Annotated in this window: 53 protein-coding genes (2 of these 53 cut by a window edge); 30 read left to right on the top strand and 23 right to left on the bottom strand. The window is 71.6% G+C overall.

The window, feature by feature from the left end; all coding sequences use genetic code 11:
- Positions 1-314 carry the beginning of a glycosyltransferase family 2 protein gene (locus ABCQ75_RS07025; RefSeq protein WP_345884220.1) on the bottom strand. The gene continues 523 nt to the left of window position 1, outside the view, so the window shows 314 of its 837 coding nt (coding positions 1-314); its start codon is at positions 312-314; its stop codon lies off the left edge, out of view.
- The gene (locus ABCQ75_RS07020; protein WP_345884219.1) at positions 311-928 is read right to left on the bottom strand and encodes an LbetaH domain-containing protein; all 618 of its coding nucleotides are present in this window, start codon (positions 926-928) and stop codon (positions 311-313) included. Before ABCQ75_RS07020 ends, ABCQ75_RS07025 begins: the two co-directional genes overlap by 4 nt.
- 12 nt (positions 929-940) lie before the next feature.
- Between ABCQ75_RS07020 and ABCQ75_RS07015 the strand changes: the two genes are divergently transcribed.
- From ABCQ75_RS07015 to ABCQ75_RS06995, 5 genes are all read left to right on the top strand, one after another.
- Positions 941-2,173, top strand: a complete 1,233-nt coding sequence (locus ABCQ75_RS07015; RefSeq protein ID WP_345884218.1) for a glycosyltransferase family 4 protein — start codon at positions 941-943, stop codon at positions 2,171-2,173.
- 78 nt (positions 2,174-2,251) lie between these two features.
- Positions 2,252-3,289: a GDP-mannose 4,6-dehydratase gene (gene gmd / locus ABCQ75_RS07010; RefSeq protein WP_345884217.1), complete on the top strand. Its 1,038-nt coding sequence runs from the start codon at positions 2,252-2,254 to the stop codon at positions 3,287-3,289.
- Complete coding sequence (locus ABCQ75_RS07005) at positions 3,286-4,257, top strand: GDP-L-fucose synthase family protein (protein WP_345884216.1); 972 nt, start codon at positions 3,286-3,288, stop codon at positions 4,255-4,257. Before gmd ends, ABCQ75_RS07005 begins: the two co-directional genes overlap by 4 nt.
- A 40-nt stretch (positions 4,258-4,297) precedes the next feature.
- Positions 4,298-5,647 (top strand): UDP-glucose dehydrogenase family protein, encoded by a 1,350-nt coding sequence (locus ABCQ75_RS07000; RefSeq protein WP_345884215.1) that lies wholly within the window; start codon positions 4,298-4,300, stop codon positions 5,645-5,647.
- Complete coding sequence (locus ABCQ75_RS06995) at positions 5,644-7,119, top strand: sugar transferase (protein ID WP_345884214.1); 1,476 nt, start codon at positions 5,644-5,646, stop codon at positions 7,117-7,119. Before ABCQ75_RS07000 ends, ABCQ75_RS06995 begins: the two co-directional genes overlap by 4 nt.
- A gap of 57 nt (positions 7,120-7,176) precedes the next feature.
- On the opposite strand, the gene ABCQ75_RS06990 is transcribed toward ABCQ75_RS06995, so the two are convergent.
- Positions 7,177-7,560, bottom strand: coding sequence for a DUF1622 domain-containing protein (locus tag ABCQ75_RS06990; RefSeq protein ID WP_345884213.1), 384 nt, complete (start codon positions 7,558-7,560; stop codon positions 7,177-7,179).
- 38 nt (positions 7,561-7,598) lie between these two features.
- Positions 7,599-7,748: a hypothetical protein gene (locus ABCQ75_RS06985; protein ID WP_345884211.1), complete on the bottom strand. Its 150-nt coding sequence runs from the start codon at positions 7,746-7,748 to the stop codon at positions 7,599-7,601.
- Between the two features lie 207 nt (positions 7,749-7,955).
- Between ABCQ75_RS06985 and ABCQ75_RS06980 the strand changes: the two genes are divergently transcribed.
- From ABCQ75_RS06980 to ABCQ75_RS06970, 3 genes are all read left to right on the top strand, one after another.
- Positions 7,956-8,609, top strand: a complete 654-nt coding sequence (locus tag ABCQ75_RS06980; protein WP_345884210.1) for a CatB-related O-acetyltransferase — start codon at positions 7,956-7,958, stop codon at positions 8,607-8,609.
- A gap of 570 nt (positions 8,610-9,179) precedes the next feature.
- Positions 9,180-9,749 (top strand): iron transporter, encoded by a 570-nt coding sequence (locus ABCQ75_RS06975; protein WP_345884208.1) that lies wholly within the window; start codon positions 9,180-9,182, stop codon positions 9,747-9,749.
- Between the two features lie 132 nt (positions 9,750-9,881).
- Positions 9,882-10,655, top strand: a complete 774-nt coding sequence (locus ABCQ75_RS06970; RefSeq protein WP_345884206.1) for a hypothetical protein — start codon at positions 9,882-9,884, stop codon at positions 10,653-10,655.
- Positions 10,656-10,774: 119 nt separating this feature from the next.
- Here the strand turns inward: ABCQ75_RS06970 and ABCQ75_RS06965 are convergent, their stop codons facing one another.
- A complete protein-coding gene (locus ABCQ75_RS06965; protein WP_345884204.1) occupies positions 10,775-11,980 on the bottom strand; it encodes a Fic family protein in 1,206 nt (401 codons plus the stop codon).
- 320 nt (positions 11,981-12,300) lie between these two features.
- Between ABCQ75_RS06965 and ABCQ75_RS06960 the strand changes: the two genes are divergently transcribed.
- The 7 genes from ABCQ75_RS06960 (at position 12,301) to ABCQ75_RS06930 (ending at position 18,143) form a co-directional block, all read left to right on the top strand.
- The gene (locus ABCQ75_RS06960) at positions 12,301-12,759 is read left to right on the top strand and encodes a hypothetical protein (protein ID WP_345884202.1); all 459 of its coding nucleotides are present in this window, start codon (positions 12,301-12,303) and stop codon (positions 12,757-12,759) included.
- Entirely contained in the window at positions 12,756-13,421 is a 666-nt protein-coding gene (locus ABCQ75_RS06955) for a TetR/AcrR family transcriptional regulator (protein ID WP_345884200.1), read from the top strand. The genes ABCQ75_RS06960 and ABCQ75_RS06955 overlap by 4 nt, the downstream gene beginning before the upstream one ends.
- On the top strand, positions 13,418-14,212 hold the full coding sequence (locus ABCQ75_RS06950; protein WP_345884198.1) for a maleylpyruvate isomerase family mycothiol-dependent enzyme: 795 nt from the start codon (positions 13,418-13,420) through the stop codon (positions 14,210-14,212). The genes ABCQ75_RS06955 and ABCQ75_RS06950 overlap by 4 nt, the downstream gene beginning before the upstream one ends.
- Before the next feature lie 110 nt (positions 14,213-14,322).
- Complete coding sequence (locus ABCQ75_RS06945; RefSeq protein WP_345884196.1) at positions 14,323-15,135, top strand: SGNH/GDSL hydrolase family protein; 813 nt, start codon at positions 14,323-14,325, stop codon at positions 15,133-15,135.
- A 51-nt stretch (positions 15,136-15,186) separates the two neighbouring features.
- Positions 15,187-16,323 carry an acyltransferase family protein gene (locus ABCQ75_RS06940; protein WP_345884195.1) on the top strand — a complete coding sequence of 379 codons (1,137 nt, stop codon included), beginning with the start codon at positions 15,187-15,189 and terminating at the stop codon, positions 16,321-16,323.
- 27 nt (positions 16,324-16,350) lie between these two features.
- Entirely contained in the window at positions 16,351-17,709 is a 1,359-nt protein-coding gene (locus ABCQ75_RS06935) for a serine/threonine-protein kinase (protein ID WP_345884193.1), read from the top strand.
- Positions 17,706-18,143 carry a hypothetical protein gene (locus ABCQ75_RS06930; protein WP_345884192.1) on the top strand — a complete coding sequence of 146 codons (438 nt, stop codon included), beginning with the start codon at positions 17,706-17,708 and terminating at the stop codon, positions 18,141-18,143. Before ABCQ75_RS06935 ends, ABCQ75_RS06930 begins: the two co-directional genes overlap by 4 nt.
- A gap of 181 nt (positions 18,144-18,324) precedes the next feature.
- Here the strand turns inward: ABCQ75_RS06930 and ABCQ75_RS06925 are convergent, their stop codons facing one another.
- A complete protein-coding gene (locus ABCQ75_RS06925) occupies positions 18,325-19,818 on the bottom strand; it encodes a GntP family permease (protein WP_345884190.1) in 1,494 nt (497 codons plus the stop codon).
- Positions 19,819-20,010: 192 nt separating this feature from the next.
- On the opposite strand from ABCQ75_RS06925, the gene ABCQ75_RS06920 reads away from it, so the two are divergent.
- On the top strand, positions 20,011-20,787 hold the full coding sequence (locus ABCQ75_RS06920) for an SDR family NAD(P)-dependent oxidoreductase (RefSeq protein WP_345884189.1): 777 nt from the start codon (positions 20,011-20,013) through the stop codon (positions 20,785-20,787).
- A 6-nt stretch (positions 20,788-20,793) separates the two neighbouring features.
- On the opposite strand, the gene ABCQ75_RS06915 is transcribed toward ABCQ75_RS06920, so the two are convergent.
- The 4 genes from ABCQ75_RS06915 to ABCQ75_RS06900 form a co-directional block, all read right to left on the bottom strand.
- Positions 20,794-21,171, bottom strand: coding sequence for an ArsR/SmtB family transcription factor (locus ABCQ75_RS06915; RefSeq protein ID WP_345884188.1), 378 nt, complete (start codon positions 21,169-21,171; stop codon positions 20,794-20,796).
- Positions 21,131-22,498, bottom strand: coding sequence for an MFS transporter (locus tag ABCQ75_RS06910; protein WP_345884186.1), 1,368 nt, complete (start codon positions 22,496-22,498; stop codon positions 21,131-21,133). The genes ABCQ75_RS06915 and ABCQ75_RS06910 overlap by 41 nt, the downstream gene beginning before the upstream one ends.
- Positions 22,499-22,580: 82 nt before the next feature.
- The gene (locus ABCQ75_RS06905; RefSeq protein ID WP_345884184.1) at positions 22,581-24,029 is read right to left on the bottom strand and encodes an NAD(P)H-hydrate dehydratase; all 1,449 of its coding nucleotides are present in this window, start codon (positions 24,027-24,029) and stop codon (positions 22,581-22,583) included.
- Between the two features lie 905 nt (positions 24,030-24,934).
- Complete coding sequence (locus ABCQ75_RS06900) at positions 24,935-25,285, bottom strand: holo-ACP synthase (protein ID WP_345884183.1); 351 nt, start codon at positions 25,283-25,285, stop codon at positions 24,935-24,937.
- Positions 25,286-25,569: 284 nt separating this feature from the next.
- Between ABCQ75_RS06900 and ABCQ75_RS06895 the strand changes: the two genes are divergently transcribed.
- The 3 genes from ABCQ75_RS06895 (at position 25,570) to ABCQ75_RS06885 (ending at position 27,523) form a co-directional block, all read left to right on the top strand.
- A complete protein-coding gene (locus ABCQ75_RS06895) occupies positions 25,570-26,400 on the top strand; it encodes a hypothetical protein (RefSeq protein WP_345884181.1) in 831 nt (276 codons plus the stop codon).
- A gap of 228 nt (positions 26,401-26,628) precedes the next feature.
- Entirely contained in the window at positions 26,629-27,189 is a 561-nt protein-coding gene (locus ABCQ75_RS06890; protein WP_345884179.1) for a mycothiol transferase, read from the top strand.
- Between the two features lie 64 nt (positions 27,190-27,253).
- Positions 27,254-27,523 (top strand): hypothetical protein, encoded by a 270-nt coding sequence (locus ABCQ75_RS06885; RefSeq protein WP_345884177.1) that lies wholly within the window; start codon positions 27,254-27,256, stop codon positions 27,521-27,523.
- Here the strand turns inward: ABCQ75_RS06885 and ABCQ75_RS06880 are convergent.
- The 5 genes from ABCQ75_RS06880 to ABCQ75_RS06860 all read right to left on the bottom strand — a co-directional run bounded on the left by ABCQ75_RS06880 (position 27,520) and on the right by ABCQ75_RS06860 (position 36,479).
- Positions 27,520-31,023: a D-Ala-D-Ala carboxypeptidase family metallohydrolase gene (locus tag ABCQ75_RS06880; RefSeq protein WP_345884175.1), complete on the bottom strand. Its 3,504-nt coding sequence runs from the start codon at positions 31,021-31,023 to the stop codon at positions 27,520-27,522. The two genes, ABCQ75_RS06885 and ABCQ75_RS06880, sit on opposite strands and share 4 nt — an antisense overlap.
- A gap of 10 nt (positions 31,024-31,033) precedes the next feature.
- On the bottom strand, positions 31,034-32,167 hold the full coding sequence (locus ABCQ75_RS06875; protein WP_345884173.1) for a hypothetical protein: 1,134 nt from the start codon (positions 32,165-32,167) through the stop codon (positions 31,034-31,036).
- Positions 32,168-32,186: 19 nt separating this feature from the next.
- The gene (locus ABCQ75_RS06870; RefSeq protein WP_345884172.1) at positions 32,187-32,654 is read right to left on the bottom strand and encodes a hypothetical protein; all 468 of its coding nucleotides are present in this window, start codon (positions 32,652-32,654) and stop codon (positions 32,187-32,189) included.
- 64 nt (positions 32,655-32,718) lie between these two features.
- Complete coding sequence (locus tag ABCQ75_RS06865) at positions 32,719-33,987, bottom strand: hypothetical protein (protein WP_345884170.1); 1,269 nt, start codon at positions 33,985-33,987, stop codon at positions 32,719-32,721.
- Complete coding sequence (locus ABCQ75_RS06860; protein ID WP_345884168.1) at positions 33,984-36,479, bottom strand: hypothetical protein; 2,496 nt, start codon at positions 36,477-36,479, stop codon at positions 33,984-33,986. Before ABCQ75_RS06860 ends, ABCQ75_RS06865 begins: the two co-directional genes overlap by 4 nt.
- 295 nt (positions 36,480-36,774) lie before the next feature.
- Here ABCQ75_RS06860 and ABCQ75_RS06855 point away from each other — a divergent pair, with 295 nt between their 5' ends.
- On the top strand, positions 36,775-37,443 hold the full coding sequence (locus ABCQ75_RS06855; protein WP_345884166.1) for an AfsR/SARP family transcriptional regulator: 669 nt from the start codon (positions 36,775-36,777) through the stop codon (positions 37,441-37,443).
- A 331-nt stretch (positions 37,444-37,774) separates the two neighbouring features.
- On the opposite strand, the gene glmS is transcribed toward ABCQ75_RS06855, so the two are convergent.
- Positions 37,775-39,652 (bottom strand): glutamine--fructose-6-phosphate transaminase (isomerizing), encoded by a 1,878-nt coding sequence (gene glmS / locus ABCQ75_RS06850; RefSeq protein WP_345884165.1) that lies wholly within the window; start codon positions 39,650-39,652, stop codon positions 37,775-37,777.
- A 73-nt stretch (positions 39,653-39,725) separates the two neighbouring features.
- On the opposite strand from glmS, the gene coaA reads away from it, so the two are divergent.
- From coaA to ABCQ75_RS06830, 4 genes are all read left to right on the top strand, one after another.
- On the top strand, positions 39,726-40,691 hold the full coding sequence (gene coaA, locus ABCQ75_RS06845) for a type I pantothenate kinase (protein ID WP_345884164.1): 966 nt from the start codon (positions 39,726-39,728) through the stop codon (positions 40,689-40,691).
- 4 nt (positions 40,692-40,695) lie between these two features.
- Positions 40,696-41,565, top strand: coding sequence for a M15 family metallopeptidase (locus ABCQ75_RS06840; RefSeq protein WP_345884163.1), 870 nt, complete (start codon positions 40,696-40,698; stop codon positions 41,563-41,565).
- A 179-nt stretch (positions 41,566-41,744) separates the two neighbouring features.
- Positions 41,745-42,029: a hypothetical protein gene (locus ABCQ75_RS06835; RefSeq protein ID WP_345884161.1), complete on the top strand. Its 285-nt coding sequence runs from the start codon at positions 41,745-41,747 to the stop codon at positions 42,027-42,029.
- 46 nt (positions 42,030-42,075) lie between these two features.
- Positions 42,076-43,770 (top strand): AfsR/SARP family transcriptional regulator, encoded by a 1,695-nt coding sequence (locus ABCQ75_RS06830; RefSeq protein WP_345884159.1) that lies wholly within the window; start codon positions 42,076-42,078, stop codon positions 43,768-43,770.
- A gap of 48 nt (positions 43,771-43,818) precedes the next feature.
- Here the strand turns inward: ABCQ75_RS06830 and ABCQ75_RS06825 are convergent, their stop codons facing one another.
- Complete coding sequence (locus ABCQ75_RS06825; RefSeq protein WP_345884157.1) at positions 43,819-46,137, bottom strand: coiled-coil domain-containing protein; 2,319 nt, start codon at positions 46,135-46,137, stop codon at positions 43,819-43,821.
- Between the two features lie 318 nt (positions 46,138-46,455).
- Here ABCQ75_RS06825 and ABCQ75_RS06820 point away from each other — a divergent pair, with 318 nt between their 5' ends.
- A complete protein-coding gene (locus ABCQ75_RS06820) occupies positions 46,456-47,547 on the top strand; it encodes a methyltransferase (protein WP_345884153.1) in 1,092 nt (363 codons plus the stop codon).
- Here ABCQ75_RS06820 and ABCQ75_RS06815 read toward each other — a convergent pair.
- From ABCQ75_RS06815 to rplM, 6 genes are all read right to left on the bottom strand, one after another.
- Positions 47,544-48,485, bottom strand: a complete 942-nt coding sequence (locus ABCQ75_RS06815; RefSeq protein WP_345884151.1) for a glycosyltransferase family 87 protein — start codon at positions 48,483-48,485, stop codon at positions 47,544-47,546. The two genes, ABCQ75_RS06820 and ABCQ75_RS06815, sit on opposite strands and share 4 nt — an antisense overlap.
- A gap of 10 nt (positions 48,486-48,495) precedes the next feature.
- A complete protein-coding gene (gene mscL, locus ABCQ75_RS06810; RefSeq protein ID WP_345884149.1) occupies positions 48,496-48,879 on the bottom strand; it encodes a large conductance mechanosensitive channel protein MscL in 384 nt (127 codons plus the stop codon).
- Positions 48,880-48,932: 53 nt separating this feature from the next.
- Positions 48,933-50,288, bottom strand: coding sequence for a phosphoglucosamine mutase (gene glmM / locus ABCQ75_RS06805; protein ID WP_345884147.1), 1,356 nt, complete (start codon positions 50,286-50,288; stop codon positions 48,933-48,935).
- Positions 50,289-50,298: 10 nt separating this feature from the next.
- Positions 50,299-51,378 (bottom strand): hypothetical protein, encoded by a 1,080-nt coding sequence (locus ABCQ75_RS06800; RefSeq protein WP_345884146.1) that lies wholly within the window; start codon positions 51,376-51,378, stop codon positions 50,299-50,301.
- 453 nt (positions 51,379-51,831) lie between these two features.
- Positions 51,832-52,329, bottom strand: coding sequence for a 30S ribosomal protein S9 (rpsI, locus tag ABCQ75_RS06795; protein ID WP_345884144.1), 498 nt, complete (start codon positions 52,327-52,329; stop codon positions 51,832-51,834).
- Positions 52,330-52,367: 38 nt separating this feature from the next.
- Positions 52,368-52,811 carry a 50S ribosomal protein L13 gene (gene rplM, locus ABCQ75_RS06790; RefSeq protein ID WP_345884142.1) on the bottom strand — a complete coding sequence of 148 codons (444 nt, stop codon included), beginning with the start codon at positions 52,809-52,811 and terminating at the stop codon, positions 52,368-52,370.
- A gap of 452 nt (positions 52,812-53,263) precedes the next feature.
- Between rplM and ABCQ75_RS06785 the strand changes: the two genes are divergently transcribed.
- The 5 genes from ABCQ75_RS06785 to ABCQ75_RS06765 all read left to right on the top strand — a co-directional run.
- Positions 53,264-53,452 carry a Flp family type IVb pilin gene (locus ABCQ75_RS06785; protein ID WP_345884140.1) on the top strand — a complete coding sequence of 63 codons (189 nt, stop codon included), beginning with the start codon at positions 53,264-53,266 and terminating at the stop codon, positions 53,450-53,452.
- A 75-nt stretch (positions 53,453-53,527) separates the two neighbouring features.
- Entirely contained in the window at positions 53,528-53,899 is a 372-nt protein-coding gene (locus ABCQ75_RS06780; protein ID WP_345884138.1) for a TadE/TadG family type IV pilus assembly protein, read from the top strand.
- Positions 53,887-54,918 (top strand): pilus assembly protein TadG-related protein, encoded by a 1,032-nt coding sequence (locus tag ABCQ75_RS06775; protein ID WP_345884136.1) that lies wholly within the window; start codon positions 53,887-53,889, stop codon positions 54,916-54,918. The genes ABCQ75_RS06780 and ABCQ75_RS06775 overlap by 13 nt, the downstream gene beginning before the upstream one ends.
- Before the next feature lie 10 nt (positions 54,919-54,928).
- The gene (gene cpaB, locus ABCQ75_RS06770; RefSeq protein ID WP_345884134.1) at positions 54,929-55,708 is read left to right on the top strand and encodes a Flp pilus assembly protein CpaB; all 780 of its coding nucleotides are present in this window, start codon (positions 54,929-54,931) and stop codon (positions 55,706-55,708) included.
- Positions 55,705-56,035 carry the 5' end (the start) of a CpaE/TadZ family protein gene (locus ABCQ75_RS06765; protein ID WP_345884133.1) on the top strand. It continues 863 nt past the right edge of the window, so the window shows 331 of its 1,194 coding nt (coding positions 1-331); it begins with the start codon at positions 55,705-55,707; its stop codon lies off the right edge, out of view. Before cpaB ends, ABCQ75_RS06765 begins: the two co-directional genes overlap by 4 nt.

The following is a 56,035-nucleotide window of genomic DNA, read 5'->3' as shown; positions in this document are numbered from 1 at the left end:
GACTCCTGCAGCGCTGCCAGTTCCTCGAGCATCCCAGGAGAGGGATATTCATCGGCGTCAAGAAGTAGGACCCAACGGTTCCGTATGGGAGCGTTCTCGAGGGACCACTGCTTTTTCTTCGGATATCGCTTATTCCAAGTAAACTCCGTGATTTCCGCTCCGTGCTGCGCCGCGATTGCACGCGTGCGGTCCTCACTGTTCGAATCGACCACGATAACGTCATCAAAGCGATTGACGCGGTTTAGTGTAGTCTGGATCCCTGCTTCTTCGTTTTTCGTGAGGATTATTACCGAAATCTTTGAGATTCTCTTCAACTCACGTCCCCCTTGGAGAATCGACGCTCTACGTACCGAGAGGGTACGCCCCCCCAGACCTCGCCATCAGGAACATTCTGTCCCCTTACAAGGCTTAAGGGGCTGATAACAGCTGACACACCGATGTGCGTACCGCCAAGAATGACGCATCTACTTGTGATCCAAGCGCCGTCGGCCACGTGTATAGGCCGTGTTATAAGTGCCATGTCGCGGCGGTAGGCATGGCTCCCCGTTGTGAGAAGTGTCTCCTGGGAAATTGAGACATCGTTTCCAATCACAATGTGATCTTGATTATGAAACCAAACGCCTTCCCCGATCCAGCAGCGGTCCCCGATTTCGAGCTTCCACGGAAACTTCACCCGCGTTCTGGGCCGGAAGATCACGTCGACGCCGATCCGCGCTCCAAAAAGGCGAAGAACCATTAGACGAAGCTTAGAAGAGATCTGGAAGGGGTTGGTTACTAATACAAGTTCGACGAGCGCCCACATGTAGATGACCCAGACCGGGCGATCCCAAGCCCGCCGCTCGCCCGGGGCCTGTGCGAGATTGATCACACGCTGGGTGGCCTCGTGCTCCATGTTCTCCCCCTGTGCGAGTACGTAGACGACTGGCATAGTCTCCCATACGTGACTACGACAACCACTCGGCTGCTCATTGTCGGACTGAACTATGCCCCAGAGCCAACCGGGAACGCGCCTTACACTACGGGGCTCGCCGAAGCACTAGCGGAGCGCCGCTTCACCGTCGAGGTGATCTCGGGCTACCCGCACTACCCGGCGTGGAAGGTATTTTCCGGGTTCAGCGGGCTGGCGACGTCTGAACGCCTCGGCGGTGTAGGACTGCGAAGGCTCCGGCACTATGTGCCTCGCTCCCCACGACTGGCCACGCGCCTGCTGATGGAGCTGACGTTCGGCCTACATTCGGTGCTACGTGGCTGGCGCCGACCAGATGTGGTGCTGGTGGTGAGCCCCGCGCTTTTTTCAGCGGCGGTCGCGATTGGTAAGGCGAGGCTGCTCGGACGGCCCGTCGGGATCTGGGTCCAGGATCTCTATAGCCGCGGGCTTGAGGAAACGAGTGGAGGATCGAGTCTTGCCACTCGCGCAATGAAGCGTCTCGAGTCCCTGATTTTCCGCTCCGCATCTGGAGTGAGCGTCATTCACGATCGTTTCAGGGAGTATGTGGTCGACGAGCTTAACGTTGCACCCGACAAAGTCAGCGTGATCCGTAACTGGACGCACATCGAGCATCACGCAAAATTCGATCGCGATGCCGTTCGAGCACGCCTGGGATGGCTCCCGGATGAGGTCATAGTGTTGCATGCAGGAAACATGGGGGTGAAACAGGGACTCGAAAATGTTGTACAGGCCGCAAAGCGAGCGGATGCCTCAGGGAGTAACGTCAGGTTCGTACTTGTTGGAGATGGCAATCAGCGTCCTAAGCTAGAGGCACTCGGTGGAGGAGTTTTGTCTCTCGAGTTCATTGGATCTCTAAGCGCGCGCGAATACTCCGAAGTCCTGCGTGCTGCCGACGTGCTTCTCATTAATGAACTAGCGGAACTGAGAGAAATGTCGGTTCCGAGCAAGCTCACGTCCTACTTCTCGGCCGAGCGGCCAGTTGTCGCCGCAACCCATTTTGACAGCGCGACAGCGGATGAAATCCGGGCATCGGGCGCCGGAGTTCAAGTGGAACCAGGCAACCCGACTGCCCTTCTCAAAGTCTGCGAACTGATCGGAACCGACGCCGAGCGAGCCCGACGGCTTGCTAATGCGGGTCGCCCATACGCCGAGGCCGTTCTCTCGGCGGACGCAGCAGTGGCCGCTTACGCGTCCTGGCTGACCAAGCTTGCCCAGCGGGTGTAGCCGATGCCCTTCACGGGCGACAGTCACGGCTAGACTGACGATCGGCTAAACGAAGTGATCTTATGTGCAGGGGGACCGTTGTCGAAGAAGGCGCTTATTACGGGCATCACGGGACAGGACGGCTCGTACCTTGCCGAACTGCTCCTTTCCAAGGGCTACGAGGTCCACGGTCTGATCCGTAGGGCGTCGACCTTCAACACCGCCCGTGTTGACCATCTGTACGTCGATCCCCACACTCCCGATGCGAAGCTCTTCCTGCATTACGGTGACCTCTCCGACGGTGCGCGGCTCGTGACGCTGCTCGCGGACATCCGCCCGGACGAGGTCTACAACCTCGCAGCGCAGTCCCACGTCCGGGTCTCGTTCGACGAGCCGGAGCACACCGGCGACACCACCGGCATGGGCTCCATCCGCCTCCTCGAGGCCGTCCGGCTCGCGGGGATCAACACCCGCTACTATCAGGCGTCGTCATCCGAGATGTTCGGAGCGACCCCGCCTCCGCAGAACGAGGAGACCCCGTTCTACCCGCGCTCCCCCTACGGTGCGGCGAAGGTCTACAGCTACTGGGTGACCAAGAACTACCGCGAGGCCTACGGCATGTTCGCCGTGAACGGGATCCTGTTCAATCACGAGTCCCCCCGCCGAGGCGAAACCTTCGTGACCCGCAAGATCACCCGCGCCGTGGCCGCCATCAAGGCCGGCGTCCAGTCAGAGCTCTACATGGGCAACTTGGACGCGGTGCGTGACTGGGGCTACGCCGCCGAGTACGTCGAGGGCATGTGGCGGATGCTGCAGGCCGACGAGCCCGAGGACTTCGTGCTCGCCACGGGCGCCGGCTACACCGTACGCGACTTCCTCCAGTACTCCTTTGAGCACGTCGGGCTCAACTGGGAGGACTACGTCCGCTTCGACGAGCGCTACCTGCGTCCCACCGAGGTCGATGCCCTCATCGGCGACTACTCCAAAGCCGAGGAGAAGCTCGGCTGGGTCCCCACCGTCAAGACCCCCGAGCTCGCACGCCTTATGGTCGACGCCGACGTCGAAGCCCTCAGGCACGCGGGCGGGAAGTGGATCGATACCGTCGAGCTCGAGAGCTGGAAGGCCTTGGTCCGATGAGCGAGAGCACGTTCGAGCCCGCTCCGCTCGACCGGTCTGCGTCGTTCTATGTCGCCGGCCACCGCGGGCTCGTCGGATCTGCGATCTGGCGCAAGCTCCAGGCCGAGGGCTTCGAGAACCTCGTGGGACGCACCTCATCGGAGCTGGACCTCAAGGACCGGGAAGCCGTCTTCCGGTTCTTCGAGACCGAGAAGCCCCGCTATGTGGTGCTCGCCGCCGCGAAGGTGGGCGGAATCCTCGCCAACAACACCTACCCCGTGGACTTCCTCAGCGAGAACCTCCGCATCCAGGTCAACGTCATGGACGCCGCCCTGCAGCATGGCGTGGAGCGACTGCTCTTCCTCGGTTCCTCCTGCATCTACCCCAAGCTCGCCCCGCAGCCCCTCAAGGAGGAATACCTCCTCACAGGGCACCTCGAGCCGACGAACGACGCCTACGCGATCGCTAAGATCTCCGGCATCCTCCAGGTCCAGGCCGTGCGACGCCAGTACGGGCTGCCCTGGATCTCCGCCATGCCCACCAACCTCTATGGGCCCGGGGACAACTTCTCCCCCAACGGCTCCCACGTGCTCCCGGCCCTCATCCGCCGCTACGAGGAAGCAAGGCTCGCCGGTGCCGAGAGCGTCACGAACTGGGGCACCGGCTCACCGCAGCGCGAGTTCCTGCACGTGGACGACATGGCCGAGGCCTGCCTCCACCTCCTCGAGCACTACGACGGCCCCGAGCAGGTGAACGTGGGCGTGGGCAAGGATGTGAGCATCAAGGACCTCGCCCACCTCGTCGCAGACGCCGCCGGATACACCGGATCGATCGAGTGGGACACCACCAAGCCGGACGGCACCCCACGTAAGCTCATGGACGTGAGCAAGCTCAATGCGCTCGGCTGGAAAGCAGGAATCGAACTCGAGGACGGCATCCGTTCCACCGTGGCGTGGTTCCGCGAGCACCAGGACGACTTCCGCCACTGACGGAGCAGGCGGAGCGCGGATCACGCTTCAGGGGGACAGTATGAGAATCAGCGTTATCGGCACCGGGTACCTCGGCGCTACACATGCGGCATGCATGGCCGAGCTGGGCTTCGAGGTCATGGGTCTGGACATCGACCCGGCGAAGATCGAGGCCCTGTCGCAGGGTGTGCTCCCGTTCCACGAGCCGGGGCTGCCCGAGCTGCTGCGCAAACACGTGGCCACCGGTCGGCTCCGGTTCACCACCTCCTACGAGGAGGTGGGCGCATGGGCGGACGTCCACTTCATCGGCGTCGGAACACCGCAGCGGGCCGGCGAGCACGCCGCGGACCTGCGCTTCGTCCACGCCGCTGCCCGGTCCCTTGCGGAGAACATCTCGAAGGACGCGCTGATCGTGGGCAAGTCCACGGTTCCCGTGGGCACGGCGCGCAGCCTCGTGGACGTCATCCGGCGGCACAGCGATCCCTCGGTGCGGATCGGCCTCGCCTGGAACCCGGAGTTCCTCCGCGAGGGCTTCGCCGTCCAGGACACGCTCGCACCGGACCGGATCGTCTTCGGCGTCGACGACCCAGCCGACGAGTCCGTGCTGCGCGCCGTGTACGCGAGGGCGCTCGAGAACGAGACGCCGCTGATCGTCACCGACTTCGAAACCGCGGAACTCGTGAAGGTTGCCGCGAACGCGTTCCTCGCCACCAAGATCTCCTTCATCAACGCGTTCTCCGAGATCACCGAGACCGTGGGCGGGGACATCCGCACACTCGCCGACGCGATCGGCCACGATGCCCGGATCGGCCGCAGGTTCCTCAACGCCGGGGTCGGGTTCGGAGGTGGCTGCCTGCCCAAGGACATCCGCGCCCTCCGGGCCCGCGCCAGCGAGCTCGGACTCGACCAGAGCATGCGGTTCCTCGCCGAGGTAGACCAGATCAACCTCCGCCGCCGGGACCGCGTGGTACACCTCGCCGAGAACATGCTCGGAGAACTCGCCGGGAAGCAGGTGGCGATCCTTGGAGTCGCCTTCAAACCGGACAGCGACGACGTGCGGGACTCCCCCGCCCTCGATGTGGCCGTCCGGCTCTACAACGCCGGTGCCGACGTGCGCGTCTACGACCCCAAGGCCAACCACAACGCCGCCGGGCGCTTCCCGAGGCTCGACTACGTCGACTCGCTCGAGGCGGCCTGCTCGGGTGCCGATCTGGTGGTCCTTCTCACCGAGTGGCGCGAGTTCCGCGAGCTCACGCCTGAAGACCTCGGCCCCCTCACCGAAGGCCGCCGGCTCATCGATGCGCGCAACGTGCTCGACGCCGAAGCCTGGGAGGCCGCCGGCTGGCAGTTCGTCTCGCTCGGCAGCAAGTACACCCCCGCGCGCGAACCGGTGAGGTCCGCGGCGCCATGAGCGTCAGACTCGAGGAGCGGGCTGCCCCGCGCGCGGCCATACGGAGCTGGTTCAGGACCCAGCCTGCGCGGCTCGCCCTCGTTGACCTCGGGTGTGTTGTGTGGGCCACGAATGGAGCGCAGGTCCTGCGCTTCGGCGTGGTCAACGAGCAGCTCCGCATCGGAGGCCAGCACACGCCGTATGCGCTGATCTCCCTCGCTGTCATTCTCGTGTGGTGGCTCATGCTCGGCCTCTGGGGCAGCCGCGAGCAGCGTGTCCTCGGCTACGGCCCCGAGGAGTACAAGCGGGTCATCTCCGCCACGCTCTGGCTCTTCGGCGGCATCGCGATCTTCTCCTACGTCTTCCAGCTCGAGACCGCGCGCGGGTACGTGGCCATCGCCCTTCCCATCGGGCTCATGTCACTGCTCGCTGGGCGGTGGGTGCTCCGCAACCTGCTCATCTCATCGCGCAACCTAGGCAGGAACCTCCATCGCGTCCTGCTCATTGGCGGTGAGGACTCGGTGGCCCACCTACATCGGCAGCTGGGCAAGAACCCCGCCGCGGGATACAGGCCGGTTGCCGCCTACCTGCCCGGGGGACGCGGCACCACTGGGCTGCAGTCGGCGGCAGGGACCCTGCCCGTCGTCGGGCACAGTCTGGTGCTCCAGGACATCTTGGACGCCATCGAGGAGAGCGGCGTGGACACCGTGGCGATCTCGGCCGGCTCCGCCTTCGCGCCGTCCACCCTGCGACAACTGGGCTGGAAGCTCGCCGCGCGGGACATCAACATGATCGTGGCCCCCGCCCTCACGGACGTCGCAGGGCCGCGCATCCACACCCAGCCCGTGGCAGGGCTCCCGCTCATCCACGTCACCACGCCGAAGCTGGACGGCTCCAAGCGGCTGTTCAAACGCCTTTTCGACATCAGCGCCTCCGGGCTCGCGCTCATCGTGCTCGCCCTGCCCATGCTCCTCGTGGCCGCGCTCATCAAGCTCGACGACCCCGGCCCGTCCATCTTCCGCCAACGCCGGATCGGCAAGGCCGGCGCCTCCTTCGAGATGCTCAAGTTCCGCTCCATGGTGGTCGACGCCGAGGCACGGCTCAGGGCGCTGCGCGAGCAGAGCGAGGGCAACGGGGTGATGTTCAAGATGAAGCAGGACCCCCGCATCACCCGGATCGGCCGGTTGATCCGCCGCTACTCGATCGACGAGCTTCCCCAGTTCATCAACGTCCTCAAGGGGGACATGAGCCTCGTGGGGCCCCGCCCGCCGCTGCCGTCCGAGGTGGAGGCCTATGACGACTCGGCCCACCGCCGCCTGCTCGTCAAGCCGGGCATCACGGGCCTCTGGCAGGTCTCCGGCCGCAGCGACCTCTCCTGGGAGGACACCGTCCGCCTGGACCTCTATTACGTGGAGAACTGGTCGCTCACCCAGGACCTCATGATCCTGGTCAAGACGTTCCGCGCCGTCGTCGCCAAGTCCGGCGCATACTGACCTCGCCGGCCGCGTCCGGGCTGAGCCCGTGGGAGGAAGCGGCGGCGCCGGGCCCGCTCAGGCGGGTTCGGCGCCGTCCGCCACCGCGTCCGCCACGGGCGCGGCACGCTTCTGCCAAGGCCAGCGGCCGGTGATCTCCAGCTCGAGCGAGAAGCTCAGGAAGGTCCGAATGATGACGATGAGGCCCAGGACGATGACGGTGTCGAAGGTCGGGGTCACGGCGACCGTGCGCACGATGTCCGCGCCCACGAGGAGCTCGAGGCCCAGCAGCACCGAGCGACCCAGCTGGCGCCGGAAGCGGCCGTAGAGCGAGCCCCGCTCGCCCTTGGCCCAGCGGAGGACGACTGCCGCCGTCGCGACGACAGCGCCGACCACGATGGCGGCGACCCCTGCGAGGTCGAGGAACTGCCCCGCGGCCTCGACAATCGGCTTGTACTCCACGGGGCTCCTCTCGCAGGCGGGCTGCTGTCAGGAGGGCATTACCTCCAGTTGAGGACGATGAAACCGATCACCATGACCACGAGGCCCAGGACCAGCACGGTCTTCGCGGCGTCGATCCGCTTGCGGTTGCGCAGCTTCCACTGCTGCCGCTCGTAACGGGTCCGCTCGCGGCTCTTCCTATCCGACATACCTGTCCCCCTCCGGACTGCTCCTACGCGCGCCTCCGCACGTCCGTGTCCAAGACTAGCGGGCGGGGCGGGTGCGTTACGGCCTACCGGGTCACTTCGTGTTGCCCCGTCGCGGTCTGAATACCTTTGAGTTCATGCCTAGGAGCGGCGTGCAATGTGGAATGCATGACGGCCGGTCCGAGCTTCGTGTCCCTTAGAATCGGCTTCATGGTCTCACTCGGGAACATCCTCCCTCAAACGTTGATCAACGAGATTCACCTCTTCAAAATTCGCCGTGCGTTTCCAAACGCGAGCTACATCAGGTCCCACATGATCTCATTGAGCGCGACACTTGGCCGCGGGGTCGGCCTTGCTGAGGGCGTAGTTGTCAACGCGGGAGTTTCGATGGGTGACTACACCTATGTAAACCGCGGAGGCCTGATCTTCTCGGGCACGATTGGCAAGTATTGCTCAATCGCCCACTATGCTCAGATTGGTGCAGAGCAGCACCCAGTCAACTATCTCTCGACCTCCCCGCTGATCTATGGCTCACGAAGCGTCTTTGGCGTCGGTCCGGGTTTCGCCGAACTGTCTGCGCCCCCCACTATCGGCTGTGATGTATGGATAGGAAGCGCTGCCTGCATCATGCAAGGAGTTACTGTCGGACATGGGGCAATCATCGGAGCAGGTGCTGTCGTGACACGGGACGTCGAGCCGTACACAATCGTGGCCGGGGTCCCGGCTCGACGCATTGGCCAGCGATTCGACGATGCCACCGTAAGCCAGCTCCTCGATCTCGAGTGGTGGAACGTTCCAGAGGAGGACCGGGACAGAATTCGGCCGATGATCGCCGCCGGTGACGCCTTCCTGAATCTGCTCTAGGTGTCTGGGCGCAACCGGCGCGACGTTCGCCATGGTGCTGCGGCCGGGCTGCATTCAGGGTCACCGTGTCCTGTGCCCCTGCCCCGGCGACCCGTACTGCCCGAGATATCAGATGCACGCCGACCACTGACCATTGGACGGCGTTCGGAGTACGATTGTTATGTCGGCGGATCCCCCTAAGGCGCCGGCCGGAGGCTCCCCCCGGACGCAAGTCCGGGGGCCCTTCTATGTCCGGCCCACTCCGTGAATGCGCACGAAGAAGCCGCCGCCGCGGCGGCCCACGAGCCCGCGCCGCTGGCCGCCGTCGTGCGCCATGACCTGGGCCGCCACGGGCGTTGGCAACCGCCCCCCAGCCCGCTTGTGCCAGCCCGCGCGTCCCAGCATCCGCGCCCATCGGCAGGCCCAGTGCCCGCGCTCGCGTAACGCCGCGAGAATTAGCGCAGGCGAAGTTTGCGTAAGTCGCCTGTCATGGGCAATACTCGCCACTTAGGTGAGGCTAAGCTTCCTCACGCAACTCGAGGGCCTGCCCCTGCAGGCCCTCTCCCATGACCGTCGACAAAGGACTGATTGATGCTTCGCGCTGCCCTTGCCGCCCTGACCGCCCCCCTCGCCCTCGCCGCCCTCACAGGCTGCGGCGCCCAAGCCGCCGCAGAGGAGAAGGCCCCCGCCCCCGCCGTTCCCGCCGGCGTCCAGAAGCAGTACGAGGTGCTCGCCGAGGAGCTCGCCGAGAAGGGCAAGACCGTCGAGTCCGGCGAATGGACCGTCAACCTCATCACCGAGGCGGCCGAGCCGTGGTTCGAGCACGGCACGCACTTCCGCGCGCCGAAGGCCGGGGAGACCCACCACATCGAGATCATCCCCACCGAGACCTCGACCGGCCGGATCGTCCCCGACGTGCCCATCACCCTCGAGGTTGTCAACGCCAAGGGCAAGGTGGTCCAGGAGCAGAAGCTGAACTTCTACTACTCGACCTTCTACCACTACGCCAACAACTTCACCGTGCCCGAGGACGGCACCTACACCCTCCGCGCCACCCTCGGCTCGCCGGGCTTCAACCGCCACGGCGAGGAGACCGAGACCCCGGCCCTGGCCGAGGGCGCGACGGTCGAGTTCAAGGACGTCGAGCTCACCAAGGAGTAGTCCCCGCGCGGCGCCGGGGTCCGTCCCGGCCGCCCGCGCCGCTCAGGCACCCCGGGCGCTCCCCCCTTCAATGCGTCCGGGGTGGCCCCCGCCCCCTCCCCCCCTCCCCCAGGACTTCCTTCAAGGACCACGGTGACTCCCTCCACCTCCTCCCCGCCGGCGCCGCTCGGGCCGGGGCCCGGCCTCTGGGACGCGGCCCTCGGGCAGGCCGGCCGGGCAGCCGCAGCTGCGCCGGCTGCAACGCCGACTGAACCGGACGCCGTACCCGCGGTGCCGGCCGCGCCGGACTCCGCTCCGGCCGCGGCGCCGGCCGCTCCGGACGCCCCGCCCGCCACGCCGGGGATCCCGCCCGCACAGCAGACGCGCCTCCAGCGGCGGATGGCCCTGCTCGGAGCGCTGTGCACCGCGGGCTGGCTGGCCTCCGCGCTGACAGGCCACTTTGCGGACTTCGGCCCGGACCTCCACCGGGTCGGGCTGGCCGTCCACATCCTGGCCCTCGTGCTGTCCTTCGGCACCATCCTCGCGGTCGACTGGCTCGGGCTGCTGTGGCTGCTGGGCAAGGTCGAGATGCACGCCCCCGGCAAGCTAGAGGCAGCCGCGAAGCCGCTCATCTGGGGCGGGCTGGCCCTCCTGCTCGCCTCCGGCGCGCTGATCCAGCCCGATCTGGGCAACCCGGTCACCGTGGTCAAGCTCGTGTGCGTGCTGGTCCTCATGCTCAATGGCCTGGGCATCGCCCCCGCCATGCACCAGCTGCTCGCCTTCCCCGCCTGCACGCGCTTCGGCGAGCTCACGCGCAGGCTCCGCCTGCGGCTCATGGTGGCACTCACCGTCTCCCAGGCCTGCTGGTGGACGGCCGTGCTCATCGGACTCGTCAACAGCACGCTGCGCCGCTGGACCGGCGCCTGACGCACCGGTCCACAGCGAGGGCACGGTCGTCGTCGTCCGCTGAGGCCAGTGTTCCTCCTCCCGCGCGCATGTCCGCAACGCACACGTGCCGGCGACGCGCTGTCCGCGCGCGGCGTCATTCAGTCCGCGCGGCCGCGGCGGCCCGCGCGCTGCGCGAACGCATCGAGCGCCCGGAGCACCTCTTCGGAGCGCCAGTTGCGGCCCATCCTGTGCTTGTTGGCCCCGACGACCACCCCGGCCTCCTCGAGCAGCCCCAGCGCGCGCCAGGCCGTCGTGGTGGAAAGGCCGAGCTCCTCCTCGAGGACCCGCGAGGTCACCACCGGCTGGCGCTCCAGCAGGTCCATGACCTTCCAGACGGCGTTGTCCGCCCGGGCGGTGACCTTCCCGTTCCAGCCCTCGCGCGCCCGCCTGATGTCCGCGGCGAGCTGGCGGCCGTTCCCGATGGCCCGGAACGCGGCCTCGCAGCCCATCCGCACGATCTCGTCCGGTTCGCCCTCCCGGTAGGCGTCGAGCGCACGGTGGTAGGCGCGCACGTCCACGAGCAGCCCGGCCGAGATCGGCACGGTCACGTTCCGGGCGAGCCCCTTCCCTCGAAGGATCGCCTGGAGGAGCGCGCGCCCGGTGCGGCCGTTGCCGTCCGTGAACGGATGGATGGTCTCGAACTGGGCGTGGGCGAGCATCGCGTGCGCGAGCACCTGGATGTCGTTGCGGCGGACGAACCTGGCCAGATCCTCGATCAGCCCGGGCACGCGCTCGAACCTGGGCGCGACGTAGTCGGCGCCGACGGGACTGCTCGCGCTGGTGCCGATCCACACCGGCTCCTGCCGCCAGCGGCCGGCCTGGTCCGGGTCGGCATGGACCATGAGGGCCCGGTGCATGGCGAGGATGCTCTCCGGGGTCGTGTCGTCGGCCGCGGCCAGGGCGGCGCGCATGGCCGCGACGTTGTCCACGACGAGGGTGGCGTTGCGCTTGGAGGTGTCGCCCAGCTCGGCCATCGCCACGCTGCGGGCATTGGCGGTGACGTTCTCGATCATCGACGAGGAGACCGACTCGGTGCGCAGCAGGACCGAGGCGAACGGCGCAAGCCCGGCCCCGAGCTCGGCGTCGAACTCGCGCACGGCCACGGCCGCGTCCTCGAGCTCGGCCGCGAGCCCGCCCGACGGCGTGTAGGACGCCTGCCCGATCAGGGCCGGCACAGCGGCGCGGTACTTCTCGGTGCGCTCGCCCAGGGCGGCGCGCGGCCCGTACTCGTGGCGGCTGGTCCGCTCGAGCAGTTCGTCCGCGACAGCGGGCCACGTTCCCGCAGGGACTTCCTGCACGTTCATGCGTCCTCCGACCTGAGAATCCGTTGGGACGTTCTTTTCAGCTGGCCTGCCAGTTGAAAAGATCCTGGCCCTATTCTTTCAACTTCTCACGGACATGAAAAGCCCGGGGCCCGTTGCGTTCCAAGTGCAGCGAGCGAGCGTGCCGGTCGACGTCGGTGGTGGCCCATCCACGGGCACCCCGAACGGGGCCCGACGAGGAGGCAGACGTCGATCAGGCCCCTGGCGGGCCGCCGAATCCTTGACTGGCTACTGCCTATAGCTCAAGCTATAGGCAGTAGCCAAACCTCCCGGGCGCGGCTCCTGACGAGTAAGGACCAGCCATGAGCACTCATGCCGTCCCAGCACCGTCCCGCCATGCGCGCGTGGGCAGGACCCCTCTCATCGTCGGAGCCGCCGCGGGAGCGGTGGCCTTCGCCCTCGGGCCCGCGCTCTTCACCCCGTCCGCCGAGGTCCCGCCCCTGGAGGGCATCGAGCTGCCGCTGTTCATCGGGCTCGCCGTCATCGAGGCCGTGGCCCTCGCGATCGGCGTGGCGTTCGCGATGGCCGGGCGCCCGCTCGTCGCCACGGTCTTCACGAGTGCCGCCCGGGTGACCGCGGTCCATCTCGCACTGACCTGGGCGCTCGTCTCGTGGTGGGTCCACGACGGCCTCCACCTCGTCGCCGGCTACAACATCCCGCTGCTCCTGGGGATCGAGTACGGCTTCCACGCCACCCTGATCGTCGGCGCCGCCGCCGTGGCGTTGGCCGTCCTGCAGGAGGCCAGGAGCCGGGCTTCGTGAGCGTGGCCGGGATCGTCGCAGGGCGGGCAGGCGAGACGCCGCGGGAAGGCCGGCGCGGACGACGGCGGCGGGACACCCTCGCGGAGATCCTCGCCATCTCGCTGGACGTCATGGGAGAGGAGGGAGTCGGCGGGCTGAGCCTCGCCGAGGTCGCCCGCCGCATGGGGATCAAGCCACCCTCGCTCTACAAGCACTTCGCCTCCAAGGACGCCGTCTACGATGCCCTCTTCGCGCTCGGCGCCCGGGCGCACCACGACGCGGTGGCCGCAGCGGTCGAGGGCATGGCTCCGGGGCTCGAGAGGCTCGAGACCGGGTTCGAGGCGAGCATCGACTGGTGCATCGGGAACCCCGTCCTGACGCAGCTCCTCTTCTGGCGCCCCGTGCCCGGGTTCGTGCCCTCCGCAGAGGCCTACGCGCCCACTGCGGAATCCATCGCCCTCCTCCACGAAGGCCTCGAGGAGTGCGTCGCCGCGGGCGCCCTCCGGGAGCAGGTCCTCGGCGAGGAGGGCATCGCGCTCTTCACCTCGTTCGTCAGCGGGATCGTCACCCAGCAGCTCGCGAACGAGCCAGGGGCCGGCCTCGCCTCAGGCAGGTTCACCAGACACCGGAAGGCGGCCTTCGCCTCCTTCGTGGCCCACTACGCGGCCGGGTCCGCGCCATGAGCCGGCCGTGGTCCGAGGCGGGCATCCCCGCCTCCGAGGTGATCTCCCTGGACGAGGCGGAGCTGGGCGCCCTCCTCGCGCTGCTCCGGAGCCTCGATGGGCCCGAGTGGGAGCTGCCCACCGACTGCACCCTCTGGACCGTGCGGGACATCTGCGCCCATGCCGTGGGCCTCACCGACCTGATCCTCCACCCGGCGCGGTGGGCCGGGGACCTCCTCGCGAGCCGCCGGGAGTACCCCACGATGAGCCGCCTGGACGCCCTGAACCAGCTCCACGTGGACCGGCGCGCCCGCCGGTCCGGGCCGGATCTGGTCGCGGACTTCGGGGCCCTCGTGCCCGCCCGCCTCGCCCTGCGCCGGCGTGTCCCGGCCTGGGCGCGGTGGCTCCCGCTCCCGGGCGGCTTCTCGCTCCCGCCGGGAACGCTACTGGGGTACCTCCTCGACGTGATCCTCATCCGGGACCTGTGGATGCACCGGGTCGACATCAGCACCGCCACCGGGCGGCCACTGGCCCTCGACGGCCACGACCGCGCCATCGTCCACCGCGTCATGGCGGACCTCGCGGTCGTCTGGGACGGGCCTCCCGGCGTCGTGCGCCTCGCAGGACCGGCCGGCGGCGCCTGGACCGTGGGAGGAACCGACGCCCGGAGTGCGGACCCCCGCGGCACCGTCGAATGCGACGCCGTCGAGTACATGAGGTGCCTCGCCGGGCGGAACGACCAGCCTGGGCTCCACCTCACGGGCGACCCCGCCGTCGGCGGCGCGGCGCTGAGGGCCCGGGTGCCGTTCTGAGCGGGGTGCCGTTCTGATTGAAGAGGCGTGCCGCGGGGCAAGGGCTAGCCTTTGGACCGGACTGACCAGCCTCTGAACCGGGCTGGTCCAGACGTGCGAGGGGGTGCAGGATGAGCCGTTCCAGGCCGCGCATGGGGAATGGGCGCAGGATGCTCCTGGCCGCAGGCCTTGCCCTGCTGGTGCTTGCGGCCGTCGCGGCCGGACTGTTCGCGGCGGCCAGGCCCGGCGGCGTCGGCGGATGGCTGGGTGGCGGCAGCCCGCCCGGCGGGACCTCCAGCGGGGCAGCCGGCGGGGCGTCCAACGAGAAGGCGGGCACGGACGCGGCCCCCGGGGGCGACGGACCGCTCGTGGCCTTCATCGGCGACTCCTACACCGCGGGCTCCGGGCCCGTTCCCCGGGAGGGGACGTGGGCGGCGCGGCTGGCCCGGGCGGAGGGCTGGCGCTCCCTCAACGTGGCTGTGGGCGGCACCGGCTACCTCAAGGAGTACCGGGCAGACCGCTCTCGCCCCTGCGCCGGGCAGCTCTGCTCGACCTACCTCACCCAGGCAGCGGAGGTGGTCCGGGCGCATCCGGACGTGGTGATCGTGGCCGGGGGCCGCAACGACGGCCCGGCCACGACGCCCCAGCTCGACGCCAGCGTGGACGCGCTCTACGCCCAGCTGCGGGACGGCCTGCCCGAGGCGCAGATCATCGCCCTCTCCCCCATCCTCGGCGCGGACGACTCACCCCGCGCCCTGGCGGGCCTCAGAACCGCGGTGCGCAACGCCGTCGTGCGCGAAGGCGGCACCTACGTGGACCTCGGCGCGCCCCTCGCGGGGCGGCCGGACCTCATCCTGGGGGACGGCGTGCACCCGAACGCCGCCGGCCACGAATTGCTCGCGGACGTGACGGCACGCCTCCTGCCGCCATTGCGCCGTCGGTAGAATCGCCACGAGCGCCCGCCCGGGCCGGGCGCCACACCACACGGGGGAACGATGTCCGCAACCGAGTACCCGCGGCTCGCGGCACTCACGGGCGTGCGCTTCCTCGCTGCCTTCGCCGTGCTCATCTCCCACTTCCACGCACGCGGCCTCACCCCGATCCCACTGGAGCTCTACGCCTTCCTCGACGCGGGCCGCACGGCCGTGGTGCTGTTCTTCGTGCTCTCCGGCTTCATCCTCACCGTCAACTACTGGAACCTCGAGAGCGGGCCGGGCACTCGGCGCTTCCTCGTCAACCGCCTGGCCCGGATCTACCCCGTGGCGCTGCTGGCCCTCGGGGTCGGGGCGGTGGGAACGCTCATCGCCGCGCAGCCGGGCAACGGGCACCTGCTCCGGGAGTGGTACGGGCTGGAGCGGATCAGCGTGCCCGGGCTCCTCGGCGGCCTCCTGGGCCAGCTCAGCCTCACCACCTCGGTGCTGCCGTGGGCCGAGCTGAACCAGCCCTGGAACGGGCCCGCGTGGAGCATCTCCGTGGAGGCGTTCTTCTACCTCTCCTTCCCGGCACTCATCATGTGGATGCGCAGGAAGCCCCTGCGCTGGATCGCGCGGGCGTGCGTGCTCGGGTTCGCCGGGCAGGCGCTGCTCGTCATCGGGATCCTGGCGCTCGCACGGGGCCCCGCGGGCTGGTACCTCGTGTACCAGTCGCCGATGGCGCACTTCTTCGCGTTCTTCCTCGGCGTGGCCGCCGCCCTGGCGTACCTCCGCGGCGGACGCGAATGGCTCGCGGAGGGACGACGCCGGGCCCTCGCCGTGTGGGGGTCCGCGGCGGGGATCGCGGGCCTCTCCGCCGCGCACCTCACCGACCCGAAGTACCTCCTCATGACGCCGCTCTTCGCCCTGCTCATCCTCGGCCTTGCCACGCCGATAGCCGTCCGGGGCGGCGGGGCCCGCCCGGGCGCCCTGGGCCACCCGGTGCTCGTGCTGCTCGGGGAGGCCTCCTACGCCCTGTACATGCTGCACACGCCGCTCATGAACCTGTACAGCCTGGCGGGCCCCGGGCCTGTACTGGGCTGGGTGCTCTTGGCGGCGACCGTCCTTGCCTCCATCGTGGTGTTCTCCCGGTTCGAGACGCCGGCGCGGAAGGCGGTCATCGCCGCCCTTGCCCCCAAGGCGGGCTTCCGCTCCCGGTGAGGCGACCGCCCGGCATAGCATGGGCGGATGGCGGGGAACGACGGCGGGGAGAACAGCGCGCGCACCAGGGGCACCGGCGGCGCGGGTGCAGGCCTGCTCGCCGGACGCTACCGGCTGCTCGAGCCCCTGGGCCACGGCGGGATGGCAACCGTCCACCGGGCGCGGGACGAGCTGCTCGGGCGCGATGTGGCCGTCAAGGCATTCCGCGCCGACCCGCAGGACCCCCGCGCCGCCGACCGCCGCCGCACTGAGATGGAGGTCCTCGCCTCCCTCGCGCACCCGGGGCTGGTCTCCCTCTTCGACGCGGGGTTCGCGAGCGGCGGGGACGGGCCGGTCGAGTACCTCGTGATGGAGTACGTGCCCGGCAGCGACCTGCATGCGCGGCTCGCCGGCGGGCCGATCGCGCCGGGGCTCGTGCGCCGGCTGGGGGCCGAGGTGGCCGCAGCGCTCGAGTTCATCCACTCCCGGGGGATCGTGCACCGGGACGTGAAACCGGCCAACATCCTCCTGCCCGAGGGCTGGGACGCGGGCCGCGCGGGGGCCAAGCTCGCGGACTTCGGCATTGCCCGCCTCGCCGATGCCGCCGGGCTCACCCTCCCCAACACGACCCTCGGCACCGCCGCCTACCTGAGCCCCGAACAGGCGCTCGGCCGGGACGTGGGCCCGGCCACGGACGTCTACGCCCTCGGGCTCGTGCTGCTCGAGGCGCTCACCGGCGTCCGCGAGTACCCCGGGGCGGCTGTGGAGGCCGCGGCGGCCCGGCTCTCCCGCCCGCCGCGCGTCCCCGAGGGGCTCGGCGCGCCGTGGGCCGGGCTCCTGGCGGCCATGACCGCCGCCGATCCGGCCGACCGCCCCGACACCGCCGCCGTGCTGCGCGCCCTCAGGCACGACGCCGACCCCACCCTCCCGCTTCCCGCTTCTGGCGGCGCTGTTGCTCGGGACGCGGCTGGTTCTCTGCTGCCCCACCCCACGCCCGGGCAGCTGACCAACGCGACCCTCCCGGCGGTGCCGCTCGGCGGCCTGGGCGAGAGGACGGCGTCGGGCGCTGTACCCGGAACGAAGGCGCGCGGGAGCGCTGTACCCGAAACGGAGAGAGCACCCCAGCGCGCTGTACCCGGAACGAAGGCTCCCGGGCGCGCTGGCGGAAGGTCGGCGTCGGGCGCTGTCCCACCCGCGCCGCGCCGGGCGCCGAGGAGCGCACGGAGGCGGACGCTGTGGATCGCGGGGGCGTCGGCGGCGGCGCTTGCCGGGCTCGCCCTCGTCGTCGCACTGGCGAGCGGAAGCCTCACCCCCACGCCCGCGGCCCCGTCCGCGCCCGCGGGGCCGGCGCTTCAGGGGCCCGCCGAGGAGCACATGCGCCAACTCGAGGAGAGCGTGCAGCCATGAGGACACTGCCCTGGGGCCCGCTGCGCGCCGCCGGCGCGGCCTTCGCGGTCGCGGCCCTGCTCGCCACCGCCGGCTGCGCCGGGAGCGGCTCGGCCCTCGACCGGGAGGCCGCCTCCGGCCTCCAGACACGCGCCGCGGACGTGCGCGCCGCCGCGGCGCAGGGCGACCCGGCCGCCGTCCACGACGCCCTCGACGCCCTGGAGGCGGACGTCCGCGCCGGCGCCTCCGAGGGGCGGATCGGGGCAGAACGGGAGGCCCGGATCCTCGGGGCCATCGAGACGCTGCGGAAGGACTTCCCGCTCCCGTCGCCCACGCCCACGCCGAGCCAGACCGCGACCCCCACCGAAGAGCCCGAGGAGCCGGAGGAACCGCAGGCGCCGGGCAAGGACGGGAAGGGCGAGGGCGACCGCGGCAAAGGGAAGGGCAAGGACTAGGCCTGGCGCCCGATGCGCGGCGAGCGGCCTGGGGACGGGCCGGGGGACGGGCCGGGGCCGGGCCGGGGACGCCGCACAGGAAGAGGCGGGCGCGCCGGGAAGGTCCCCGGTGCGCCCGCCTCTCAGGTGAGCCAGCCGAACCGACTGAGCCAGCCCAGCCGCCTCAGCTAGCCCAGCCGCCTCAGCCGACGATCAGGTTGAGGATGAACAGCAGCGGGATGGAGCCGGCCCAGACCGCCGTGGTGATCCCGGACCAGCCGCGCAGCGCCGCCGTGCCCTCGAGCCCCGTGAACCGGGTGACCACCCAGAAGTACGAGTCGTTGAAGTAGCTCAGGATCATCGAACCCGCGGTGCAGGCGACGGCCGCGACGAGCGGGCTGATGCCGAGCGTCGCCACGAGCGGCGCCGTGACCGAGGCCGCCGTGATCATGGCGACCGTGCCGGAACCCTGGGCCAGGCGCACGAGCGTCGCGACGAGGAACGGAACGAGGAACGCGGGCAGCGCGGTGGCGGCGATCGCATCCGCCAGGGCGTCGCCGACGCCGGAGCTGCGCAGCACCTGGCCGAGCGCGCCGCCCGCACCGGTGATCAGCAGGATGAGGCCGGCCGAGGAGGCTGCCTCCGCGAACCAGTGCTGGACGCGCGTGCGCGGGGTCCAGCGGGGCAGGAGCACGTAGACGGCCAGCAGCACACCGATGGTCAGCGCCACAACAGGGTTGCCGATGAACACGAACGGGACTGCCCAGTCCGAGGGCTCGTACTTGGCGCCGAGGGTCCCCTGGGTGTTCTGGTCGATGGCGCTGGTCACCGTGTTGAGCACGATCAGCAGCAGCGGGACGAGCAGCGGCAGGGAGCCGACGAGCGCTCCCACCCGGTGCCGCTTGGCCCCGGCCGGCGGGGCGCCCAGAGCCGGGTCCGGGTCCTCGGGGAGCTCGGACGCGGCGGGCTCCCCGTCCCAGTCGGCAACCCCCGTCGCGGTTCCGTGGTGGTGGCCTCCTGCGGCGGCGCCGACGACGGCCGCCCGCTCGTACACGGCCTCCTTGACCTCTTCGGTCACCGAGGACTCGAGCTTCGGGCCGATCCACTTGGCGTACAGCACCACGATCGGCAGCAGCAGGACGGTGAAGGCGAGGCCGACCAGGATGACTGCGCCGAGGTCGGCGCCTAGGAGGCCGGTCACCGCCAGCGGGCCCGGCGTGGGCGGAACCAGGTGGTGGGTCAGGGTCATGCCGGCGCCGAGCGCCAGGGCCAGGGTGACGTAGCCTGCACGCTTGACCCGGGCGATCGACCGCGCCAGCGGGTTCATGATCACGTAGCCCGAGTCGCAGAACACGGGGATGGACACGAGCGAACCGACGCTGGCCATGGCCCACGGCTCCCGGCCCTTGCCGAAGACGCGCAGGAACGACATGGCCAGGGCGTTCGCGGCACCGGAGACCTCGAGGATCTTGCCGATCGCGACGCCGAGGCCGATCACGATGCCGATGGAGCCCAGGGTCTTGCCGAATCCGGTCGTGATGCTGTCCACGATCTCGAGGGCGGACTGGCCGGCCACGAGACCGGTGACGAGCGCCGCGATCAGCAGCGCCACGAATGCGTCGAGCCGGGTGCGGAGCACGAGCACGACGATGGTCGCGATGCCCAGGACCAGCGCCAGCAGAAGTTGTAGATCCACGGTGATTTACTCCTTGCGGGGGAACGGATGCCGGGCTTGGCGAGGCCCGGGCAGCCCGGCGCGAACATCCTCTTGCATCCGCTGGTGGCCGGTTGCGGGGAAGGTTGACTTCGCGACGTGACGGCTGTCACGCTAGCCTGACGTAAGACATCTGGCAAGTGCGCTGGATGCTTGACCAAGGAGAACATCAGCGTGAGCTCACCCCTGTCCTTCCCCGCCGACCGCACCGCCGTCCTCACCGGAGCAGCCTCCGAACGCGGGATCGGCCGCGCCACGGCGGACCTCCTCGCCAGCCAGGGCTGGCACATCGCCATCCTCGACATCGACGGCGACGCCGCCGCCCGCGCCGCCGAGCACATCGCCTCCCGCCACGGCGTGCAGGCCCTCGGCCTCGGCACCGACGTCTCCGACGAGGACTCGGTGGACGCCGCCGTCAGCCGGATCGAAGCCGAGCTGCCGCCCGCCGTCGCCCTGCTCAACATCGCCGGGATCAGCTCCCCCACCCCGTTCATGGAGGAGACCAAGCAGGGCTGGGACCGCGTCTTCGCCATCAACATGACCGGGACGTTCCTCGTGACCCAGCGCCTCCTCGGCGGGATGATCGAGCGGGGGCTCGGCCGCGTCGTGAGCATCTCGTCCATCTCCGCGCAGCGCGGCGGCGGGACCTACTCCAAGGTCGCCTACAGCTCCTCCAAGGCAGGCATCATCGGCTTCACGCGCGCTCTCGCCCGCGAGATGGGCGAGCACAACATCACGGTCAACTGCATCGCGCCGGGCCCGGTCGACACCGACATCATGGGCGGGACCCTGACCGAGGAGCGGAAGCAGGGGATGTCCCGGGACATCCTCGTCGGCCGCGTCGGCACGGTCCAGGAGATGGCGGCCCTGATGGGCTTCCTGGTCAGCGAGGAGGCCGGCTTCATCACGGCGGCCACCTACGACATCAACGGCGGGCTGCAGGTCTCCTAGCCCCCCTCAGGCGTGGGGAGGCTCGCCGGTGAGCCGGTGGTCGGCGTGGTTGAGGGTCTCCCGGATCAGGCGGACCAGGTGCCCGTCGCGCAGCGAGTAGACCACGTGCCGGCCGTCCTTGCGGGCCTCCACAAAGCCGCTGAGCCTGAGCTTGGCAAGATGCTGGCTGACCACCGTCCGCGGCGCCGCGGTGCCGGCGCACAGCTCGGTGACCGTCCGGGGGCCCGCGGTGAGCTGCCAGAGCAGGTGCAGGCGGGTCGGCTCGGCGAGCATCCGCAGGGTCCCGGCCGCCGTCTCGAGCAGCTCCGGGCCGGGCGCGGGGTCGTGGACGAGCGAGGGCCCGTCATCGGCCCCTCCGGCTGCGCGGTTCGGCTGGCTCTCCACTGCGTCCCCCTTCCGGGCCGGCCTCTTCGGCCGCGGGACGCGGCCAGGACAGGAAGGCCCCTGCGGCACCAAGCATCGCAAGGATCGCCAGCGCGAGCGAGGCGGTGCCCAGGCCCGCCGCCGCCCCGAGGCTCCCGGCGACCGGGTAGCTGATGATGTAGCACGCGTGCGAGAGCGAGAACTGGGCCGTGAACACGTACGGCCGCGTCTCCTCCGTGGACGCCGCGCGCAGGAGCCGCGCCGAGGGTGTGAGGATCAGGGCCGTCCCGGCACCGAGGAGGAGCCAGAGCGCGAGCAGCCAGCCCCAGGTCGCCGCGCCGGGCGGGAGGGACAGCAGCGCGGTCGCCGCCGCGAGCGCGGCCGGGAGCAGTGCGGCGCCGGCGAGCATCACCGCCCGGTCCCCCGCGCGCTCGAGGACACGCGGCGCGGCCAGGGCAACCGCCATCGAGCCGACGCCGAAGCTCGCGAGCGCCAGCGCGAGGTCCGTCTCCGGGCGGCGCAGGACTTCCCGGACCACCACCACCGAGTCCACCAGCACGAGCGCGGTGGGCGCCGAGACGGCCAGGTTCAGGGCCAGGAGAGCACGCAGCCGGGGCTCGCGCCAGAAGATCCGGGCGCCCAGGGTGGTGCGGTGCCAGAGGGAGGCGGTGGCGGACGACGCCGGCGCCGGGGTTCGCGTGGACCGCTGCGGCGGGGTGGGGGCTGGGCGGGCAGGGGCGGGCCTGCCTGCGGCCGGGCGGGCTGGGGCTGGCCTCCCCGCGGCCGGGAGGACGGCCAGCACGACCATCGCGGCCGAGAACAGGAAGCCGCCGCCCGTGCCCACGAACAGGCTGCTGTAGCTGACCACGCCTAGCAGCAGGGCGGCGACGGCCGGACTGGCGAGGGCCTCGAGGTCATAGGCCAGGCGGGAGAGGGAGAGGGCCCGCGTGTAGTCCCCCTCGTCCTCCAGCACCGCGGGGATGAGGGACTGGAACGCCGGCGTGAAGGTCGCGGAGGCGGACTGGAGCACGAAGATCACCGCGTACACCTGCCAGACTTCGCTGATGAACGGCAGGCAGAGCGCCATCGCCGCCCGCACGAGGTCTGCCGCGATCAGCACGGGCTTCTTGGGCAGGCGGGCCACGAGGGCGTTCACCACCGGCGCGACCCCCACGTACGCGAGCATCTTGATGGTCAGGGCCGCGCCCATCACGGCGCCGGCGTCCGCCCCGGCGAGGTCGAAGGCGAGCAGGCCCAGGCTCACGGTCATGAGGCCGGTGCCGAGCAGGGCGACCACCTGCGCGGCGAACAGGCGTCGGTATGCCGCATTCTTCAGGACCTGGAGCAAGGCGGGCCTTTCCGTGCACATGTGCACAGACGTGCACTCTTTTGCACCACCCTACGCCGTGGGCGCGCGGCGGGCGAGGCCGTCAGCCGCGCTGCAGCCGGGCCACCGCCTCGCGCACCGCCCCGGCGAGCTGGCCCGCGCCATAGGGCCCGCCCTCGGCGGCAATGCGTCCCGCGCTGCCGTGGACGAACGCCGCGAGGGCCGCGAGCTCCACGGGCCGGGCGCCTGAGGCCGTGGCGAGCAGCGCGCCGAGGATGCCGGTGAGGGTGTCGCCGCTGCCGGCTGTGGCGAGGTACGGGTGGCCCTGCGACTGCACGAATACCGTCCCGTCCGGTGCCGCGCAGACCGTGGCCGCGCCCTTGAGCAGCACGGTTGTGCCACAACGGCGGGCGGCCCCGCGGGCCCAGCGCAGGGGCTCGGCCTCGATGTCCTCGCGCTCGGGGGCCACTCCGCCGCCGGCAAGGGAGCCCAGGAGCGCGGCGAGCTCCCCCGCATGGGGGGTGAGGACCATCCGCTCGTCGGGCCCGGCGCCGGATGCCTCGAGGTCCGCGGCCCACCCGCCCAGCCCGGACGCGTCCACCACTACCGGGAGCCCCGACGCGAGGGAGGACTGCAGCGCGCGGTGCTGGTCGGCGTCGTCCGCGATGCCCGGGCCGACCGCCCAGGCCTGCACGCGTCCCGCCCCGCCGACCGCCTCCGGGTGCGCCGCGAGGACCAGGTCCCGCACCCGCTCCGGGGCAAGCACCCGGACCATCCCGACCCCGGCCGCGAGCGCCCCGGCGACCGTGAGCACTGCCGCCCCGGGGTACTCGCGCGACCCTGCTACAACGCCGAGGACGCCGCGCGAGTACTTGTGCCAGTCGGGGCGGGGCGCGGGGAGGAGGCGGGCGGCGTCGTCGGGCTCGAGGGAGCGGACGTCCGGGTCGGGCAGATGCGGGCCGAGGCCGATGTCCACGACCTCCACCTCCCCCGCCAGCTCCCGCCCGCGCCCCACGACGAGTCCCGACTTGAGCGCGCCAAACGTCACCGTCACATCCGCGCGCCACACCTCGGGGCCGGCGGCGCCGGTGTCAGCATTGAGGCCGCTGGGGACATCGCAGGCGATGACCCGCGCGTCCGGGCGGGGGTGCGGGGCGCGGAAGACGCCGCTGAAGCCGGTGCCGAGGACGGCGTCGATGACCGCGTCCGCGTGGTCGAGGGAGTCGCCGGGCTCGGCGAGGCGGCCGCCCGCGCGCCCGAAGGCCTCGAGGGCCGCGGGGTGGGCAGCGCCGTGGGCGAGGACCGCCGTCGCGCGCACGCCCCGGCGGGCCAGTCCGGCGAGGGCGAACAGCGCGTCGCCGCCGTTGTTGCCCTTCCCGACCACCGCCGCGACGTGGGTGCCGTGCACGCGGCCGCGGGTGCTCTTGAGGTCCCTCGCGACCGCGAGCTCGAGGCCGCGGGCCGCCCGGGCCATGAGCGCCGGGCCCTGGCCCTCCTCGAGGAGGGGCGCCTCCGCGGCGCGGACCTGGGAGCCGGTGTACGCGGGTCTCATGGGGCGAGTCTAGGCGCGGCCCTCCGCCGAAATGGGGGACTGGACCGCCGAAATGGGGGCCCTGATTGGCGAAATGGGGGTCCCGATTGCCGAAATGGGGGCCCGGACCACCGAAATGGGGGCTTGGGCCGCCGAGATGGGGGACCTAATCGCCGAAATGGGGGTGAGCGCGTGGCATCGAGAGGCGCCGAGGTTACGCGTTCGGTGGAATAGTTGCACGAAAGTTACCTGTCTCTTCAAGTCAACTCGGGATTGCGCTGAAGGCCGGCCGATAGGCTGGACGGGCCGCCGCGTCGACAGGGTCCGCGGGGCCTGACACTGGTGCGGCTTCGGCCGAGTCCATGGGGGGACTACATGATGCGCTTTGCGACGGCTGCCGCCGTCTCCATACTCGGTGCCGCCGTACCCGTCTGGGCTGCTGGAGCCACGGATCTGGGGCTCGTGCTGTGGGCAGCGAGCGGGGCGTACGGTGTGGTGATCGGGCTCGGAGCCGTAGTCCGGGCACGCGCGGCGCTGCGGAGCGGTCGCCTATCGCCAGCCTCTGCCGGCGCGGCGGCGCTTTCGCCCGCTGCTCGCGGGGCGGACCTTTCCCCTGCTGGGCGGGCGGCCGAAGGCCCGGCGATCACGGCCGGCGTTGGCCAGGCGGCCGGCGTCGCGGCGGGGGCGGCAGCCTTCTCCCCCGCTGGGTCCGGCGCTCCGGTGCGAGTGGCTGCGTCGCCACGGGCTGGAGGAGCCGGGGCTGCAGTCGTTGCGGCGACCGCTTCGCTCCGGAGCGCGGCGGCCCTCGCGCAGACGGGCGAAGCGGCCGGTGCGGAGGGGCGCGCGGGCGGGGAACGCGGCGTCGTGCGCGTGCCCGCGAACCTGGCCGATCCGCTCACCCTGCGGGCGCCGGAGCCGGCTGCGCGCTAGTCCTCGGCGACGACCATGGCGGTCGCGATGCCGCCGTCGTGGCTCATGCTCAGGTGCCAGCGCTTCACGCCGCGGGCGTCGGCGACGGCGAGGACGGTCCCGGTCACCTGGATCACGGGGCCGGAAGAGCTCAGGCCGATCCAGCAGTCCTGCCAGTTCATGCCCGCGGGGGCGCCGAGGACCTTCGCGACCGCCTCCTTGGCGGCGAAGCGGGCTGCAAGGGAGCGGGCGTGCAGATCACGCTCCGCGGGGACGAAGAGCCGCTCGCGCAGCCCCGGGGTGCGCTCGAGCTGGCGCTCGAACCGGGCAATGTCCACGACGTCCACGCCGATGCCGATGATAGCCATGCCGCCACTCTATCGGGGGCTGCGGGGCCGGGTGGGGTGCTGGATCAGGTGCTGGGCTGGAGGGGGTTGGGGAGGTGCGCCGTCAGCTCGTGCTCGTTTTGGCTGCCCGGCCTGCGCGGCAGCGGCGTGGCACGCGGATCCGAGAGCGTGTCCGGGATCAAAACGAGCTGGAGCTGACAGACCGGACGGGCCAAAGCTCCTCAACACCCAACAGATTCGGAGTGTCGTCCACATGGAGGCCGAGCGGTGCCCCACGCGGCCGCCGCGTGGGCTGGGCTGGCGGCATGGAACCTTTGGACTATCTGCGGACGCTCGGCGGAGTTGCCCGGACGGGGACGCTCCTGAAGGCGGGCTACACGAACCGGGACGTGGCCGTCCTCGCCAAGACCGGATACCGGCCAGCGCGCGGGATCGTCGCGATCACCGGCTGCGACCAGGACTACCTGTTCGCACTCACCCGGAACGGACTCCTCACCTGCGGCTCTGCTGCCCAGTTCCATGGCCTCTGGATCCGCGAGGCACCCCCGCGTCGGCACCTTGCAGTGAACCATGCGAGGACCGCGGGCTTCGTGGGGCACCGGGGAACGCGGTTCCCCAGCCATGACATGCTCCCGATCGCATCCGTGGAGGACACGCTCCTGCACGCGCTCGGCTGCCTCGAGCCCTACGACTCCGTGGCGATGGTGGAGTCCGCGGTCCGAGCCGGACGCGTCCGCCTGGAGATGCTCGCCGAGCTTGTCGGAGCGAACCGTCTGGGCCCGGCGCGGCGGGCGCTCCTGCTGGTCAAGCGCATCGGCGACTCGCAGCCGGAGGTCGAAGCGCGGCTGCTCTTCGAAGCGCAGGGCTGGACCGTGCTGTGCCAGGCCGAGATTCCCGGTGTAGGGCGCGTGGACTTCCTGATCGAGGGCGTGGTCATCGTGGAGATCGACGGGCATGAGTTCCACGGCCGCAGGCCAGCGTTCGTCAACGACCGGAGGCGGATGAATGAGGCCCTGCTGCGCGGGTACCCCACGCTGCGGTACCCGCCTGAGACCGTCTGGAGGGACCCGCAGCGGATCGTCCGGGACGTCGAGGCCATGCTCGTCGCGTGGCGGCTGGGCCACAGGATGGGGTGAAGGGCGGTGCGCTCGTGCTCGTTATGGACGCCGTACAGCGGCGTGTCGGCTGTGACACGCCGGCCTCCGGACCTTGATTCCGCCATCACGAGCACGAGCAAACGGGAGGGGCCCGGGTCAGGGGCTGTGGCTCGCTCGGAGCCGGAAGGATCCTGCGGGGCCCGGAATCGGACTGAGCGGGATCCCGGGGGCCTCGACAGGGGCCGCGCGGTGCGGTGTTGTTGGAGCATGCAGCAGGAGTGGGCGGTCCGGATTCTCGAGGACGGGTTCGAACGGGTCCGGGAGGAGGTGGAGCACGTGCTGCTGGGGCTCACGCCCGCCCAGCTCGCGCACAAGCCCGGGCCGCGCGCGAATTCCGTGGCGTGGCTCGTGTGGCACCTGACGCGCATCGAGGACGACCACATCGCCTCCCTGGCCGGCGTGCTCGCCGGTGCCGAACCGCCTGCTGCCGGCGATCATGAGGTCCCGCCCGGCCAGCTCTGGCCCGAGTGGACCGACCGCTTCGGCCTCCCCTACCCGCTCGGCGCGACCGGCTATGGCCACCGGCCAGAGGACGTCTCGGCGTTCCACCAGCCCGACCCCGAGCTCCTGCGCGGCTACCACGAGGCGGTGCATGCGCGGGTCCTCCGGGTGATAGGCGGGCTGGGCCCCGAGGACTGGGGCCGCATCGTGGACCGGAGGTGGACCCCGCACGTCACGGCGGCTGTGCGGCTGGTCAGCGTCCTCAATGACGCGACCCAGCACGTGGGCCAGGCCGCGTACGTGCGCGGCCTGATCCTCTCCGCCTGAGCCGGCCGCATCCCGCCTCCCCCCGGCCCTCCGGCCCGAGACACCCGGCCCGATCGGAGTGACAATGGGTAGTACTTCCTCCGAGGAGGCGATGGAGATGCGAATGTGGCGGTTCTGGCGGTCGCCCAGCACTGAGAGGCTGCACTGGTCGGGGTCGCCGACCCACTCGATGGGGCGTGACCCGGCAATGCCGAACCTCGCCGCGGCCCAGATACCGGGCCCCGGCTCGGGCAGGGCAGTCCTGCGCGAGGGCCAGCCGGTCGAGGTGACCGAGGACCCCTACGAGAAGGAAGGGCACCTGCCTGCCCACCACGGCCGCCACCGGAAGGGCTAGACCCCGGGCACCGGGCCCCCGAACAGCGGGCTCGGATGGAGGGCGCCCTCCCAGGACAGCTCGATGTGCGCGTGGTCCGTGTGCGGGCTCTTCCCGTTGTACGGCCGCCAGCCGAGGCTCCTCCGCGGCCAGCTCCACTGCCTCCGGTTCCAGATGATGTAGCCCACCTGCAGTTCCACCGCGTTCGCGATCAGCCACGCGACGTACGCCTCGGTCTGGGCACGCTGCGCGGGGTCGTCGGCCCGCGCGTAGGCGTCGATGGCGCGCCCCTCCCCGTGGATGGACGGCTTTCCGCCCGTCCCGGCGATCGCCCGGCAGTTGTACGTCCCCGCCCTGCGCCCTGTCAGGCGCCGCCACTGGTCCGCGAGCGCCCGCGCCCCCGGCTGGGTCCTGCCGGTGCACGCCGCGAACCTGCTCTGGCGCACGACGCCGGCAGCCCGGTCCGGCGTCCTCGTCACCTGGGCGGGGCCCGGGCCGGGTGACGGCGCGGGACGCTGGGACGGCGGCGGTGCGGGGCTTGGTGCCGGTGCGGGGCCGGGTGCGGGCGCGGGACCGGGTGCGGGGCCGGGTGCGGGCGCGGGCCTCTGGCCGGCCCCGTGGGCACGCCGGTGCTCCTCCACGGCCCGCATGGCCTGGCGCCCCGGTGTCCCGCCCATGTAGGTCCACAGCGCCCACGTTCCCCGCACGTCCACATGCGCGAACGTGTTCCCGATCCCTAGACCGAGGCCCGTGCCGCCGACGTCGATCGCGAGCTTCGCGATCTCCGTGCCGCTGAGCCCGCGGATGGTGATGTCCGCGGCCTGGCCCGAGCAGTGCCGGCTGAGGGTCGGCTTCTTCCCGCGGGCCTCGTACACGGCCTTGTTCCGGGCCCATGAGCGGTACCCGGAGCCGATGCGCACGGGCCTGCCCGCCCTGTCCCGAATCGCCTGCAGGAGCCGGACGAGGTCCGGGGAGATCCGGGCGACGTCCGCCGCCCTGCCCCCGCTCGTCACGAGCTCGCCCACCGTGAAGTGCCGTGAGAGCCGGACAGGGCGCACCGACGCTCCCGTGGCCAGGAGCGGCAGGCCGGTGGCGTGGGGGTCCCAGTGCTCCTGGCCGCGGCCGGTGGCGCCCGGGGCGCGCTGGAGGGTGGCTCCGGAGGGGAACGTCTCCGATTCGGCCAGCTCTGCCTCGAGCCATTCCTGTTCCGCCGCCTCGACCGCGAACGCCTCGGACTCCCCGTCCTCGAACCCCTCGCCCTCAAGTCCCTCGCTCTCGGACTCCTCGCCCTCAAGTCCCTCGCCCTCGGGTCCCTCAGTCGCGAACGGCCCGAGCTCGACCTGCTCCGGCTCGAAGCCTCCCGCCTCAGACGGTCCGTCCTCGAACGCGTCGGACGATCGCGGCTCGACGCCCTCCGGCTCGTACCCCTCGGACTCTGGAGGCTCGCCTTCCCGTTCCCAGGACTCGCCCTCAGACCACGCGCCCTCGGACCAGGGTCCGCGGGCTCCCCATACCCCACCGGCCTGACTGGCCTCGCCGGCCTCCCAGGGCTCGCCGAGGGCCTCGAATCCGCTCGCCTCGTCGGTCTCCCAGACCTCTCCGAGATCGGCCTCGTCTGCCTCCCACGACTCGCCCTCGAGGGCTTCCTCCCCAGCCTCGCCGGCTTCCCAGGACTCGTGCCCGAGGTCCTCCCCGGCCTCCCAGGCCTCTGCGGTCTCCAGCCAGGTCTCCATCTGCTCCCCCTCGAACTCGGCCCCCTCGGACTCGGCCACGCCCGTCTCGGCCCCCTCGGACTCGGCGATGCCAGCCTCGGCCCCCTCGGACTCGGCGATGGCCCACGGCGCCTCCATCTGCTCCTCCCCGGACCGGGCCGGCCCGCCGCTGCACGGGACCCGCGCGGCGCGCGGGAGGTCCGCCGCAGGGTCGGCGAGGAGCCGCCAGCCGAACACCCTCGGGATGTCGTTGTGCCCCACGGGCGTGGACTCGACCCGGAACCGCGGCCTGAGCCGTGCCCCTCCCGGTGCGGACAGCGCGGCGCAGACCTGCTTCGCGAGCGCTGCGCTCGCCGGCGCCGTGCTCCGGGGCCCGCCCGGGATGAAGAGGACGCGCATGGCCGGCGGCACGGCCGAGGGCGATGAGATCTCGCGTGCTGTCCGGGCGCGGACCCACGCGGCGAGCGCCCCGGCTGGCTGGTAGAGCGCGTCGAAGACGTGGACCTCGTCCACCTCCCCCGGGTCCAGCTGCCCGAGGATGGCCAGTAGCGGAGCGCCGCCGCCCGAGTGCGCGGTGAGGATGAGCCGCCCGAGCGGCGCGCTGATGCCCGTGTGCGCCGCGAACCGCGCGAGCCCGTCCCGCACGAGCTCCTTGAGCGCCCCCGGCCGGGTGAGCGCGGGGAAGGTGAACCTGTCGGCGCGCGCCGTGCTCGGCGTGGACTTCCCGCGCGGCAGGAGCGCGAGCGTGGGCCGCGTCCGCCCGCCCGGCTCGCGGCCTGCGGGGTCGGAGAAGTCGAGTCCGCTGATCCGCTCCTTGTCCCGCGGAAGGCGCATGCCCGCCGCCGCGGAGGCGTACCCGTGGAGGTGCACGACGACGTCGATCGCCGCCGGGTCCTGCATCCCGTTCCAGCGCATCACCAGGTCCGGGCCGGCTCCCCGGTGCGCGGCGAGCAGCGGGACGCGCGCCGCCTCGAGCCGTCCGCCGGCGGTCCGACCGGGCGTGGCGGGCCGCCCGGACGCACCCGAAGGCCCCTGCCCCGGCGGGGACGGGAGGCGCGATGGCGGGACGGACGCGGGTGCCGCCCCTCGCCGTCGTGCGTCCCGGTACGCGCGCACCTCGCGGACCACGGCGGCAGGGACACCGCCGTACGACCACACCGTCCACGCCCCACGCACGTCGATGTGCGCGAACCCCTTCCCGAGGCCGATGGCGAGCTCGCCGCCGGCGGCGTCGATCGCGAGCCTGGCGATCTGGGCGCCGCTGAGCCCCGGCACCGTGATGTCCACGGCCTGCCCCGAGCAGTGCCGGCTGAGCGTGGGCTTCTTGCCGTAGCCCCGGTAGAGGGCCTTGTTGCGGGCCCAGGACCGGTAGCCGGAGGTGATGCGCACGGGCTTGCCCGCGCGGTCCCGGATGGCCTGGAGGACGCGGACGAGCTCCGGGGAGATGCGCGCGACGTCCGAGGCGCGGCCGCCGCTGCTCGCGAGCTCGCCCACGGTGAAGTTCGCCGAGAGCCTGGTCCGGCGGACGGCCGGGCCGGTGTCGAGCAGGGGCAGGCCGGCGCCGTTGGGGTCCCAGTGCTCCTGGTCGCGGCCCGTGGCGCCGGAGGCGCGCATCAGGACCGCGCCGGAGGGGAACGCGACCCCGCCGCCGGACTCCTGCTCGGGCTCCGCCCACGGGGCCTCGGCGGCTGCCGGTGCAGCGCCGGCGGCGAGGGGCAAGGGGGACCCGGCTCCGAAGGGGGACTCGGAACCGAACGGGGACTCGAAGCCCCACGGGTCCAGGCCCAGCGTGAACGCGTCCGCGGACATGGCGGCCTCCTCAGCGCGTGAGGACGGGCTGCCGGGAGTCGAGCTCCACCCGGGCCGAGCGCGCCATCCGCTTGAGGTCCTTGCCGGTCGCGGCGGACCACTCGGTGATGACGCGGCGGCTCTCGGCCCCGAGCGGGGCGGCGCCGGGCGGGAGGGGCGGCGCGGCCGGCGACTGGTCCGCGTAGAGCAGCCAGGCGAGTTCCGGCCCGGTGACGTAGCCGGCCTCGAGGGTGCGCAGGAGCAGGGAGAGGTCCGAGGCCATGGAGAGGAACGCGCTCGAGCGGCTGTGCGGGGCCAGGCCCACGCGCTCGCCGATGAGGCGGAGCCGGTCGCCGGCGCTCGTGGCCTCGGCGCGGAGGTCGACGACGACGGGCGTGTTCGCGCTGAGGGTCAGCTCGACCCAGCCGAGGGCCGTCGCGGCGGCGAGCTCCTCGCGGGCCAGGAGGGCCTTCTGCCGGCGCACGCGCAGCACGTAGCCGAGCTGCTCGGCGATCCGGAAGATGCGGTCGTCGTCGGCCTGGTTCGCCCCGGACGTGTTGCGCAGGTTGGACATGGCCTGCCACAGCTCGAACAGGAGCTCCTCGAAGAGGGGCACGAACGAGGCGTTCGAGGCCACGGCCTTGTCGAAGACGAAGGGCCGGTTGTCGTCCGCGCCGAAGGCGAGGTCCATGCCGAAGAGGCGCCAGTACGCGTTGCGGCGCACGGCCTCCGGGTCCGGGCGGACGGCGGAGGTGGAGAGCCAGGCCGAGAGCAGGCTGGGCGCGGCGAAGACGAGGGCCTCGGTCGCGTCGAGCCAGCGCATCGTGGCGATCGAGGGGACGCCGAGCCCCTCGCCGGAGCGGAACTCGCGGACCACGCGGCGGATGATCTGGAGGGCCCGCGTGTTCTCGAGCACGAACGAGTATCCGAGGTGGTCCCAGGCCGGGCTGGCCGTGGGGGCGTCACCGCTGAACGCGCCGAGCTGGATGAGGGAACGGCGGGCCGCGCCGGCCGGGCCCACGGGGTCCTGCCAGAGGTTCGCGGCGTCCCACACCTGTTCCATGTGCAGGATGAGGTCCATCGGGTCCGCCGTGAGGACCCTCTCCGCGGCCTGCTGCTGCGTCACGCCGCCGCCGGTGAGCCGCCGGACGAGTTGCTGGATCATGGTCTCGCTCTCCTTCGCGCTACAGGGCGTTCTTGTCCCGGTCCGGTCTGGCCTGGCCGATGAAGCCCACGTCCGGCTCGACGATTCCGAGCGAGCCGACATCAGTCCACTCGTGCCGCTCGAGGGAGGCCCTCAGCCGGAAGAGCGCCTCGATGGTGCGTCGCGGGAGGGGCCTCCCGTTGCGTGGCGGCATGAGGTAGCGCAGGGGCTCGAGCTCGCTCACGATGCTCGAGAGCCCCCGGCCGATCTGGTCGAACCCGAGTGCCGCGCCGACGGACTCGGTGAGCCCGTCGAGCCGCCGCCGGAGGTCCTCGTTCTCCGCCTGCAGGTCCTGCACGTGCAGGGCCAGGGCGTGGGTCTCATCCGCGTGCTCCTCCGCTGCCCGAGATGCCCCGGCGGAGCGGCCGGACCCGCTGGCTGTGCCCGCGCCCTTGTCCTCGTCCTTGTCCTCGCCGGACGGTCCGCCCGGCTGCTTCCTCGCGACCATCACTCCTCCTCCTCAGTTGCGGCCCGCCGTCCAGCGTGCCCGCCGAGTTCCCTCGTCAGCCCGTTCACCCCGCGGCCGGGACGGCCGCGCTCATCCATGTCCGCGCCCGCTCGATCCACGCGGGCGCACCGTCCGGGTCCTCGGCCTCCCGCAGGCCCGCGAGTGCCACGAGGCGGATGCCCTCGGTGCGCCGCCAGTGCGGAGAGGACCAGGCTCCGGCCCCAGCGGACCGCTCGAGGTCTGCCAGCGCCCGGGGCGAGACGCGCGCGGGATCGAGCACCGCGGCCATGGCCCGGCCGCCGAACGCGGGCACCGGGGCGGCGAGGCACGCGCTCGCGAGCGCCGGCAGCCAGCCGGCCGAGCGCTCGAGCAGGGCCCGCACCGAAGGGTCTGCGGCCGCGGCGGGATGGGCGGCCAGCATGGCCTCCTCCAGCGCGTCCCACGGCCCGGCCCCCCACCCGGCGGCCCGGCACAGGGCGCAGCCCAGCCTGGTCCGGAGCCAGCCCACCGGATGCGGGTCGCCGAGCGGCCACCGCAGGATGGTCCGCGCATCCCCGACCACGTCGTACAGCGCCGCAACGGACGCGTAGCCGGTGTGCAGGAACGCGAAGACGTCCGCGGCGATCTCGGAGGCCCAGGGCTCCCACATCCGGGCGAGCTCGGGCTCGCCCGCGAGCACCCTCGCGATCGCTTCCCGCACGCTCCCGGTCCACAGGGCCAGATGCGCTACCTGGTGGCCGGTCTCGTGGAACAGGGAGGTGGGCCGGTAGAGGTTGTGCCGCACGATCTTGATGGCCGCGACCGGGTTCACGGTCCCGGGGTTCCACAGCCGGATGCCTGCCCGCAGGATGGACGCCCCGAGCCCCTTGTCCACGTAGCAGAGGACGGGCGGCACGGGGATCCCCGCAGGGACGAGCACGGCGGACATGCTCTGCACGGCCATCCCGTCCAGCAGCCGCAGTGTGGAGCGCAGGCCCTGGGAGCTGCGCGAGCTGACCGCGTCCCCGAAGAACTCGAGCGTGGTCTCGACCTGCGTGTACCGGCGCCGGAACACCTGGACGGACCTGGCCGCGGCGGTGAGCCGGGACGGGTCGGTGCGTGCCGCCGTCGCGAGCCTGTGCGCGTCGCGGCCGAGGCCCACGAGCTCGCGCGCCGCGGTGCCGAGCTGGCGCCGCAGCGGGAGGCCGGTCTGCGCCTCGACCGCTGCCCAGGCCTGGGCGGAGGCGAACTCCTCGGCGTCCTCGAACGTCGCGGCGGCGGAGAGCCAGTGCGCGCTCTGCCGCTGGAGGTCCGCGGCGACGAGGCGCTCGCGCGGGGCAGCCAGCGCCGTCATGGCAGGGGGCTCCCCGGGACCACGGTGACCCTCGCCTGCGGCGCGCCGCTGAACGCCGAGCCGTCCATGGCCTTCCTCAGGCCGGACACGCCCAGGCGACCGTTGACGGCGTCGTGCACGAGGGCCAGGCCCGGCACCGCGGTGAGCTCGACCCGCACTGTCACCCCCCTGCCCTGCGCGGCCGCCCGGGCGAACTCCTCCGCCCGCGTCCGCGCCCACTGCGCCAGCTGGGCCAGGTACCACTGGCGCACTCGCCGGCGCAGCGCCCCGAGCACGCTCGGCGCCACCTGGCCCACGATCCCGGCGGGCGAGAGCTCCTCGCCCTCCACCGCCTCCCTGCGGAGCACGACCCCGCGGCCGGGGCGGCTGAAGTCGAGCCCCCGGAACGCGCGCGAGAGGGCCTGCAGCAGCGCCGGCGTGCCCGCGCCCTGGCGCACGGCGGCGGCGATCCCCTGCGCGTCGGCGTCGGCCAGGTGCACGACGACGTCGATCCTCGCCTGGGGGAGGTCGACGACGACGCGCGGCTGGCTCGGCCGCGCCGCGGCGCCTGCGAGCGGCCTGGCCGCGGCCGCGGCGCCGAGGGGCTCGAGCACGTAGAAGCGCTGCCCGGCGGCCACGCGGCCCCGCGACTGCAGGAACGCGGCCGGGGCGGCCACGCCGAGCCGGGGCTCGCGCAGGAGCAGCCCGGCAGCCTGGGGCGTGAGCGGGTGCATGCGCCGCCACGCCCGGCGGGGGCCGCCGCCCGAGCGGGCGGGGCCGCGGTCCCGCGCGGCGATGCGCGGCAGGGTGGTTCCCGTCACGGCCTCGTAGATGTGCACCCGGGCCCGCAGCGGGAGCTGAAACCCCGCGGAGCGGAGGGCCGCGGCGAGGGTCGCGCCGCCGAACGTGCGGACGGCCTCGGCCACCTGGGGCGTCACCTCCACCTCGGGGATGCGCGTGTAGCGGCGGAAGGGGTGCGCCGAGCGGGCCCGGCGCGTGATGAAGCTTCCGCCGAGCGTGGGTGCCTGCTGGAGCCCAGGCCGGACCAGCGCCGAGGGGAAGTTCGTTGCGACCGCTTGCTCGAACGCCTCCGCGACGGCGAGCTGGAGGAGGTCCTCGTTGTCCAGGGTGTAGTCCTCGGCCTCCGCCAGGCGGCGCACGGTGTCCTCCACCGTCGCCGCGAGGACGGTCGGCGCGGCCTCCCACTCGGACTCCTCGGACGGCGACTCGAGCTGCAGGAGCCGCAGGCCGGCGTCGACCACCGCGTTGGAGAGCGGCCCTGCCAGCTGGGGGCCCGTCCACCGGCCGATCAGCTGCGCGACGTACTTGGCGAGGAAGCCCACCACGCGCGGACGGCCCACGAGCCGGATGCCCACGCGCAGGGCGGCGAGGAGGGCCGGGACGAACTCCTCGACCGCGGGCGCGAGGTCCTCGTCCTCGCCCGCTGCGGCTATCCGGTCGATCAGCTCGGCGCGGGCGGCGGCAAGGGCCTCGAGCTCGCGGCCCTCGTCCGGACGGAGCCCCTCCTGGCCCGCGAAGGCCTCGGGCTCCTCGCCCAGCGCGAGGTCCCGGACCGCCGCCTGGCCCGCGGAAGCAGCGCCGGCCGCCTCCGCGAGCGCCTCGGCGGCAACGGCGTCGAACGACTCCGCGAGCAGCTCCGGGTCCGTGGGCAGCGCCGGCGCGAGCGCGAGGCCCGCCGTGTCCGCGGAGGCCTCCGCCTCCCACTCCGCCTCCCACTCGGACTCCGCGAGGGACTCGGCCTCGAACCTGATCCGGGACGCGAGCGCGCGGGCCGCCGGCTGGAGCGGCGCGGGGAGGCGGCCGATCGCGAAGGACAGCACCCGCTGGAGCAAAGGGCGCACAAGGCCCTTGAGCCTGGCCAGGACGCCCCGCAGCAGCGGGCCCGCCACGGTCCCCGCGACCTTCCTGGCGGCCTTCGCGACGAACTTCACCGCCTTCTTGGCCTTGCGGACCAGGCTGCCGAGGAACTCCTCGCCCGCCGGGGTCAGGACCTCCCCTGCCGTGTCCATGCCGTCCAGGAGGGCATCGAACTGCTCCTCGCTCAGGGACGCCGCATCCGTGAGGGAGAGGCGCTCCTCGAGCCGGCCGAGGTAGCGCTCCGCCTCGAGGCCCAGAGGCGCGAGGTGCGCGTCCCCGATCCGCTCCCGCTCCGTGCCGTAGCCCGGGGCCTCGCCCTCGAAGCGCTCGTCCACGGCCTCGGCGGTCTCGGCCACGAGGTCGGCGACTGCCTCCGCGAAGGCCTCGTCGCGGAACCCCTCGAGCGCCTCGGCGTAGAGGGCGTCCGCTCCTCCCGCCGGGCCGCCGGCGCCGGCACGCTCGGCGAACGGGGTAAGGCTCTCGGTCCACGGCAGCAGCCCGACGCTGCCCACCGGCTCCGCTCCCGTCAAGGCCTCGGAGAACGGATTCTCGTACCCGTTCCCCTCGTGCAGCCGCGCAGCCTGCCCGTCGTGGGCCCCGGCCGGGGCGGGCAGCGGCTCCTGGGTGATGGACATCGGGCCCTCCCTCGCTCGCACTTGCTGGAGCCAGTGCACCACCCGGGCCGTCCCCCACGGAGGGCGAGGACGTCCGCGGAAGGTGCGTGCCGGCGTCGTGCGCCATTGCCGCCGCGTCCGCGCTACGTCCCGGTAGCGTCCCGCGGTGCCCGGCCCCTGTCCCAGCCGCTTGACAAGCCGCGGCCGCCTGCCGATAGTGCCGGAGGAGGGGGCGCCCATGGATGCTGAAGCGGGTCAGCCGGTGCCACCGCCCCGACGACGGGTGGCAGTCGTGGGGCGGCTGGGGATCTACCCCATGGTTCGCCTCGCCCTGCCGGCGCGGCGGGTGCTCGCCTTCCTCGCCCTGCACGAATCGGGCCCCCACCAGTCCGCGGTCCCGCGGGGCGCCGCCGCGGAGCAGCTGTGGCCCGACGTCCCCGAGCCGCACGGGCGCGCGAACCTGCGCCGGGCCCTGTGGCAGCTGCCGCACGGGTGGGTGGAGAGCGTGGGCGAGGACCTGGTGCTGGACGCCGAGGTGGACCTCCACCGGGCGCGGGCGGTCGCGGCGGCCTGCCTCGGAGGCAGGCATGCGACCCTCGAGGAGATCGCGCTCCTGTCCGAGGACCTCCTGCCCGGGTGGCACGAGGAGTGGGCCACGGCCGCGCAGGACTCGTTCCGGCAGCTGCGCCTCCAGGCCCTCGAGGCCGTGTGCCGGACGATGGCCGGGGCCGGGCAGCACGCGCTCGCCACCCAGGCGGGGATCGCCGCGCTCGCCGCGGAGCCGCTGAGCGAATCCGCGGCCGAGGCGCTCATCGCCGCCCATCTGAGCCAGGGCAACCGGTACGCGGCGCTGCGCTGCTACCGCGACTTCCGCAGGCTCCTGTGGGATGAGCTGGGGGTGGACCCGGCGCCTGCCCTCGTGGCCCGCCTCACCCACGTTTCGGGTACACATAAAAGCCCCCTGGAGCGTTTCGGGTACACATAAAACCACCCCCGCGCGTTTCGGGTACGAGGCGCTTCCCCACGGAGCGAGAAGGCCAATGGAATTCTCTTGGGGCGAAGGATCTTGAGCCTCATGCCCGAGGATCTGAGCTCAGAGACCCGGGCTCAGGGGCTGGGGCGATCGCAAGCGCGCTTAACGGGTTTCGGGTACGAACCCTTGGAAGGGCTCGTACCCGAAATGCCGATCCGGCCGAGTTATGTGTACCCGGAACGCTCGTGGGTGGATTTATGCGTACCCGAAACGCTCTTGGGTGGATTTATGCGTACCCGAAACACTCTTGGGTGGAATTATGTGTACCCGGAACGGGAAGGGGCTACTCGACGGTGACGGACTTCGCGAGGTTGCGCGGCTGGTCCACGTCGTAGCCCTTGGCCGAGGCCAGCTCCGCCGCGAAGATCTGCAGCGGCACCGTCGTGAGCAGCGGCATGAGCAGCACGGGGGTCTCGGGGACGTAGAACACGTGCTCGGCGTAGTCGCGCACGGCCTCGTCGCCCTCCTCCGCGATCACGAGCGTCCGCGCACCGCGGGCCCGGATCTCCTGGATGTTGGAGACGACCTTGGAGTGCAGCGAGTCCCGTCCGCGCGGGGACGGCACCACCACGAAGACCGGCTGGCCCTCGTCGATGAGCGCGATCGGCCCGTGCTTGAGCTCGCCCGCGGCGAAGCCCTCGGCGTGGATGTACGCGATCTCCTTGAGCTTGAGCGCGCCCTCGAGCGCCACGGGGTAGCCCACGTGGCGGCCCAGGAACAGCACGGACTTCTCGTCCTTCATGCTCCGGGCCAGCTCGCGGAGCTCCTCCGCGGAGTCCAGGACCTTCTGGATCTTCTCGGGGATCTTGTTCAGGTCCGCGAGCACGTCCTTGATCTGGCCCGAGAAGATGTTCCCGCGCAGCTGCGCGAGGTACAGCCCCAGCAGGTACGCCGCAGTGATCTGGGCCAGGAACGCCTTGGTGGAGGCCACCGCGATCTCCGGGCCGGCATGCGTGTACAGCACCGCGTCCGACTCGCGCGGGATCGTGGAGCCGTTCGTGTTGCAGATCGAGACCGTCTTCGCGCCCTGCTCGCGGGCGTAGCGGACGGCCATGAGGGTGTCCATCGTCTCGCCGGACTGGCTGATGGAGACCACGAGGGTGTTCGCGTCCACGATCGGGTCGCGGTACCGGAACTCATGTGCGAGCTCCACCTCGGTGGGGATGCGGCACCAGTTCTCGATCGCGTACTTCGCCACAAGCCCCGCGTACGCGGCGGTGCCGCACGCGAGCACGATGATCTTGTCGACCTTCTTCAGCTCGGCCGGGTCGATCCGCAGCTCGTCGAGGATGAGGCGGCCCGAGGCGTCCGAGCGGCCCAGCAGCGTGTCATGCACCGCCGCGGGCTGGTCATGGATCTCCTTCTCCATGAAGGAGCCGAAGCCGCCCTTCTCCGCCGAGGCGGCGTCCCACGAGACCTCGAACTCCTTGCCCTCGGCCGGGTTGCCGAAGAAGTCGGTCACCACGAATGACTCCGGCGTGATCGTCACGATCTGGTCCTGGCCGAGCTCCACGGCGCGGCGCGTGTAGTCGATGAACCCGGACACGTCGGAGCCGAGGAAGTTCTCGCCTTCCCCGAGGCCGACGACGAGCGGCGAGTTCCGCCTCGCCGCCACCACGACGCCGGGCTGCTCGGCGTGCACGGCGAGGAGCGTGAATGCCCCCTCGAGCCGCTGGGCGGCGAGCTGCATCGCCTTGGTGATGTCGCCGTCGGCCGCGCCCCGGAACAGGTCGCCGAGGAGCGCCGCGGCCACCTCGGTGTCCGTCTCGGAGAGGAACTGCACGCCCTTGGCCACGAGCTCCGCCTTGAGCGGCGCGTAGTTCTCGATGATGCCGTTGTGGATGACGGCGAGCTTCCCGCCGTCCGCGAGGTGCGGGTGCGCGTTGGCGTCGGTGGGTCCGCCGTGGGTGGCCCAGCGGGTGTGCCCGATGCCGGTCAGGCTCTCCGGGAGCGGGTGCTCCGCGAGCTCGTTCTCGAGGTTGACGAGCTTGCCCGCCTTCTTCCGCGACTCGATCCCGCCGTCGGCCACCACGGCCACACCGGCAGAGTCGTAGCCGCGGTACTCGAGGCGGCGCAGGCCTTCGATCACGACATCAAGGGCGCCGTGGGTCGCACCGGAGCGCGACTCAGCACGGCCAACATAGCCGACGATTCCACACATGCGCCTCATCCTACCGGCGTCGCACGCCCGCAGCTCATTTCGTGATGTGGGCCGCAGTTGGCAGAATCTCAGGGTGAGTCTGGAGAGAAGCGAGTTCGAGGGCAACGGTGCGTCGCCGTTCGTCGAGCTCGACCGCGCCACGTGGGCGCGCCTCGCGGACCGCATGGAGCAGCCGCTCAACCAGGAGGACATCGACCGCCTCCGCGGCCTCGGCGACCCTCTGGACCTCGGCGAGATCCGGGACGTCTACCTCCCCCTCTCCCGCCTGCTCGCCCTCTACGTCGAGGCCTCCGGCCAGCTCCACTCCGCCACCACCACCTTCCTCGGGGAGCGCACGCAGCGGACCCCGTTCGTGATCGGCGTGGCCGGCTCGGTGGCGGTCGGGAAATCCACCATTGCCCGCGTGCTGCGCGAGATGCTGCGCCGCTGGCCCTCCACCCCGGACGTGCAGCTCGTCACGACGGACGGCTTCCTCTACCCCCTCGCAGAGCTCAAGCGCCGCGGCCTGCTCGAGCGGAAGGGCTTCCCGGAGTCCTATGACCGCCGCGCGCTGCTGCGCTTCGTGGCCGAGATCAAGTCCGGCGCGGAGGAGGTCCGGGCGCCCTGGTACTCGCACCTGACCTATGACATCGTGCCGGGCCGCGAGGTGGTGGTCCGCCGGCCGGACGTGCTCATCGTGGAGGGCCTGAACGTCCTCGCCCCCGCGCGCGCCCGGCACGACGGCACGACGGGCCTGGCCCTGAGCGACTTCTTCGACTTCTCCATCTACGTGGACGCGAAGACGAGCTACATCGAGGAGTGGTACGTCCACCGCTTCCTCAAGCTCCGCTCCGGGGCGTTCGCCCAGCCGGAGAGCTACTTCCACCGCTACGCCTCCCTCTCGGACGAGGAGGCCATCACGACCGCGCGCAGCATCTGGAAGCGCATCAACGAGCCCAACCTCCTGCAGAACGTCCTGCCCACGCGGGGGCGGGCGCAGCTCGTGCTGAGCAAGGACGCAGACCACTCGATCCGGCGCATGCTCCTGAGGAAGGTGTAGTCCCGTGCGGGTGCGCGGACTCGTGCGCGTGCGCGGACTCGTTCTGGCGGCGGTGCTGCTGTCCGTGCTCACCGCGTGCTCGGGCGGCGCCGCTCCCAGCACCTCTCCCGGAAGCACGACGGCGGCGAGCACGACGGCGGCCGGCCCGCCGTCGGCGTCGTCCGCCTCGGCGACGGCGGGGCGCACCCACATCTCGGCGGGCCAGTCCCCCACCTCGGCGGGCCAGTCCCCCACCTCGGCGGGCCAGTCCCCCACCTCGGCGGGCCAGTCCCCCACTTCGGCGGGAGTGGGGGACCCGACGAGCCCGCTCGTGGTCGTGAACAAGAAGCGGCCGCTGGTCCCGCTCGACTACGCGCCGCCCCTCACGACCCCCGCCGTGCCGCTTGCCGCGGGCGCCTCGAACGTGCAGCTCAACCCGGTCACGGCGCGGGCGGCGGAGCGGATGTTCGCCGCCGCCGCCGCGGACGGCGCGCCGATGGCCCTCCTGAGCGGCTATCGCTCCTACGCGACGCAGGTGGCCACGTACAACGGGTGGGTCGCGCGGCAGGGGCAGGCCGTCGCGGACGTTTCCTCGGCGCGGCCGGGCTACTCGGAGCACCAGACCGGCTTCGCGTTCGACATCGCGGCTCCCACAGGCGCGTGCTCCCTGCAGCTGTGCTTCAAGGACACGGCCGCGGGGGTATGGGCAGCCGCGCACGCCCACGAGTACGGGTTCATCATCCGGTACCCGTGGTGGCACCACGAGACCACCGGCTACTACTACGAGCCGTGGCACCTGCGGTACATCGGGGTCGAGGCGGCCGCGGACATGCACGCGCGGGGCGTGGCCACCCTCGAGGAGTACCTGGGGCTCCCGGCGGCGCCGGGGTACTGAGCGCAGCAGGCCTAGGTGCTGCGCGTGTCAGCTCCTGCTCGTTATGGGACCTCCCGTCGGCCACTTCGCGGCGTGTCGGCGCCGCCGCGCGCGGTCCCCAGATCCATAACGAGCGGGAGCGCACGGAAGCGCTCGGGGCTCACCCGCGCGCTCACACGGTGGCTGCGGATGCTGGAGGCATGGAACTCAACGACCTCCTCACCACCACCGCACAGCGCATCGACGCCGAGGGCACCCGCTCCGAGGCCGCAGCGCTCGAGATCCTCGCCGCCGCCGTGCGGGACACCGCCCCGGGAGCGGCCGCAGCGCTCGTTGACTGGGACGGCACCGAGATCGCCCGCCAACGGGCCTTCGGGATCGTCCACGGACTGCTCCTGCACGCGCTCAATGCCCACGGCCGCGAGCTGCTCCTGCTCCGGCTCGACCCGCTCGCCGCCGCGCACATCCTCGTCCGCGCGGCCTGACTCCTGCTAGGTTGGCCGTGTGCTCCGGGTGCGCCTGATCGGCAGCATGTCTCTGGAACGCGATGGCGTCCCCCTGCCGGCACCCCGCGGCCGCAAGTCGTGGGCGGTGCTGGCCAGGCTCGCCCGTGCCACAGCGCCCATCCCCCGCCACGTCCTCGCGGAGGAGCTCTTCGACGAGGCCGACGACCCGCTCGGCGCCCTACGCTGGACGCTCACGGAGCTCCGCCGCGCCGTCGGCCTTCCTGAGGCCTTCCGCGGCGACCCGCTCCCGCCCCTGAGCACGCCCGGCCTCGAGCTCGACGTGGGCGAGCTGGCCCGCGGAAGGCTGCCCGAGCCCTGGCCTGAGGGCCGGTTCCTCGAGGGCCTCGATGCGGGCGCCGGCGCCGCCTTCGCCGCGTGGCTGGCGGTGGAGCGCCACCGGGTGGACGGGGAGCTGCTCGCCGCACTGCGTCAGCACACGCTCAAGGCCATCTCGGCGCGCGACGCCGAGCGCGCCGTGTCGCTTGCCGGCGCCATGGTGCGCCGCGCGCCCTACGAGGAGGGCCACCATGTGCTGCTCGTGAAGGCGCTCGCCGAGTCCGGAGACGCGGAGGCCGCCGCCCGGCAGGCCGAAGCCTCCGAGCGGCTCTTCGCGCGGGAGCTCGGCGTCACCGCCTCGCCGGCCATCCGTGCGGCGGCGCGCCCGAGCGTCGCGGGGCCCGTGCCCGGGATAGGGCAGCACGCGACCGCGACGTCCCTGTGCGAGGCGGGGCTCGCCGCGCTGGCAGCCGGGGCCGCGGACGCCGGCATCGAGTGCCTGCGCGGGGCGACCCACGCGGCGGAGCGAGCCCGGGACGCCCGGCTGCTGGCGCGCTGCCTCATCGAGCTCGGCACGGCGCTCGTGCATGCGGTGCGCGGGTACGACGACGAGGGCGCCGTGATGCTCAGCGCCGGCCTCGAGCGCGCCTCGGCCGCGGGGGACGCGGCTCTCGCCGCGAAGGCATACTCCGAGCTCGCCTACACGGACCTGCAGGCCGGCCGGAGGATCAGCGCCGCCCAGAACCTCGCCGCCGCCGAGGGGCTCGCGGGCGAGGACCTCTCCCTGCGGGCGGCAATCGCCGGGTTCGCGGCCATGAACCTGCACGACGGCGGGGACCCAGCCGCTGCTGCGGAGGGCTTCGGCCAAGCCCTCGAGCTGAGCCGGAGCGCTGGGGCCGCCCGCCGCGAGGCCTGGGTGCTCGGACTGGGCGCCCGCAGCCTCTACACGCTCGGACGGCTCGAGGAGGCTGCGGAGTGGGCGCAGGGCTCGTGCCGGGTGGCATCCTCGGAGAGGTGGACCGCGTTCAGGCCGTGGCCGGAGGCGTGGATGGGCCACATCGGCCTCGTGCAGGGGCGCGACCCAGTGGACGTGCGGGAGGCCGCCGAGGCGACCTTCGTTCTGGCCCGGCAGATCCAGGACCCGTGCTGGGAGGGACTCGCAGCCAAGACCGTGGGCCTGACCCACCTCGCCACGGGGGACCCGGTGACGGCGCTGGCCTGGATGGAGAACGCGGCGGCGCTGTGCCGCCGGGTCACCGACTCGTACCACTGGCTGGACGTCGAGATCCTCCTCGCCGTCGCCGGGGCCGCCTGGGCCGCGGGCCGCACGGAGCACGCGCTCGACGCAGCCCAGCGGGCCCTCGCCCTGGCCGCGCAGGGCTCCATGGAGGCGCAGGTCGCCCGCGGCCAGGAGTTCCTCGCCCGCAGCAGTGGCGCGGCATGACCCTGCCGGTGCCGGGCCGGGGTACTGAGCGCGTCAGCTCCTGCTCGCCTATGCCACGCAGCCGCCGAGCTGGATCTGGGGGTCGATCGCGCGGACCGCCGCCATGGCCTTCTCGAGTTCAGCCTGGAGGGCCGTGATGATGGCCGCCTGCGCCGCGACCGCGTCGCGGTTGGCCTTCTTCTGAGCCGTCAGCGTGCGAAGGGTGTTCTGCGCCTCTACGATCTTGCCGTCGAGGGATGCGATCTGGGCCTGGAGCGTCTGGAGACGGGTCTCGGTGGCACTGATCTCGCCCTCGAGCGCGGCGAGCTGCGCCTGGAGGGGCGCCACCCGATCCTGGAGCGCGAGGATCTCGGCCTCCTTCGCCGCGATCTGGGCGTTGGCCTCAGCCAGTTCCTTCGTGAGCCGGTCGAGCTCCGCGTCGAGTGCCGCGACCTCGGCCTCCTTCGTCGCGACGGAGGAGGCAGCGGCGTCGTACGCCTGCTGGAGTGCGGGGACGTCCGCCTGGAGCGAGGAGATCTCGGTCTTCTTGCCATCCACCGCGGCTGCGGCTGCGGCGGCGTCGGCAGCGGCCTGGTCGGACGCAGCGACGAGGCCTGCGAGGATGTCCTTCTGCGCCGTGACCTCCGCCTGAGCCGCTTCGAGGCCCTCGGTCAGCCCTGGCAGCTCGGCCTCGAGGCCATCGACGACCTGGGTCTGGGCCGTCACTGCCGCTTGAGCATCCGCAGCGGCCTGCTGCAGCGCCGGAAGCTCAGACTCGAGCCCAGCGAGCTCCGCCTGCTTCGCTGCGACGTCGGCATCGGCCGCGGTGAGAGCGTCCCGGAGAGTCGAGAGCTGCGTCTGGAGTGCGGCGATCTCCGCTTCCTTCGCAGCGACGCTGGTGTTGGTTGCCGTGACGGCGTCCTGGAGGGGCACCGCATCCTTCTGCAGGGCGGCGCTCTCGGCCTGCTTGGCCTGCAGCTGGCCGGTGAGGGCCGATACCGCTGACTGGAGCGCTTCCAGGTCGCCATTGAGCCCGCTGATGAGGGTCGTCTTGTCCGAGATCTGCGTGTTCACGGTGGTGAGCTCGGCCTGGTAGGCGGCGATCTGCGCCTCGCGCTCCTTCTTGCCGCCGTCCCTGTTGTCCTTGATGGCGCTCAGGCGGGCGATCTCGGACTCCAGGAAGGCCTTGCGGGACTGCAGTGCCGCGAGGTCCGCCTCGGCCTGCGCCAGCTGGGCCTCCTTGGCCGCGATCTCGGACTCCTTCGCGTCGATCTGGAACTGCAGGCTCTCGATGTCCGCCGCGAGGGCGGTGATCGCCGCTTGATTGGCTGCGAGGTCCGCCGCGGCCTGCGCAGCCTGGTACTGGAGCGCAGTGAGCTCGGCCTGGGCCTCGGCGATCTGCGCCTCCTTGGCGTCCCCAGCGTCAGCCGCGGCAGCAGCCTTGTCTGCGAGCACGGCGAGCTCTGCGCGGGCTTGCTCGATCTCGGCTTCCTTGGCGGTGACGGCACCGGCTGCCGCCGTCGCGGCCTCCTCGAGACCCGCGAGCGTCGTGCGGGCGTCGGCAACGTCCGCCCTCTGCTGGTCCAGTTCCTCCTGCGCGGCCGTGCCGAGCGCCTCGAGCCGCGCCAGCTCGTCCTCGGCGGCTGCGACGGCATCCGCCGCCGCTGCTGCATCCGCGGCCGCCTGCTCGGCGGCCGCAGTCAGTCCCGCGAGCTCGTCCTCGGCCCGGGCAATCTCGGCGTTCTTGGCCGCCAGCGCCCCCGCGGCCGCCTCAGCCTGCGACCTTAGTGTCGCCAGTTCGGCCTGGGCAGAGGCGAGCTGCCCCTCGGTCTCGGTCTTTAGGGCCTCAAGCTGGGCAGCACGGTCGGAGAGCTCGGTGAAGGCCGTCTGGGCGTCGGCCTGCTGGGCGAGGAGAGGGGCGAGCTGCGCCTCGACACCCGCACGCTGGGCCTTCAGGTCCTCGAGGGCGGCTCCGGCCGCGGCAGCCTCCTCTTGCGCAGCGGTCTTCTCGGCGGCCAGGGCTGCCAGCTCGGCCTCGACAGCAACGATCCCAGCGTCCAGCTGGGCGAGTTCCTGGTCCAGTGCCTGCACGGCCTGCTCCCCCTCGGCAATCTGGGCCGCCAGGGAGTCCGCCGTCGTCTGCAGCGCAGTCTGCTCGGACTGGAGCTGCGAGACGAGCGTCGCGTTCCTGCGGGCCGCGGCCTTGAGGAGATTGGCCTGCACGTTGCCCCGGTGGGCGAGCTGGTTCACCACCCCATTGCAGATGGCCGCGCCGGATTCCGGAGCCGCACTGGACGGGCCGGCCATGAAGAATGAACCCGTGACAATGCCAGGGATCAGCACGGCGCCGGCGAGCCGTCTGGTGAGGCGGACTGGGATGGGCTGCATGGTTCCCCCTCGGAATCTGCGCTCTAGGTGGAGTTAGAAAATCAAGTGCTCTCAAAACTACGGGCGCACTCTGCCCGTGCCGCTTCGGGCCACCACCTGACTTGCCGCAGCGGGTACGCGTCTTTCGCCCGCGACTACCTGCAGGGGCGGCACCCAGTACTCGGTTTCTGCACCGACGCGGGACGTCTTCCGGAGGCGGCGGACCGGCGCGGTGTGTCCGTGCTCGTCTTCGTCCCCCACGCCGGCCGCCTGCGGCGTGTCGGCGCCGCCGCGCGCGGCCCCCGCCTCCATAACGAGCAGGACGGTACGCTGGGCCGCATGCGCACCCCGCCGCCAGCCGCCGTCCGTGCGGTCCAGCGCGTCAGCGCCGCGCTGGACCGCGCATCCGCCGTTCTCAAGCCGCCCAGGGCACGGTTCCTCGAGGTCTCCGGCTCCATGGCGGCCACCATGCTCCTGCGCGCTGCGGTGCACACGCGCCTCGCAGAACCCCTCGCGGCCGGCCCGCGCACCGCCGCCCAGATCGCGGACGAGCTGGGCCTCCACGCCGACACAGTCCACCGCGTGCTCCGCGGCCTCGCGGTCTACGGGCTCCTGCGGCTGGACCGGCACGGCCGCTTCACGCTGACCCGCACTGGGGAGCTGCTGCTCGAGGACCACCCGCACTCGATGGCCGGCTGGATCCGCTACGCCACTTCCCGCGCCGTGCTCGAGGGCGCGATGCGCCTCCCCCAGAGCCTCCGCGACGGCCTCCCCGCGTTCAACGCGGCCACGGGACGCTCAATCTGGGAGCACCTCGCCGAGCATCCGGATGAGGAGGCCGGGTTCGCGCGCACCATGCGGGAGCTCACCCTCATGGCTGCCCCGCTCATCGTGGCCGCCTACCCGTGGCCGGAGCGGGGGACGGTCGCAGACGTGGGCGGTGGCGTGGGCGCCATGCTCGCCGAGGTCCTCGCCGCCCGTCCCGCGCTCGACGGCGTGCTGGTGGACCAGGCCGGCCCCCTCGCCGCCTCCGGGGCTTACCTCGCGCGTCGGGGCATGGCCGGGCGGGTGCGGGCGGTGGAGGGGGACCTGTTCACGGGGTTCGACGCGGCAGCGGACGTGTACCTGCTCAAGGACGTGCTCCATGACTGGGACGACGGGCAGTGCCTGCGGATCCTGCGGACAGTGCGGTCCGCGGCCGGTCCGGCCGCCTCAGGGCAGGGCGCCAGGGTGCTGGTCCTCGAGTGGCTCCAGGAGCCCAATGCCGCGGCGTTCCCGGTGTCCATCTCGGATGTCATAATGCTCGCCCAGACAGAGGGCAGGCAGCGTTCCGCCGCCGAGCATCAGGCGCTCGGCGCGGCCGCGGGCTTCCGTCCGGGGCGCGTGATCGACACGGGTGCGTATGGGATCGTCGAGCTGATCGCGGCCTAGGAGCCCTCCGTGCCCTGAGGTCCACGGGCCTCCGGGTGGGCCCCTGCCGCGGGGCCCTCGGCAGCTGCGCCGTCCAGGGCGGCACTGCGGGGAGGCGGGTCGAGCAGGAGCAGGCGCGGGACTGCCACCAGGGTCATGAGGGGCAGGGGGCCGGTGAAGACGGGGGCCGCGAGCATGACCGCCGGGGCAAGCAGGAATGCCCACCCCTTCCTGGCGGCGAAGAGGCTCAAGGCTATGGCGGCTGCACAGCGCAGGTAGAAGCTGGCCGTGCTGTCCGGGGTCTCATCACGGTTCTCGAGGAGGAAGCTGATCCAGTCGGTCCACGCGTGGGGCCTGAAGGCCGCGGCCACGAGGACGATCGCCGCGGTCGCCCCCACGGCCCGCGCCACGGCCTTCCAGTCGCGCCGGGCCACGTCCCGGAGGACACCGACTCCCGTGGTGATCTTGGTCAGGATGGGGAACGCCCAGGCCTCCGGTGCACGGACGGCCAGGACCGCGGCCGCCCCGAGCATGAGGTAGATGTTGCCCACCACGAGCTCGGACAGGCAGATGAGGGAGACCGGGACCGCGAACCGGACCGGGAGCGGCCTCACGAGCCAGAAGGCGAGGGCGGCGATGAGGAGCGTCCAGACGGCGCTGAACGCCGGCCAGGGCAGGAGCGCGAGGGGCTTGATCGCGTAGACGAACGCCGGCGAGTACAGGTAGGCGTCCTTCTGCCCGGGGATGCGGCCGTACTCGAGCGGCTCCTGGGCGGCGAGCCAGTACGCGTGCGAGTCCTGCCCCCATGTGCCGTCGGTGAGGAGGTGCACCAGCACCTGCCTGACGGCGGCCAGCGCGAGCACCCAGAGCAGGAAGGGCGCTGCCTTCGCCACGAGCGGGTACTTGCGCGCGAACACCGAGGCGAGGCCCCAGTCCCGAGAAGCTGCCGCTGTCCCCATCTCGCGTCCCCTAGTGCTGACGGGCCTGGAGCGAGTCGCGGATCTCGGTGAGGAGCGCCACCTGCGGATCCACCGGGGCCTCGGGTTTGTTGATGCCCAGCTTGCGGTTGCGGCGCTCGATCATGTGGTTCATCGGCATCACGATCACGAAGTAGATCGAGGCGGCAATGAGGAGGAAGTTGACCACGGCAGTGAGGAACACTCCGAAGCGGATGTCCCCGAACGCGAGGAAGTCGTTGAAGTCCGGCTGTCCCACGAGGGTGGAGATGGCCGGCATGAGCACGCTCTTGACCAGTGCGTCCACCACTGCACCGAAGGCCGTGCCCATGATGACGGCCACGGCGAGGTCGACCACGTTGCCCTTCATGATGAAGTCCTTGAATCCGTTCAGCATGGATTCCACCCTACGCGGCTCCGCCAGCGCGGCCCCACCCTACGCGCGCAGCCTCACGCCGTCTCGAGCGCGAGCTGGCTCTGCACCACGCCCGCGAGGCGGTCCGCAATGGACTGCGCTGTCGCCTCGTCGGCGGCCTCGACCATCACGCGGACGACCGGCTCGGTGCCCGAGGGGCGCAGGAGCACGCGCCCGGTCTCCCCCAGCTCGGCCTCGGCGTCAGCGACAGCCGCGGCCACGCCGTCGTCCGCGCCGACACGCGCCTTGTCCACGCCCTTGACGTTGATGAGCACCTGCGGGAGTCGGGTCATGACGGCGGCGAGGTCCTTGAGCGTGCGCCCGGTCCTGGCCACCTGCGCTGCGAGCTGGAGGCCCGTGAGCACGCCGTCCCCGGTTGTGGCGTAGTCGGAGAAGATCACGTGGCCCGACTGCTCGCCGCCGAGCGAGAAGCCGTGCGCGCGCATCTCCTCGAGCACGTACCGGTCCCCCACGGCCGTCTCGCGGATGCCGATCCCGGCCTCGCGGAGTGCGATCTTGAGGCCCAGATTGCTCATCACCGTCGCCACGAGGACGTCGTCGCGCAGCTTCCCTGCCTCCTTGAGCGCGAGGGCGAGGATGGCCATGATCTGGTCGCCGTCCACCACCGTGCCCTCGTGGTCCACGGCGAGGCAGCGGTCCGCGTCGCCGTCGTGGGCGATCCCGAGGTCCGCGCCGTGGGCGATGACGGCGGCCTGCAGCTTCTCGAGGTGGGTGGAGCCCACGCCGTCGTTGATGTTGAGCCCGTCCGGGTCGGCGCCCATGACGACGACGTTCGCGCCCGCGTCCTTGAACACCTGCGGCGAGCAGCCGGACGCGGCGCCGTGCGCACAGTCCAGCACCACGGTGAGGCCCTCGAGCCGGTGCGGGAGGGTGGTGAGGAGGTGGACGACGTACCGGTCCTCGGCGTCGGCGAAACGCTGGATGCGGCCTACTTCGGCCCCGGTGGGACGCAGCGGCTCGTTCGCGAGCTCGGCCTCGATCGCGTCCTCGACCTCGTCGGGGAGCTTGTGCCCTCCGCGGGCGAAGAACTTGATGCCGTTGTCCGGCGCGGGATTGTGGCTCGCGGAGATCATGACGCCGAAGTCTGCGCCCAGGTCCGCGACAAGATACGCGGCGGCCGGCGTGGGGAGGACCCCGGCATCGAACACGTCCACGCCGGCGCTCGCGAGGCCCGCCTCGACGGCGGCGCTGATGAACTCGCCGGAGGCGCGGGGGTCACGGGCGACGACGGCGCGCGGCCGCCCGCCGTTGTCCACCTGCCGGTGCCCGAGGACGACTGCTGCCGCCTGGGAGAGCCTGAGAGCGAGCTGCGCGTCGAGGAGGCCGTTGGCCAGCCCACGGACGCCGTCAGTACCGAAGAGCCTAGTCACCCGGCCAAGTCTACGGTTCCTGCACACTGCGTGCCGAAACGGTCACATGGAGGCAGTGCCGGGACGGATGCCGCGGCGCGCTGCGGCGCGCCTGCCGGTGCCGGTGCCGTGTGAGGAGCCGCGGGGCCGGGGAGAGGTCCAGTCCCAGCACGGGGAACGCCCAGTGGTCCAGGACCGTGCGGACGGCCTCGCACAGCGCGTCACCGGTGAGGAGCGGTTCCGGCGCCGCGCGGTCCAGCACCTCCGCGTTGAGGCGCCACACGTCCTCCCAGCCGAGACCAGCGAGACGCGCCGCAGCCGGAGCGCTCGCCGTGCCCGGGGCGCTGGCCGCGCCCGCGCCGCTGGCCGCGCCCGCGGCATGGGCGGCGCCTGCGGAAGGGCTGGCGGACGACGTCGGTCCCCAGACGTCCGCGGTCGCACGCGCGCCGGCGGGGGTCAGGAGGCCCAGGCGGTGCATCGCGAGCACGAGGCGGATCGCGCGGGCGCCCGGCCAGCGGCGGCCGGCACCCACGGGGTCCTCGGCCCCGAAGCCGTGGGGGACGTGGCCGAAGGCACCGGCCCCGGAGGCGAAGCGGACCAGCCGGAACCACTGCTCGAGGTCCGGGTCCAGGGCGCGCTGCTCCTCGGCCTGGCTCCGCAGGAGCAGGATGATCCGGCGGACCTCGTTCAGGTCCTCCGGGGAGCTGCTGTTGACCGCGGCGTAGGCGATCCTCGCGAGCGGGTCGGCCCAGTGCTGGGCGGCCCGCGCCCTCAGGCGCGCGCCGAGGCGGGCGAAGTCGAGGAGGATGAGCACCCTTCCGGCCTCCCCCACGGCCGCGGCGTGGAGGGGGGCAGCTGCCGCATGGCTTCCGAGGGCGCGCAGCGTCTCGATCCCGGCGCTGAGCTCCTCGAGATGCTCTCCGAGGGCCCGGAGCGTCTGTCCGACCTCCCCGAATCCGCCGGCTCCCGCGAAGGGGGCACCGCCCGAGTGGAGGAGGGTTGGGCCGCCCTCCGTCTCGGAATGGCCCCAGGACAGGACAGCCTGCTCTGCCTCACCCTGCTGCTGGAGTGGCGCGAACGCGCGCCGGTGGGCGATGGACTGATTGCTCATGATGTCCCCCCAGGGGTGTTGTGCCTCGGGCGGCCGAGGCCTCGGCCGGGGAAGTGGCCACCGATCCTGGAGGACTGTCACCGGTCCTGGCTCGGTGGCGGGGCCGCCCGCTCCCCGGCGCGGACGGCCACCCTGCAGGCCCGCCCCAACGGACCCGTCATGCCTGAGAGGCGCTCCCCCATCGGAGCCTCCCGGGCGCCCACCCCCACCGCTCCCGCCAGCTGCGCGGCGGCGAAGGGCTATAGAACGACGGTAGACCCGGCAGGCCGCAGCGACACCACTTCCCCCGTACTCAATAACATCCGTTTTGAAAAATGCGCAATGCGCTGCGGCTACCCACGAGACCGGCCTGAGTATCGACGTCGGACTACCTGCCCGCCACCGGCGTGTACTCGCATAACGCGGAAGGCCCGCCCCGCGATGCGGGACGGGCCTTCCTGCGAAGGGCTGGGATCAGCGCTTCGAATACTGCGGGGCGCGGCGGGCCTTCTTGAGACCGGCCTTCTTGCGCTCCACGACGCGGGCGTCGCGGGTGAGGAAGCCGGCCTTCTTGAGGGCCGGACGGTTGTTCTCCACGTCGATCTCGTTGAGCGCGCGGGAGACGCCGAGGCGCACAGCGCCGGCCTGGCCGGAGGGGCCACCGCCGTGGATGCGGACGATCACGTCATAGGCACCCTCGAGGTCGAGGAGCTTGAAGGGATCGTTCACCTCCTGCTGGTGCAGCTTGTTCGGGAAGTAGTTCTCGAGCGTGCGGCCGTTGATGGTCCACTGGCCGGAGCCGGGGATGACGCGGACGCGGGCAACGGCCTCCTTGCGGCGGCCGACAGCGGCACCGGAGACCGTGAGGGCCGGGCGCTCCCGCTGGACCGTCTCGGTGGCCGGGGTGCTCTCGGACGTGTAGCTGGTGAGGTTCTCCTCGACCGAGGTGTTCTGCTCTTCGTTCTGAGCCACAGTGTTCTCCTTGGTGAATTCTTGACTAGTGGCCAGGACTACTGGGCGACCTGGGTGATCTCGAAGGTCTTGGGCTGCTGGGCAGCGTGCGGGTGGTTCGGGCCCGCGTAGACCTTGAGCTTGGACAGCTGCGCCGCGGCGAGCTTGTTCTTGGGGAGCATGCCCTTGACGGCCTTCTCCACCGCGCGGACAGGGTTCTTCTCGAGGAGCTCCGCGTAGCTGACCGAGGTCAGACCGCCCGGGAAGCCCGAGTGGCGGTAGGCGCGCTTCTGCTCGAGCTTGGCGCCGGTGAGGGCCACCTTGTCAGCGTTGATGATGATGACGAAATCGCCCATGTCCATGTGGGCCGCAAAGGTCGGCTTGTGCTTCCCGCGCAGCAGCGTTGCGGTCTGGCTGGCAAGACGACCCAGCACGATGTCGGTGGCGTCGATGACGTGCCACTGACGATCGGCGTCGCCGGGCTTCGGAGTGTACGTACGCACAGTAAGTTGCCTTCGTTTCTTGGTCTGGTGGGGCGCCGGTGAGATACACCCCGTTCTTCGGTGCGCTACCGGACCAGAGGTGAGGGCTCCCAGACCAGTCATCCCAGCGTCTCGAATGCACCGCGGGAGCTGATGCCCTGCAACTGGGCACTCCCGCGGCGCGCACCATCGAGGTAGGACACGCACAACGACTATCAAGAGTACCGCGCCCGGCCCGCCGGGGCAAAGCGGGCCACCTGAGTACACGCATACCGGAACCGCGTAGTTTCATACCAAACATGTGTACAAAAAACGAGTACCCTCCGGTGTAGAACCTCCGGCGCCGGAGGAGAATCCTTTTTCTCGTGAAGCCCGACGGCGCTGAATGCGGGGGCCGGCGAGATGGCTTCGCAGCCGGAGGACCTGGAGAACCGGGCCGGCTGACCAGCACCTAGCTAGTAAGGATCAAGACAATGGACAAGTTCCTCACCACCCTCCTCTCCTTCTGGAACGACATCACCCGCACGGACAAGGAGAAGGGCGCCACCGCGGTCGAGTACGGCCTCATGGTCTCCCTCATCGCAGTGGCGATCATCGCGACCGTCACCGCGGTGGGCGTCGCCCTCAACGGCCTCTTCACGACGGTCGAAGGCGCTCTCTGAGCCTCAGGGGCGGCGGTCGCTGGGGCCGCCGCCCCTTCCCTTTCTTCCCACACGGGCTAGACACCAGGGGGACAGATGTCTGTACACCACCGGAGGCGGGAACGCGGCGCCGTGGCGGTCGAGTTCGCGCTCGTGCTGCCCCTCCTCCTCACCCTCCTCTTCGGAATCATCGAGTTCGGGCGCATCTACAACGCCCAGATCGTCTTCTCGAATGCCGCCCGCGAGGCCGCGCGCACCATGGCCATCAAGGACGACCCCGGCCAAGCATCGAGCGCCGCGCAGGCCGTCGCGGCCGGCTACACGATCGCCGTCGCCACCGGCAGCTGCGCGCCCGAGGCGCAGGTCACCTCGACCGTGACAGGCCAGCTCGACCTCCTCACCGGATCCTGGTTCGGCTGGGGCCCGGTGAACCTCACAGGAGTAGGAGCCATGCGATGCGGCGGCTGACACGTTTCCTGACGAAGAGGGTCGGCCCGCGCGACGAGCGCGGCGCCGTGGCCATCATGGTCGGCCTGCTCATGATCGCACTCATCTCCGCTGGCGCATTGGCGGTGGACATCGGGCGGATCGGAGCGGAAAAAGCCCAGCTCCAGAACGGGGCCGATGCCTCGGCCCTGGCCATCGCAGCCAACTGCGCGGACAACCCGGCCTCGTGCACCGGCTCGAGCGGGGGGCTCGCCGGCCAGTACACGCCGGCCAACTCCAACAACGGCTCGGCCGTTCCGGCCTCCATCACCTTCCCGTCCGCAACCACGGTGACGGTCCAGACCTCGACGCCGACCTCGGGGCTCCCGCTCATCCTCGCCCCGGTCTTCGGGGTGCTCACCGCCCAGGTCGACGCCTCGGCCACGGCAGAGTGGGGCTACCCCGGGGCAGGCTCGAGCTTCCCCCTGGCGCTGTCCAACACGTGCTTCGACCTCACCGAGGGTGCCCCGTCCGGCGACCTCCAGGAATTCTCGTACAAGCCCGGCAACGGCAAGAACGCCGGGTCGACGACGGACATGACATGCACACGCAACGCGAGTGGGCAGTCCGTCTCCGGAGGATGGGGCTGGCTCGAGGAGTCGGCTCCCTGCCAGGCCGATACGGCCGTGGACGAGACCATCGGGTCCGACCCCGGCAACGACCCCGGCGACTGCGCCGCGGTCCTCAATGAGTGGCTCGCCACCATCCAGGCGGGAGAGAAGGTCGAGGTCCCCTTCCCGATCTTCGACTATGCCGCCTACCAGGGGAACTCTGCGGAGTTCCACATCCTCGGCTACGGCACCCTCGAGGTCGTCGCCTGGAAGTTCAGCGGTACGGGCAGCAGCCCGTACACCTACATCCCGTCCACGCTCCCCTCCGGTGTCAACTGCCAGGGCAGCGAGCGCTGTGTCATCGGCCGCTTCGTCAGGTTCGAGTCCCTCGAATCCTGGCAGCTGGGAGGCGGCAACTACGGCACCACCTATCACAAGCTCATCGACTAAGGAGACTCCCGTGAGGACCCGCCTACTGGGAGGCGTGGCCGCAGTGATTGTCGCAATCATCGGCACCGTCCTGCTCATCACATACGTCAACGGCGCCGACCGACGCGCCTTCGCCAGCACCGAGACCCAGGACGTGTACGTCGTCCAGAAGCCCATAGCGGCTGGGACCCGGGCTGAGAGCCTCGGAGATTCGATCGTCAAGCGGCCCCTGCCCAAGGCGGCCATCGCCGAGAATGCCGTCACCGACCTGTCCAGCCTCAAGGGCAAGGCGCTCTCCGCAGACCTCGAGCCGGGCGAGGAGCTCCTCGCCTCCCGGTTCGTCGAGCCCGCCGCCCTGCAGACACCCGGCCGCGTGGACGTGCCGGCGGGCCTGCAGGAAGTGACCGTCCGCCTCCCGATCGAACGCGTGGTGGGCGGAACACTCTCTGCCGGAGACACGGTGGGCGTGTTCCTCTCGCTGCCCAAGGACAACAGGCATCCCGACCAGACCCAGCTGAGCTACCACAAGGTCCTCGTGACCGGCGTGCAGCTGGCTACCGGTGCCGCGGCGCCGAACAACGCGGATGCCCCCGCCCCGGACACCGAGAAGAAGAGCTCCGGGGCGCTCGGCGGCTCGAAGTCGACGAGCACCAACACCGGCGAGTACCTCGTCACCCTGGCCCGCACGGCCGCGGACGCCGAGCGCATCGTCTTCACCTCCGAGTTCGGCAAGGTGTACCTCTCGAAGGAACCGGCTGGGGCGAAGGAGAACAACGGAGGAGTCCTGGACCGGACGAAGGTGTTCCGATGAGCCGCTTCGCCCTGATCACAGCGGATCCTGAGTACGACCATATGGTGCGGCTTGCCACGGCGAGCCTCCCCGGTACGATCCAGTCCTTCCCCGTGGCGTTCCTCCCCGGCACCGTGGACGAGGTCTTCGGCCAGCTCGTGGGGGACCAGCTCGAGGTCCTCCTCCTCGGACCGGACCTGAGGGCGGAAGAGGTCATGGCCTTCGCTGCCGCCGTGGACGTGCGGTACCCCCATGTCAGCGTCGTCTACGCCGCTGACCCGGATCCGGACCTGACCCTCGCGGCCATGCACGCCGGAGTCCGTGACCTCGTGCCGCCGGGCCTGCCGG

Source organism: Sinomonas halotolerans (assembly GCF_039615075.1).
Classification (GTDB): domain Bacteria; phylum Actinomycetota; class Actinomycetes; order Actinomycetales; family Micrococcaceae; genus Sinomonas; species Sinomonas halotolerans.
Note: the sequence above shows the minus strand (reverse complement) of the source record. Positions and strands in the feature narration are given on the sequence as shown.

Bases quoted from the DNA above. Each gene is read 5' to 3' on its own strand.
- ABCQ75_RS07020 (WP_345884219.1), bottom strand. From the start codon at position 928: ATGCCAGTCGTCTACGTACTCGCACAGGGGGAGAACATGGAGCACGAG.
- ABCQ75_RS07005 (WP_345884216.1), top strand. From the start codon at position 3,286: ATGAGCGAGAGCACGTTCGAGCCCGCTCCGCTCGACCGGTCTGCGTCG.
- ABCQ75_RS07000 (WP_345884215.1), top strand. From the start codon at position 4,298: ATGAGAATCAGCGTTATCGGCACCGGGTACCTCGGCGCTACACATGCG.
- ABCQ75_RS06995 (WP_345884214.1), top strand. From the start codon at position 5,644: ATGAGCGTCAGACTCGAGGAGCGGGCTGCCCCGCGCGCGGCCATACGG.
- ABCQ75_RS06985 (WP_345884211.1), bottom strand. From the start codon at position 7,748: ATGTCGGATAGGAAGAGCCGCGAGCGGACCCGTTACGAGCGGCAGCAG.
- ABCQ75_RS06980 (WP_345884210.1), top strand. From the start codon at position 7,956: ATGGTCTCACTCGGGAACATCCTCCCTCAAACGTTGATCAACGAGATT.
- ABCQ75_RS06975 (WP_345884208.1), top strand. From the start codon at position 9,180: ATGCTTCGCGCTGCCCTTGCCGCCCTGACCGCCCCCCTCGCCCTCGCC.
- ABCQ75_RS06965 (WP_345884204.1), bottom strand. From the start codon at position 11,980: ATGAACGTGCAGGAAGTCCCTGCGGGAACGTGGCCCGCTGTCGCGGAC.
- ABCQ75_RS06960 (WP_345884202.1), top strand. From the start codon at position 12,301: ATGAGCACTCATGCCGTCCCAGCACCGTCCCGCCATGCGCGCGTGGGC.
- ABCQ75_RS06950 (WP_345884198.1), top strand. From the start codon at position 13,418: ATGAGCCGGCCGTGGTCCGAGGCGGGCATCCCCGCCTCCGAGGTGATC.
- ABCQ75_RS06945 (WP_345884196.1), top strand. From the start codon at position 14,323: ATGAGCCGTTCCAGGCCGCGCATGGGGAATGGGCGCAGGATGCTCCTG.
- ABCQ75_RS06940 (WP_345884195.1), top strand. From the start codon at position 15,187: ATGTCCGCAACCGAGTACCCGCGGCTCGCGGCACTCACGGGCGTGCGC.
- ABCQ75_RS06935 (WP_345884193.1), top strand. From the start codon at position 16,351: ATGGCGGGGAACGACGGCGGGGAGAACAGCGCGCGCACCAGGGGCACC.
- ABCQ75_RS06930 (WP_345884192.1), top strand. From the start codon at position 17,706: ATGAGGACACTGCCCTGGGGCCCGCTGCGCGCCGCCGGCGCGGCCTTC.
- ABCQ75_RS06905 (WP_345884184.1), bottom strand. From the start codon at position 24,029: ATGAGACCCGCGTACACCGGCTCCCAGGTCCGCGCCGCGGAGGCGCCC.
- ABCQ75_RS06900 (WP_345884183.1), bottom strand. From the start codon at position 25,285: ATGGCTATCATCGGCATCGGCGTGGACGTCGTGGACATTGCCCGGTTC.
- ABCQ75_RS06895 (WP_345884181.1), top strand. From the start codon at position 25,570: ATGGAACCTTTGGACTATCTGCGGACGCTCGGCGGAGTTGCCCGGACG.
- ABCQ75_RS06890 (WP_345884179.1), top strand. From the start codon at position 26,629: ATGCAGCAGGAGTGGGCGGTCCGGATTCTCGAGGACGGGTTCGAACGG.
- ABCQ75_RS06885 (WP_345884177.1), top strand. From the start codon at position 27,254: ATGGGTAGTACTTCCTCCGAGGAGGCGATGGAGATGCGAATGTGGCGG.
- ABCQ75_RS06880 (WP_345884175.1), bottom strand. From the start codon at position 31,023: ATGTCCGCGGACGCGTTCACGCTGGGCCTGGACCCGTGGGGCTTCGAG.
- ABCQ75_RS06875 (WP_345884173.1), bottom strand. From the start codon at position 32,167: ATGATCCAGCAACTCGTCCGGCGGCTCACCGGCGGCGGCGTGACGCAG.
- ABCQ75_RS06870 (WP_345884172.1), bottom strand. From the start codon at position 32,654: ATGGTCGCGAGGAAGCAGCCGGGCGGACCGTCCGGCGAGGACAAGGAC.
- ABCQ75_RS06865 (WP_345884170.1), bottom strand. From the start codon at position 33,987: ATGACGGCGCTGGCTGCCCCGCGCGAGCGCCTCGTCGCCGCGGACCTC.
- ABCQ75_RS06860 (WP_345884168.1), bottom strand. From the start codon at position 36,479: ATGTCCATCACCCAGGAGCCGCTGCCCGCCCCGGCCGGGGCCCACGAC.
- ABCQ75_RS06855 (WP_345884166.1), top strand. From the start codon at position 36,775: ATGGTTCGCCTCGCCCTGCCGGCGCGGCGGGTGCTCGCCTTCCTCGCC.
- glmS (WP_345884165.1), bottom strand. From the start codon at position 39,652: ATGTGTGGAATCGTCGGCTATGTTGGCCGTGCTGAGTCGCGCTCCGGT.
- ABCQ75_RS06835 (WP_345884161.1), top strand. From the start codon at position 41,745: ATGGAACTCAACGACCTCCTCACCACCACCGCACAGCGCATCGACGCC.
- ABCQ75_RS06830 (WP_345884159.1), top strand. From the start codon at position 42,076: ATGTCTCTGGAACGCGATGGCGTCCCCCTGCCGGCACCCCGCGGCCGC.
- ABCQ75_RS06825 (WP_345884157.1), bottom strand. From the start codon at position 46,137: ATGCAGCCCATCCCAGTCCGCCTCACCAGACGGCTCGCCGGCGCCGTG.
- ABCQ75_RS06820 (WP_345884153.1), top strand. From the start codon at position 46,456: ATGCGCACCCCGCCGCCAGCCGCCGTCCGTGCGGTCCAGCGCGTCAGC.
- ABCQ75_RS06815 (WP_345884151.1), bottom strand. From the start codon at position 48,485: ATGGGGACAGCGGCAGCTTCTCGGGACTGGGGCCTCGCCTCGGTGTTC.
- mscL (WP_345884149.1), bottom strand. From the start codon at position 48,879: ATGCTGAACGGATTCAAGGACTTCATCATGAAGGGCAACGTGGTCGAC.
- ABCQ75_RS06800 (WP_345884146.1), bottom strand. From the start codon at position 51,378: ATGAGCAATCAGTCCATCGCCCACCGGCGCGCGTTCGCGCCACTCCAG.
- ABCQ75_RS06785 (WP_345884140.1), top strand. From the start codon at position 53,264: ATGGACAAGTTCCTCACCACCCTCCTCTCCTTCTGGAACGACATCACC.
- ABCQ75_RS06780 (WP_345884138.1), top strand. From the start codon at position 53,528: ATGTCTGTACACCACCGGAGGCGGGAACGCGGCGCCGTGGCGGTCGAG.
- ABCQ75_RS06775 (WP_345884136.1), top strand. From the start codon at position 53,887: ATGCGGCGGCTGACACGTTTCCTGACGAAGAGGGTCGGCCCGCGCGAC.